The sequence below is a fragment of the Sedimentisphaera salicampi genome (assembly GCF_002117005.1).
In the GTDB taxonomy this organism is placed as follows: domain Bacteria; phylum Planctomycetota; class Phycisphaerae; order Sedimentisphaerales; family Sedimentisphaeraceae; genus Sedimentisphaera; species Sedimentisphaera salicampi.
Genome location: NZ_CP021023.1, coordinates 3056585 through 3114255, shown reverse-complemented (window position 1 = coordinate 3114255; position 57671 = coordinate 3056585). Strand labels below are relative to the sequence as shown.

At 47.1% G+C, this 57671-nt stretch carries 41 protein-coding genes (2 of these 41 running past the window's edge); 23 read left to right on the top strand and 18 right to left on the bottom strand.

Features of this window, described 5'->3' with window-relative positions; translation table 11 throughout:
• The 5 genes in view from STSP1_RS11960 to STSP1_RS11940 are tightly spaced (at most 56 nt apart) and all read right to left on the bottom strand, a layout consistent with a single transcriptional unit that may run on beyond the window.
• On the bottom strand, positions 1-1490 hold the 5' portion of the coding sequence (locus STSP1_RS11960) for a GumC family protein (RefSeq protein WP_085756559.1). 742 nt of this gene lie to the left of the window's left edge; only the first 1490 of its 2232 coding nucleotides appear in the window; it begins with the start codon at positions 1488-1490; its stop codon lies off the left edge, out of view.
• Positions 1491-1546: 56 nt separating this feature from the next.
• Entirely contained in the window at positions 1547-6292 is a 4746-nt protein-coding gene (locus tag STSP1_RS11955; RefSeq protein ID WP_085756558.1) for a tetratricopeptide repeat protein, read from the bottom strand.
• 21 nt (positions 6293-6313) lie between these two features.
• On the bottom strand, positions 6314-7051 hold the full coding sequence (locus tag STSP1_RS11950; protein WP_085756557.1) for a hypothetical protein: 738 nt from the start codon (positions 7049-7051) through the stop codon (positions 6314-6316).
• Entirely contained in the window at positions 7048-7989 is a 942-nt protein-coding gene (locus STSP1_RS11945) for an exosortase/archaeosortase family protein (RefSeq protein ID WP_085756556.1), read from the bottom strand. Before STSP1_RS11945 ends, STSP1_RS11950 begins: the two co-directional genes overlap by 4 nt.
• Before the next feature lie 23 nt (positions 7990-8012).
• Positions 8013-9539, bottom strand: a complete 1527-nt coding sequence (locus STSP1_RS11940) for a polysaccharide biosynthesis/export family protein (protein ID WP_085756555.1) — start codon at positions 9537-9539, stop codon at positions 8013-8015.
• A 568-nt stretch (positions 9540-10107) separates the two neighbouring features.
• Here STSP1_RS11940 and STSP1_RS11935 point away from each other — a divergent pair.
• Together STSP1_RS11935 and STSP1_RS11930 are read left to right on the top strand one after the other, a co-directional pair.
• Positions 10108-10566 (top strand): hypothetical protein, encoded by a 459-nt coding sequence (locus STSP1_RS11935; protein WP_123807045.1) that lies wholly within the window; start codon positions 10108-10110, stop codon positions 10564-10566.
• Complete coding sequence (locus STSP1_RS11930; protein ID WP_085756553.1) at positions 10563-12647, top strand: U32 family peptidase; 2085 nt, start codon at positions 10563-10565, stop codon at positions 12645-12647. The genes STSP1_RS11935 and STSP1_RS11930 overlap by 4 nt, the downstream gene beginning before the upstream one ends.
• A gap of 12 nt (positions 12648-12659) precedes the next feature.
• On the opposite strand, the gene STSP1_RS11925 is transcribed toward STSP1_RS11930, so the two are convergent.
• On the bottom strand, positions 12660-13745 hold the full coding sequence (locus STSP1_RS11925; RefSeq protein WP_085756552.1) for a mannose-1-phosphate guanylyltransferase: 1086 nt from the start codon (positions 13743-13745) through the stop codon (positions 12660-12662).
• Between the two features lie 59 nt (positions 13746-13804).
• On the bottom strand, positions 13805-14263 hold the full coding sequence (locus STSP1_RS11920) for a PTS sugar transporter subunit IIA (RefSeq protein ID WP_085756551.1): 459 nt from the start codon (positions 14261-14263) through the stop codon (positions 13805-13807).
• Positions 14264-14507: 244 nt separating this feature from the next.
• On the opposite strand from STSP1_RS11920, the gene rnpA reads away from it, so the two are divergent.
• The gene (gene rnpA, locus STSP1_RS11915) at positions 14508-14894 is read left to right on the top strand and encodes a ribonuclease P protein component (RefSeq protein WP_085756550.1); all 387 of its coding nucleotides are present in this window, start codon (positions 14508-14510) and stop codon (positions 14892-14894) included.
• A gap of 129 nt (positions 14895-15023) precedes the next feature.
• A complete protein-coding gene (locus tag STSP1_RS11910; RefSeq protein WP_085756549.1) occupies positions 15024-17384 on the top strand; it encodes an endonuclease/exonuclease/phosphatase family protein in 2361 nt (786 codons plus the stop codon).
• Positions 17385-17391: 7 nt separating this feature from the next.
• Here STSP1_RS11910 and STSP1_RS11905 read toward each other — a convergent pair whose 3' ends face one another.
• Complete coding sequence (locus STSP1_RS11905) at positions 17392-18534, bottom strand: glycosyltransferase family 4 protein (RefSeq protein WP_085756548.1); 1143 nt, start codon at positions 18532-18534, stop codon at positions 17392-17394.
• 259 nt (positions 18535-18793) lie between these two features.
• On the opposite strand from STSP1_RS11905, the gene carB reads away from it, so the two are divergent.
• The 10 genes from carB (at position 18794) to STSP1_RS11850 (ending at position 30151) form a co-directional block, all read left to right on the top strand.
• Positions 18794-22009, top strand: coding sequence for a carbamoyl-phosphate synthase large subunit (gene carB / locus STSP1_RS11895; protein ID WP_085756546.1), 3216 nt, complete (start codon positions 18794-18796; stop codon positions 22007-22009).
• 16 nt (positions 22010-22025) lie between these two features.
• Positions 22026-23144, top strand: a complete 1119-nt coding sequence (gene carA / locus STSP1_RS11890) for a glutamine-hydrolyzing carbamoyl-phosphate synthase small subunit (RefSeq protein WP_085756545.1) — start codon at positions 22026-22028, stop codon at positions 23142-23144.
• Between the two features lie 272 nt (positions 23145-23416).
• Positions 23417-25381, top strand: a complete 1965-nt coding sequence (locus tag STSP1_RS11885) for an aconitate hydratase (RefSeq protein WP_085756544.1) — start codon at positions 23417-23419, stop codon at positions 25379-25381.
• 6 nt (positions 25382-25387) lie between these two features.
• Positions 25388-25825, top strand: coding sequence for a phosphoribosyl-AMP cyclohydrolase (hisI, locus tag STSP1_RS11880; RefSeq protein WP_085756543.1), 438 nt, complete (start codon positions 25388-25390; stop codon positions 25823-25825).
• A gap of 73 nt (positions 25826-25898) precedes the next feature.
• On the top strand, positions 25899-26363 hold the full coding sequence (gene ribH / locus STSP1_RS11875) for a 6,7-dimethyl-8-ribityllumazine synthase (RefSeq protein WP_193432580.1): 465 nt from the start codon (positions 25899-25901) through the stop codon (positions 26361-26363).
• Positions 26332-26883, top strand: coding sequence for a transcription antitermination factor NusB (nusB, locus tag STSP1_RS11870; protein ID WP_161491729.1), 552 nt, complete (start codon positions 26332-26334; stop codon positions 26881-26883). The genes ribH and nusB overlap by 32 nt, the downstream gene beginning before the upstream one ends.
• Positions 26813-27676, top strand: a complete 864-nt coding sequence (locus STSP1_RS11865; protein WP_085756541.1) for a ParA family protein — start codon at positions 26813-26815, stop codon at positions 27674-27676. The genes nusB and STSP1_RS11865 overlap by 71 nt, the downstream gene beginning before the upstream one ends.
• Positions 27677-27958: a cupin domain-containing protein gene (locus STSP1_RS11860; RefSeq protein ID WP_085756540.1), complete on the top strand. Its 282-nt coding sequence runs from the start codon at positions 27677-27679 to the stop codon at positions 27956-27958. It abuts the gene before it with no gap.
• Between the two features lie 54 nt (positions 27959-28012).
• On the top strand, positions 28013-29335 hold the full coding sequence (hisS, locus tag STSP1_RS11855) for a histidine--tRNA ligase (RefSeq protein ID WP_085756539.1): 1323 nt from the start codon (positions 28013-28015) through the stop codon (positions 29333-29335).
• A 96-nt stretch (positions 29336-29431) separates the two neighbouring features.
• The gene (locus STSP1_RS11850; RefSeq protein ID WP_085756538.1) at positions 29432-30151 is read left to right on the top strand and encodes a SagB/ThcOx family dehydrogenase; all 720 of its coding nucleotides are present in this window, start codon (positions 29432-29434) and stop codon (positions 30149-30151) included.
• Positions 30152-30267: 116 nt separating this feature from the next.
• On the opposite strand, the gene STSP1_RS11845 is transcribed toward STSP1_RS11850, so the two are convergent.
• From STSP1_RS11845 to STSP1_RS11810, 8 genes are all read right to left on the bottom strand, one after another.
• Entirely contained in the window at positions 30268-34782 is a 4515-nt protein-coding gene (locus STSP1_RS11845; protein ID WP_161491728.1) for a LamG-like jellyroll fold domain-containing protein, read from the bottom strand.
• Between the two features lie 131 nt (positions 34783-34913).
• The gene (locus STSP1_RS11840) at positions 34914-37214 is read right to left on the bottom strand and encodes a LamG domain-containing protein (RefSeq protein WP_085756536.1); all 2301 of its coding nucleotides are present in this window, start codon (positions 37212-37214) and stop codon (positions 34914-34916) included.
• 43 nt (positions 37215-37257) lie between these two features.
• Positions 37258-39474: a LamG-like jellyroll fold domain-containing protein gene (locus tag STSP1_RS11835; protein WP_161491727.1), complete on the bottom strand. Its 2217-nt coding sequence runs from the start codon at positions 39472-39474 to the stop codon at positions 37258-37260.
• Between the two features lie 136 nt (positions 39475-39610).
• Positions 39611-41266 carry an NPCBM/NEW2 domain-containing protein gene (locus STSP1_RS11830; RefSeq protein WP_085756534.1) on the bottom strand — a complete coding sequence of 552 codons (1656 nt, stop codon included), beginning with the start codon at positions 41264-41266 and terminating at the stop codon, positions 39611-39613.
• 4 nt (positions 41267-41270) lie between these two features.
• A complete protein-coding gene (locus tag STSP1_RS11825; protein WP_085756533.1) occupies positions 41271-41789 on the bottom strand; it encodes a sigma-70 family RNA polymerase sigma factor in 519 nt (172 codons plus the stop codon).
• A gap of 119 nt (positions 41790-41908) precedes the next feature.
• Positions 41909-43195 (bottom strand): arabinan endo-1,5-alpha-L-arabinosidase, encoded by a 1287-nt coding sequence (locus tag STSP1_RS11820; protein ID WP_085756532.1) that lies wholly within the window; start codon positions 43193-43195, stop codon positions 41909-41911.
• A 31-nt stretch (positions 43196-43226) separates the two neighbouring features.
• A complete protein-coding gene (locus STSP1_RS11815) occupies positions 43227-44165 on the bottom strand; it encodes a glycoside hydrolase family 43 protein (RefSeq protein ID WP_169712422.1) in 939 nt (312 codons plus the stop codon).
• Between the two features lie 52 nt (positions 44166-44217).
• The gene (locus STSP1_RS11810) at positions 44218-46170 is read right to left on the bottom strand and encodes a glycoside hydrolase family 97 protein (RefSeq protein ID WP_085756530.1); all 1953 of its coding nucleotides are present in this window, start codon (positions 46168-46170) and stop codon (positions 44218-44220) included.
• 367 nt (positions 46171-46537) lie between these two features.
• Between STSP1_RS11810 and mgtE the strand changes: the two genes are divergently transcribed.
• Complete coding sequence (mgtE, locus tag STSP1_RS11805; protein ID WP_085756529.1) at positions 46538-47923, top strand: magnesium transporter; 1386 nt, start codon at positions 46538-46540, stop codon at positions 47921-47923.
• A gap of 5 nt (positions 47924-47928) precedes the next feature.
• On the opposite strand, the gene dnaA is transcribed toward mgtE, so the two are convergent.
• Both dnaA and STSP1_RS11795 read right to left on the bottom strand, forming a co-directional pair.
• Entirely contained in the window at positions 47929-49260 is a 1332-nt protein-coding gene (dnaA, locus tag STSP1_RS11800; RefSeq protein WP_161491726.1) for a chromosomal replication initiator protein DnaA, read from the bottom strand.
• Between the two features lie 91 nt (positions 49261-49351).
• A complete protein-coding gene (locus STSP1_RS11795; RefSeq protein WP_085756527.1) occupies positions 49352-50563 on the bottom strand; it encodes a 6-phosphofructokinase in 1212 nt (403 codons plus the stop codon).
• 768 nt (positions 50564-51331) lie between these two features.
• Between STSP1_RS11795 and STSP1_RS11790 the strand changes: the two genes are divergently transcribed.
• The 8 genes from STSP1_RS11790 to STSP1_RS11755 form a co-directional block, all read left to right on the top strand.
• On the top strand, positions 51332-51820 hold the full coding sequence (locus STSP1_RS11790) for a winged helix-turn-helix transcriptional regulator (RefSeq protein ID WP_085756526.1): 489 nt from the start codon (positions 51332-51334) through the stop codon (positions 51818-51820).
• A gap of 369 nt (positions 51821-52189) precedes the next feature.
• A complete protein-coding gene (locus STSP1_RS11785) occupies positions 52190-52675 on the top strand; it encodes a 3-hydroxyacyl-ACP dehydratase FabZ family protein (RefSeq protein ID WP_085756525.1) in 486 nt (161 codons plus the stop codon).
• A 1-nt stretch (position 52676) separates the two neighbouring features.
• Positions 52677-53984 carry a beta-ketoacyl-[acyl-carrier-protein] synthase family protein gene (locus STSP1_RS11780; RefSeq protein WP_161491725.1) on the top strand — a complete coding sequence of 436 codons (1308 nt, stop codon included), beginning with the start codon at positions 52677-52679 and terminating at the stop codon, positions 53982-53984.
• Position 53985: 1 nt separating this feature from the next.
• Positions 53986-55290, top strand: coding sequence for a beta-ketoacyl-[acyl-carrier-protein] synthase family protein (locus STSP1_RS11775; protein ID WP_085756523.1), 1305 nt, complete (start codon positions 53986-53988; stop codon positions 55288-55290).
• 24 nt (positions 55291-55314) lie between these two features.
• The gene (locus tag STSP1_RS11770) at positions 55315-55851 is read left to right on the top strand and encodes a nitroreductase family protein (protein WP_085756522.1); all 537 of its coding nucleotides are present in this window, start codon (positions 55315-55317) and stop codon (positions 55849-55851) included.
• A 4-nt stretch (positions 55852-55855) separates the two neighbouring features.
• Positions 55856-56569: a hypothetical protein gene (locus STSP1_RS11765; protein ID WP_085756521.1), complete on the top strand. Its 714-nt coding sequence runs from the start codon at positions 55856-55858 to the stop codon at positions 56567-56569.
• A 24-nt stretch (positions 56570-56593) separates the two neighbouring features.
• The gene (locus tag STSP1_RS11760) at positions 56594-56773 is read left to right on the top strand and encodes a small basic protein (RefSeq protein ID WP_077538799.1); all 180 of its coding nucleotides are present in this window, start codon (positions 56594-56596) and stop codon (positions 56771-56773) included.
• Positions 56774-56893: 120 nt separating this feature from the next.
• Positions 56894-57671 carry the 5' portion of a pyridoxal phosphate-dependent aminotransferase gene (locus tag STSP1_RS11755; protein WP_085756520.1) on the top strand. The gene runs 332 nt beyond the window's last position, so the window shows 778 of its 1110 coding nt (coding positions 1-778); the start codon lies at positions 56894-56896; the stop codon falls past the right edge of the window.

Here is a 57671-nt window from a genome sequence, read left to right as displayed (position 1 = left end):
TCTTCTTTGCTGTTGTATATCACACCGAGAACGGGTATATCTACAGCTTTTGAAACATCCTGAGGCGTTCTGAGCTTATCATTTGCCAATTCACGTATGAAGGCGAAAACTACTGCTATAAAGCCGCCAAGGACAATACCCGCAGGTACGAAAAGCTTAAGGTCAGGGAAGCTCTTTTGCAGCGGTAAAATAGCCTCTCCCAAAGGCTCAAGCTTAGAAACCTTGGGGTCCCTAACAAGCATATTGAGGCTCTGGATGTGATCGATAAGCTTCTCGAGCCTCTCACGGCCTCTTTCACGAATCTCCACAAAAGATTCGTATTCCGCTCTCAACTCATCAAGCTCTTTCTGTTTGAGAAGAGCATCCTGAAGCTGGGCACGGTAATTCTCAAGCTGGCTCACAAGGAAAGCACGCTGGTCTTCGGCCTGCTGGAGCTGCGACTGTCTGTTGAGCTCAGCGATAAAATTCTGCCTGCTGTTGAGTTCTGATTCTGCCATACGAAGCTGCTCACGCATCTTTCGGACTGAGCGGTGGTTCTCGCCGAGCTTCGCAGTGAGCCTTGCAAGCTCCGGCCTGAGGTAAAGTATTCGCTGGCGGGCAGAGATGGCGATCGGGTCGTTTTCCATCTGCTCACGTACAACCTCGTCAAACTCGCCCTGAGCTCTGGATTCAAGAGTTGCAATTCGTGATTCAATCTCACTAATCTGCCCCTCAAGATCCATCACCTGAACCTCAAGAGAATCGTGCTTAACCTTGATGCTGTGCCTTTGGCTGCCGGTATCTCCAGTATCGCTGAATTCGGCAAGCGTAGGGTTTGACTGGCGTATATCCCTCAGCGAGGCCTCGGCCGCCCTGATTTCAGCACGCACCTTTCGCTCTTCTTCCTTCGCCTGAGCCAGTTTATCACGCTGGGTCTGCGTTTCTCTTTCAAGCTGAGATTTGGTGTAAAGCTCCACAAGCTGATCGAGAATAAGCTTCGATTCTCGGGCGTTTTTAGAAGAAAAACTAATCTGGATAATAAAATTATCTCTTGCAACATTAACCCCTATACTGTCTTCAAGGGCTTCTAAAGCATCAGCAATATCAGGCCGCCCATCGTCAGCCACGAACTGGCGGAACCACTGGGTGTTTCGCACCTGATCAGTTTCGAGAAGGTTCTGAAGCATATCCTGCTGCTTGATGAAACGAGCCTTCGTCTGACGGAACTGGTAGTAGGTGTCTGTGTTAGACATTCTCGCAGCGAGCTTCATCGGGTCGCTGATTTCCGGCTCCAATACCCTGATAGCAGAGGTAGATGTGTATTTCGGGGAATATTTTGCGAAAACAAAATATAGACCTACACCTAAAGCCGCTCCTAAAATCGGAAGAAGGATAATCAGCAAGAGATGCCTTCTTATAATCGTAAGTATATCTTTCGGGGTAAGCTGAATACCCTCTGCCTGAGGCTCCTGCATTGGGAGCCTGGATGTTATTTCAGATTCGTTAACCACTTAATAATCCTCTTAAGAACCTATTATAAGAATATAATATTGACTTCTGAAAACCGCTAAAAAATTCTCTTGGAAAGCCTTGAAATTTTTTCTTTAAGCTTATCTTGAGTTTCTTTTGGAAGATTTTCATCTGTTTTCAATGCTCTTTCATATGCCGCTTTTGCTTCCTCAGGCTTATTCAGTCTTTCCAGAGCAAGGCCGTAATGCTCATACACCTCAGAAGGCGCGCTTGTAGAGCTCAGCTCCATTTTTTGAATAGCTCTTGAAAGGAGCGATTCGGCCTTCTCGTATTTACGGTTCTTTATGAGCGTATAACCGTAAGTATCAAGTACCAGCCCGTTATCGGGGGAATTTTGATAGGCCTTTGCTGCCACCTGCTCAGCCCTCTCAAGGTCATAATCACTCTCTGCAAGCAGATAAGCCAGATTGTTCAGCACGTTAGTGTCGCCAGGGGTCTGCTTGAGAAGCTCTTCATAAATCTGCGCAGCTCTTTCGGTGTAGTCTCTGTCCGGGATTTTCTTATAAGCATAGAGCAGAGTATTTGCTTTGAGTATGTTAAACTGCCGATGAAGTATATTTTCCTTTGAAATTTGTGAAATAGCATCATCAACGTAGCTGATGGCTTTATTGTAATTAGCAAACTCAAAATTCACCTGAAAGAGGCACAAGTACTTATTAACAGTTTTTTCGCCCTTCTCAGCGTAACTTGTTACTATCTCGTATGCACTTTGCTTGTCGTAGCTGTCAACCATTCTCTGGATAACGAACTTGATCTTCTGCAAATCTATCCCTGCGCTTTTCATGGCAACGTGAAAATCTTCCATTGCATTTTCTTCATTGCCCATGCTGTGTCTTGTCTGCCCCATCAGGGTAAATACAGCCACCTTGTACGGAGAATCAACATACTTGGAGAGCATTGAGAGCACCTGAGAATTCTTGCCCTGTTCGAGAAGAGTGTTTGCATAACCAAGTATTGATGCAGGATCATCTTCGCCTGAATTCAGCGCCTTGTCCCAAGCAGCTTTGTACGCATCTTCTGCTGCCCTGTAATTTTCGAGCTTTGTTTCCATATCGCCAAGACGGCGCTGCCAGTAAGACTTTTCGGGAAAGCGTTTTATCATCAGGTTGTAATAATCCCTGAGGGGGGCAAACTTTTTAGCACGCCAGTAGATCTCTTCAAGCAGCCTCAATGCTACAAGAGGCGTACTCTCATCCTCCACAGCGCTGTTTAGCTCAGAAATGGCAGGCTCATATCTGCCGAGCCTGTCGTAAGCCCTTGCGATATCGATTCTTATAAGGCTGTCATCTTTAATAGACTTGCACTCTTTGAAATCATCAAGAGCCTTTTGATAATCTGCGCTTAGATAATTTGCCTTGCCTTTGATTCGCCAAGCAGTGGCATTTTTGCTGTTTTTATCAAGAATTTTCCCTGCAATCTCTTCAGCTCTGTCGAATTCACCCTTTCTTAGGGCTACGGTAGCTGAAAGCAGACGAAGCTCAGAATTGTCCGGATTATTCTCAATAAGCTTCTGCAGGTCGTTCTCAACGTCTTCAACAGCGCCTATTTCCACGAAAGACTTAACCCTGAGTATTCTGTTAGCAAGAGTGTCTTCAAGTTGAAGCAGTTCTTTGGAATACTTTTCTACGTTTTCTTTATCAAAGAGTTTAATTGAAACTCCCAGCAGACCAAGAACATAGTCTTTATTGTCCGGGTCTTTCTCCCTCAGCTCAAGGAGAGTTTCTTTTGCCTTGTCAAACTGAGAGCGTCGGTAGTATGATTTCCAGAGCACCTCTTTCCTGTCTCCTAGGAGCTGGGAAATCTTATCTTCCTGCCCGGAGATTCTGTAGAAATCTGCATAGGCATCAAGAACTTCAGGGTCTCCCGGGGAGATAGAAAGGGCATTGTTGTATGCGTCTTCTGCTATTCTGTACATAGCCTCTTTTTTCGGAGAGTTAAACGCATCGTCAGCATTCTTCAAGGCCATCCTTGCTAGAAGAAGAGCATTTTTCTTAGTGGGGTTAGACTTAAAGATAGTCTGGCGCATAGCAAGAGCACTTCCAGGCTTTGTATCTGCAATATATTCAGCATATACGCTCTGAAGCTCTATATTCGATGGATTCACCCTGATAGCTCTTAATATAGCATCCTGAGCCTGCTTTTTCTGCTGGTCTGTAACATCGCTGCCGAGCCGCTCATTACGTTTGTATAGCACCATCGCATAATTTAGCGAAATATTGCTGTCTTTAGGTGAAAACTCCGCTGCCTTGCGGGCATTTTCAACAGCCCGATCCATCTTGTTCATCTCATTATATATAATACTGAGATTCAAATAGGCAGACGGGAAGATCGGCTTAATCTCAATGCACTCATTAAAGCAGTCGAGCGCTTTTTCGTAATTTTCTTTCTTCAGGGCTAAACGTCCGGCAAAGAACTGTCCGCCGCAGCCGTCGATGTCCATTTCAACCGCAGTTTCCATATAGCCTTTCGCACGCTCGTAATCTTCCTCGGCAATCGCCATATCGAAAAGCGAAGAAACTGCCGCTTCATTGTCAGGGTCTAACTCAAGGGCCTTCTCGTAATACCCGTAGGCATTCTCGTAGTCCTGGCCTTTGAGGAAAACTCTTCCAATACTGAGCTGCTTCTCGAGCTCAGGCATATCAGTATCTGAAAGAATCTCAGCCTGAAACTCTCTAAGTTCTTCTTTGTCTACAACCAGCGGGTCAGGCTTACTGAGCCTCTTTTTCATAAGGCGAGCTGTAGGATTATCAGGATACTTTGCAAGGAAATCCTGATTGAACTCAATCGCCTTGGGCTTATATCCTTCCTGAAGGACATCTACCAGTATTTCTGAAATTCCGCTGTAATCTTTCAGGGACTCAGGATACTTGTTAAATATTTGACGCAGGAGCTTTAGCCTCTTGAGGCGAATCTCTCTTATATCCTCGCTCAAACGGCTTATCTTATTCTGGGCGTTCGGCTCATTGTAGAGCTGCTGCCTTGCTCTTAGCTGGAGCAGCTGAGAAGCCCTCTGGCCTGCTATCTCAAGCTTATAATTTAGGGCCTTCAGGGATTCAGGCCCATAAGCCTCAATCTGCTTTTCTGCCTTGTCGAAGAGATTAGCCTGAATATAAGCCTCGATAAGCAGCTCATTGCTTCTCTCGTTCTCACCCATTACCTGCTCATACCTCTGCACAAGCGATATCGCATTATCCGGAGAGCGGAGCTGGAGGAGAATTTCTGAATAATCGAGCACAGCCTCAGGCCTGCCCTCAAAAACAATATTGTTTTCTATAGCCTTCCCGAGATACTTCTGCCTTGCACCGATAACGCTTTCGCTTTTGAGGATACGCGAAATAAAATAACAGAGCTGAGCATCAGGACTGTTTTGAGCGTCGAATTTATCCTGAGCTTTAACGAGTTTGCGAAGTCCCTTCTCCTGCTCTCCACTGAGGTATTCAAGCATACCCCTCCATTTAATAAGGATTGGGTTTTCCTCAACCATTACAATTTCTTTAATGTTTTTGGTTGCCTCTTCCAGAGATGCGAGAAGATTTTCTCTCTTTTCGCCTTCGGTATGCCTTGCCTTTTCAGAATAATAATTAGCGAGAAGGTTGTTCAAAACAAGAATATTGTTGTTGTTGCGGGCTTCTTTCGGGCCTGTTGTGTGCTGAGCCTCTGGAAGCTCCAAGGCAGATTTCGCCAACCGAATCGCCTCATCTACCCATTTCACTTTCTCGCCGGAAAGGCAGTATTTCATATAGTTAATCATAGAGGCACGGAACACATAATCGTAATCTTCCGGCTCTTTCTCAACAGCATCGTTAATAAGCTTTACGGCCTTATCTATATCAAGCGGGTTTTTATAATAGAAGCCGGCCATAACGTAATCTATCTCAGCATTATCAGGGAATTTTTCTTTCACCTTCTGATACTGCTCTTCAATGGTTGCCTTTACATCCGCAGAAGTTTTCCCTGATCTGCTCTCAAGTATTTTGAGCTTGAGCATATTCACATACGGCTCGGCCATCTCGGGATTTTTATCGATAGATTCCTGTATGATTGCCTCAGCCCTTTTCACGCTGTCTTCTCGTGCGCCGATAATGCCGGCATTATCTTCAATTTCCCCCTGGAGCAGCTCTGCGTGGGCGAGATGCCAGAATGCATCGAAATTATTCGGCTCAAGCTTTAGAAGCATATTCATAAACTTCTTGGCATCATCCACTTCTTTCTGGGTATCAGTTGCGCTTCCAGATTTTGCAATCTCAAGAGATGCCCTGCCTCGTGCGAGCACTACGAATGGGTCCGGCTCCATATTTTTCTCATCATATAGCAAGAGAAGCTCGTCTGAGATTTCCTTTACTTCATTCCAAGAATTGGCCCTTCCCATATCGGCAAGTTCATAGCTGAAATCGAGCATTTTAAGGCGTGCTTCGATATTCTTTGGGTCAGTAGCTGCAATTTTATCAAAGATGCCAAGAGCCTTTCGCCATTTCGGCTCTTTCGGTTCAATCCCCGCGGCGGGGTCGCCCGGGTCTTCAATCATAGCAATCTCTGCGAGCTTGAAGAGTATATCTACTTTGTCCAGCCCTTCTGAGAAATGATAGGCCTTACCGTATAGTTCTTCAGCCTGCTTATACTGTTTATTTTCGAGCGCAGTCTGAGCCTCAACAATAAACTTTTGAGGGTCTCTTCCGCTTTTATACCAAAGATAAAACGTACCGGCACCAATTACGCCAAGCAGCAGCAAACCGGCAATTGCTACCTTAATATTTAATCTTATTTTTTTCTTTTTCTTTGCCATATCAATCCCTGAATGAAATAATCAATCCAAATCGGGCCAGTGGTTCTTATCAAGCTCCTCTACAACAAAGCTCATCAGGCCTTGAGAAGCCTTATCTATCTCGCTTTTTGTTGGATGAGAGCTTTTCCCGTTAAATCGCCACTCTATCTTAGCAAAGTATGAGTATTTACCAAATAAATTCGTGGCCATTATATTTCTCGCCTCAGTTCTGTTAGATGCAAATTCCCCGTTTACCTTCAGCAGATAGCACACGTAAAACGGTTTTGAGCCCCGCCAGATGCTGTCTGCCTTGCTGACAAATTCAACCATTCTGTAGCTCTGGCTGGTATTCTGCTGGTCTGATGAGAGTAAATTCAATTGTCCTTCACGGTAACCTTTAACCACATTCCCTGCACCGAAATAGCATTCCTCCGGCACATGAGGTATCCGATCGTTAATTCCTGTGTAATAAGTGATAAAAAGCGAGCAAAATTTCGTAGGAGAATCTGAAGGTGCCTCAGTATTCTCAATTTCCCAGATAATGTAATCTGTAGTACCGAGCTCTTTTTCAATTTCTTTGTTTTCAATTTTTCTTTTCTTACGAACAACATACCCTTTTTTACCATCAATGTTCAGCTCGTCAAGAGAATTTTTCAGCTCAATCGGCTGTTTCTGAAGGTAGATGCCGAGATTGTCTATTATAATCCTTTTTCCTGCGGCCAATCCGCCGAGGATAATTACAAGAAGCAGAAATACAACATTTGATTTATTAAGCTTCATCTCTTTCTCCTCACTACCTTGGGAGAATCATCTTCTTTTTGCTTTTGTTCTTCACCTTCCTGTTCGAAGAGATTGTTCATAAACCAGTCAACGAGCCAGTAGAAGAAAAGAGCTATCGGAAGCATCATCATACCGAGCATATTGTGGTATATGCCCTTTGCATACTGCTGCCCGATATAGATATATATGAAGGCTGTTATTGTTACCCTGATTATGTTGCACAAAATAGCGATCGGAATTATAGATGCAATGAGCGTTGCTTTCTGCCATATCGGTCTGCTGTGAATATAGGCCATAGCCACACCGAGAGCAAGAAAGGCCATCATAAGCCTCATTCCGCTGCAGGCATCTGCCACGTTCAAAGCAGTTTCAAGAGGCACGCCTTTGTAGGTAACCTCAATTATCACACCTCTGACAGTTGCATCTATTTCCGGTATGGCATTGAGAAAAGCTGTTGTAACCTGAGAGGCTATCATCCTCATCGGCATTGTGAGCTCTCTGTAAAGCCTCGTAGGGATCGGAACAGCAAAGATCAAAAAAGCCACAGGCAGCCATAGATGATAAATCATCCGCCAGCCGCAGACAGCGAGAACTACAGCGCCTAATGCCGCTATCATAAGGACAGGCTCGCCGTAAGCGTATCTTATTTGCACTATATTGAAGATATATACTGTAAGTATAGCAGCCAGCGTCAAAACACCGATAAAAGAAGGCGAAGCCTTTTTGGAAAGCAGCTCTTCCTTTCTCTGATTGATCAGGTATAAACTGAAAAGCGGAATCAAAAACCCATGAGACCAGCTCGGGTCCTTCATCCATACCCGAACCATATCTTCAATATTGTTCCAGAAAAGCAGAACAAAAAGCACAGCAAGGACAGCCGTCTTCAGATAAAAGAGGCTCCCCAAAGATGCCCATGTGTATTTAACTTTTTCTGTCATCAGTTTTAAAATCAGCCTTAAAATTACCTGTTGTAATTGTAATCGTAATCATATTCACCTGTACGGTATATTCTGCTGTAATCGAAGCTGAAGCCGTAGTTTGCAGTGAAGGCATTTCTGAGCACGTAGAGCCAATAGCTAACGTCGCTTGTACCTACGTTAATCGTATCATCGCGTTTGATGTAGAAGTCCGGCTGCTGGCCACTTGCAATCTTATCGAGATTAACCATAACAATTTCTTCGTGGTCCTGGCCGATACGCCTTCTAACCTCGACATTCTCCGGCTCTGCAAGCTGTCCAAGCCCGCCTGCAGCAGCTACAGCCTGCATAAGCGTCATAGGCCTTCCGCTGAGAGTAATGTATCCTGGCTGATTAACATTTCCCATAACAACGCATTCGCCGATCCTGTCTGAAGGCACTGTGATCACATCGCCCGGCTTTATCACGATATTGTATCGCGGGTCTCCTTTGCGAAGAGCCTTCCAAGGGACTTCAATAACCCGCACCATATATCTCACAGGATTCTCCTGATCTTCAACATACCCTTCAGGGAGTGAATCCCGAACGCTTTCGTCCGATTCTGTCTGCTGCTGGTCCTGAGATTGCGTATCAGTTTGCTCCTGCTGTTCACCAACGACCACTTCAGTTTCCTTTTCTTCACCTGAAGCATCCTTCTCCACAGGCACCCATCGGCCGTTCTTGAAGACCCATTCTATATTCTCAGAACTGCCGTCGCCCTCAGCGAATGAAAGCACGGGCAGCTCGGCCGGAGCGATAAGCCTCAAGAGCTCTTCTTCGGCCTTTTGGAAGTCTATTTCTTCCTCTTCCACCTTCTTTTCCCTGCGTGAACGATATGAAACTCCCGGTATCTCTACTCCCGGCGGTGCGTACTGTGTCTCGGCACGCTGAGCAATCTCATCTTCTGAAAGCTGGCGTGTAATGTAGATATTCGTAACATTGAACTCATTACATCCGCCTGCCGTTGCAAGGGCATCAAGCAATCTGAAATCTCCGCCCCTTGGAACAAGATAACGCCCCCCTGCCACATTCGAGAGAAGGCCGGTTCCAAGGATAGAGAAAGACCTGTAATCAGAAGAAACAAGCGAGACCTTCACGACAGGAGTTTTTAATATATCCGGGGACAAGATCTGCTTGAGCTCAGATTCAAGCTCGTGCTCTGTGTAACCTTCCGCCTCCACGACACCAATCTCGGGAATAGAGATTCTGCCGCTCTCTGAAACGGTTAAGTCTTCAATGTAAGGAGAGTTTTCCTGAAGCAGCTCGTATATATTTACCCGCACGACATCTCCGGGATGAAGCGAATAATCGTCCATATAAGTTACCACATCCTCAGGTTTGGGGGGTTCGGGCTGAACAAACCTTTCAGGCTCTTCCTCGGCAAGCCCAAGAGAATCAAGTATTACATGCTGTACAGGAACAGGCCTGAACCTTCCTATCTGGGTTGGATCCCAAAACTTATTACGGCAACCGCCTGAAAAAAGTAATCCAAGAGCAACCGCTGAGAAAATCAACGCCTTTCTATGCATCATAAACCTTTAACATAATATATCATAAAAGCGAACAAGAGCTAATCACTCTTCTAAACAAATTTTACACCTCAAGACCGTCAAAACGGTGAGTGCGGGATTATGGCAAAAATTACTTGTATTGTCAATTTAATTTTATTCATCAGTAAAAACCTGCCGTAAAGCAGTATGTTTATTTCCTTGCGATCTACTGCCGGCTCAAAAGGCTCTTCTGCATTTAATCCTGAAAAAAGGCGAATAAACAATCATTCAGCCGGCTTTTAAGCTTTTTGAAAAGATTTCTTCAGAATACGTAAAAAATACTGACTGCCCGCAAAATTTTGCCGAAGTTTTCAGCAGAAGAGATTAAATTTCAGGTTATTATATGGTTTTGCCGCTCAGACTTAAGAAAAAATTGCTGCTGCGGGAATCTAAAATCAAAATTATATGCAAATTTTAAATTCTATGAATATAATCATCGTCAAAGACTCATTTTAACTAACAGCCGAGTGAGAGCAGAATGGATTTTTTCAGGTTTCTACAGACAATTATGTTTTGCATTTGCATTGCGGGGGGATTTTTATTCCTTTCTTTGAGCTATGCTGCGCCTGAGATAGAACTTTATTTCCAAAACCGGCAAACACTTATCGAAACAGAGAAAATGATTGAAAAGCTTCGTGAGAAAAAATTTATTTGCCAGTCCCAGATGGAGATGCTCAAAAGAGATCCTAAACTTTTGCAGATTTTTCATGATAAGATGTTTAACGTATATAAAAAGGCGAGCCCATACCCTGAACCAAGCGAACAGGACAGCCGGAAAGCTGAGCTGATACTCAAAGAGCTTGGAGACATAAAAACAGAAGACAAGAGCCGCTGGGAGTGGCTGAAATTTGCAGGCAAAGGGCAAAACCGCAAACTCCTGTTTATTTGCGGGGCCTTGCTGATTGTAACGGCCTTCACATTTTTAGGCGGATTCAATCCCCACTCTAACCCGAATCTCGGAAGCCAAGATAAACTTTCCAGCGGAAAAGAAGAGGAGTTCGCCGAATGAATAATGAGAAAAAATTGGAGCTTCTCGCCCCTGCGGGAAATTTTGACTGCCTTAAATCAGCTGTAAGTGCAGGAGCGGATGCAGTTTATCTCGGACTTGAAACACTCAACGCGAGAAGAGGAGCAGGAAATTTCAGCTCAGAGCAGCTGAAAGAAGCTGCCCGCTTCGCACGCTGTGAGGGAGTGAAAACATATCTCACGCTCAACACGCACATATCATTCAGAGAAACAGGGCAGGCAGCAAGGGCTTTAGAGCTTGCAGCAGAAGCAGGAATAGAAGCAGTTCTGATAACTGATCCGATGTTTATTGAACTGGCGGGGAGCTTCCCGGAACTTGACTTTCATTTCAGCACACAGGCAGGAATTGAAAATTCTATGGGCGTTCAATTTGCAAGCAGAGCAGGAATAAAAAGAGCGGTGCTTGCAAGAGAGCTCAGCGAGGAGGAAATAAAAGCCGCCTCAAGGATGGATTCAGTGGAAACAGAAGTGTTTGTTCAGGGAGCGATGTGTTTCTGCGTTTCGGGCAGATGCCTTCTTAGCAGCTGGGGCGGCGGACGCAGCGGAAACAGAGGAACGTGCACAAGCCCCTGCAGGGTACTCTGGAAAGATTCGAGGGGGGCTGAAGCACCTCGCCTTTCAATGCACGATTTGAGCCTTATTGAAAGGCCTGAAGAAATCAAGAAGGCAGGAGTAAGCTGCATAAAAATAGAGGGGCGTCTTAAAAAGCCTGAATGGGTTTACAAAACGGTACAGCTTTTCAGAAGGGCCTTGGATGGAGAGGCTGAGGCTTCAATCCATAACGAGCTTTCTGATTACACCGGAAGGAAGCAGACTGCCGGCTATTTCGACGGGCAAAGAATAAAACTCTGCGGAGGCAGCGGCAGGATTTCGAGCGAGGCCGGCAAAGATCTGGAAAATAAAGAAGATTCTGCAAGCGGTACCGAAAAGGGCAAAGAATTTTTCACAGTATCAGTGTCCACAACGAACGGGAAATTTGAAGCAGAGGTCCGAATCAGCGAAGAAGAGAAGGAGATAATACATTTGCCGCTTACGGCAGTAAAAAAAGCTAAGCGGGGAGTAAACGCGGAGAACATTGCCTATCTGCTTGCGACACAGAATTATCAGAACGCAGAATTTGCCGGGATTGAATTCGATGAACCCGAAAGGCTCTATTCAAAAAAAACAGCAAACTCGCTCGCCGATGAGCTGAGCAGAATTTTCCATCAAAGACAGAAAAAAGCCCACGATTCTACAATTCGTATCCCTCTAAGACAGCAGGCAAAAGACACAATTAAAGCCTCCCAGCGAAACAAAGAGAACAAATTCCCCCTCACCCGCGAGGCTAAGGTGAACTCTGTTCGGGCAGATTACCCCTGCGCAAAGCAGGTAGCGGGGAGCCTTTACACATTTGAGCAGGTGGTGGTGGAGAATTTGGAGCTCGGAAAATTATCCTCGCTTCGTAAAAATTGGCTCGCAGCCCTGCCGCAAGTATTTTACGAAGACAGAATAGAATATTTCAAAACTCTTGCTGAAAAGGCCAGGGATAACGGGATTACCTTGGAAGTGAACAGCTGGGCGGGGGTTGAGATTGCTCTTCAGGCCGGCGCTGAATTTACCGCAGGTCCCGGGCTTATGATACTCAATCATACAGCAGCAAAAGCTCTGAAAAATCTTGGAGCAAAAGAGGCAATGATAAGCATAGAGGCAGACAAAAAGAAGATCCGAGAGCTTTCAGAGGCGAGTCCCCTGCCGCTTTCGCTTACAGTTTGCGGCTTCCCATGCCTTGGCATTACCCGAGCGAAAATTGATGAAAAGGCTCTGGAAGGCCAAACTTTGGAGGATGAAAGGGGGATCAGGCTGAAGCTCGAACCTTCAAATGAAAACACAATACTCAGATCTCAGGATGCATACTCAATTCTCGGCAGCGATGAGAGAGGTATAAAGGTAAGAAGATTATGCGCAGACCTTGCAGGCATCAAAGACCCTGCAAAACTGAAAGATGCAGCTAACCGACTGAGAAAAGGCCTGCCCTTCACAAAGAAAAAGTCCTTCCAGTTCAATTTTCAAAGAAACCTTACCTGAACAAACTCGCAATCAAAGAAGCTTTTCGCCTTTGTTTTTGCGTACCTGTTCAATCATTTCCTTGATATCGCCGCATTTTTCTCTTGGGCAGATAAAGGTTACATCATCAGTATGGGCAACCACCATATTCTCAACGCCTATGCCTGCAATGGTATGCCCATCTTCCTGATTGATAATAATGTTATTTGAGCAGTTAATGAGCTCAGGCTCACTTCCCGAGAGTGCGTTATTATCGCTGTCCTGATTTATTACCTGCATCAGGGCGTCGTAAGAGCCCATATCAATCCAGCTGCAGTCGAGCTTGATAGAATAAACCGATGGACTCTTTTCCATAACAGCATAATCAATGCTTATTTTGGGCACTTCCTTGAAACGCTCTTCGATTACTTCGTCCTGCCTCTTTGAGCCTATCTTTTTCTGAATTTTCTTAAGCGGCTTCTTGCAGTCTGGGAGGTAGTGATAAAGGCTGCTGAGGATAGCCTGCGTTTTCCATACAAACATCCCTGAATTCCAGAGATAATTTCCGCTTTCCAGATAGTCCTCAGCCTTGACTGCATCGGGCTTCTCCTTAAAGCTTTCCACTTTGTAAACCTCGCTGCCGTCATATGCGGTTCTCTTGCCCAGCCTGATATAACCGTACTGAGTGCTTGGGTATGCAGGCTTGATTCCGAAAGTGATAAGATTTTCCGGATTATCGTTGACAAACTGAACAGCCTCACCGAGAGTTTGGGCAAATTTATCCTCCGGTTCTATGATGTGGTCTGCTGTAACGACTGTCATAGATGAATCTGCATCTTTATCTGCAATGAATGATGCAGCCAGCCCCACCGCACCTGCTGTATTTCGCATATACGGCTCGCCTATAATGTTCTTCTTCGGGACTTCCGGAAGAATCTTCTTTACCTTCTTCGTATGTGCATCGTTTGTTTGGACGAAAATCTTCTTGGGCTCGAAAACCGGCAGGAGCCTTTCAAAAGCCTTCCTCAGAAGGGTTTCGCCTCCGAAAATATCAATAATCTGCTTAGGCCTGTCCTTTCGGCTTAAGGGCCAAAGCCTCGTTCCTGAACCTCCCGCCATAATTACTGCATAATCCATCATTCTCTCCAGTAAGATAGAACCAAAAAAGCCCGCAACAAATGCGGGCTTAAATATCAGTATTATTCAGATTCCTTACTGCTCAGTAAATTGTACACTTCTTCAGCATCCTGAGCGTCCTGAAGCTTCTGCCTGAAATCTCCATCAAGCATAAGCCGGCTGATTTTTGCAAGAGCCTGAATATGCGGACCCGTCTGGCCAGCAGGAGAAACAAGCAAAATAACAATACTTACAGGCTTGTTATCTATGCTGTCGAAATCAATTTCTGAGCTGGCAATACCCATTGCCATTATCAGCTCGTTCACACCTTTGCTCTTCCCGTGCGGGATAGCTATTCCCTGCCCGATACCTGTGCTTCGGGTCATTTCTCGGGTCATTACCTTGTCTAAAACATCATCACGGTCTGTAAGCAGGCCGTTTTCGTTGAGCTTGTCTATAAGCTCTTCAATTACATCATCCTTCTCAGCCGACTTTAAAGGCACTATAATTGATGATTTTTTCAGTATCTGTGAGATTAGCATTCTTTTTTTCCGTTTTTAATAAAACAATAGCTGTTTGATACAACCATCAGATAATTCTAATGCTTTCCCAAAGCTTTTCAAGCTTTTTCAAAAAACGATAAAAGCTTAATACGCAATTCGGCAATATGTTAGGCTAAACTGAAAACCGAAATTCTGCAAGAATTAGGGGAGCTGGGCAGGAGTCTTTTGTTGCAGAATCGGCAGCATTTTGTAGAATAATCAGTAAACTTTGCAGAGAAAATAAATGGAAAGAGCATTTTTCAGAAATAAACACAGAATTTCAGATAATCTGCAGTTCAGAGAGATAATAAGAAGCGGCCGACGGGAATGCACGAGCCTTGTGAATGTTTACGCTGCGCCGAACGGGCTTGACCACTCCCGTCTCGGTGTATCTGTCGGCAAGAGATTCGGAAAAGCATTCGAGCGAAATCATCTCAAGCGTCTTGCGAGGGAATCATTTCGCCTGAATCGGCACAAACTACTTGTCCCCTGCGATATTGTTATCCTTTTCAGTAGAAGGCTCTCCAGTTCCAAGGCTGATGTTATGAAAATCAGGCAGCAGCAAATCGGAAGATGCGTTGATAAAGCCTTTGATAAATTTAACGCTGCTATGAGCGAAGGGCAGAGGTAAGGCAATGATTATCTTCTGAAGCGTTTTAGAAGCATATATAAAACTTTAAGGCTGAAATTATGAAAACTGAGATGAAACTTTTTTTCAAAACAGAGATTTTCTCCTGCCCCCATTTGCTTGGAGCCTTTTATGCTTCATAAACCGGAGATGATCTTCAGGCAACTCAAAAGGTTTTTCAGCAAAAGCCGCTGGCTTGTTCAGCTTTTGGGTCTAAATTATGTATCTAAAGACAGCGAAAAACGCGGGCTTGTGCTCGTTCAGATTGATGCGGTTTCCAGAAAGCAGTTCGAGAGGGCGCTCAGCACAGGAAAAATGCCCTTTGTTAAGAGCCTTATTGAAAGCCAGCATTACAAAATGTGGAATCATTATTCAGGTATGCCCTGCGCAACGCCCGGGGCTCAGGGAGAGCTTTTTTACGGGGTTAAATGCTGCGTCCCTTCCTTTTCGTTTTATGACAGGCAAACAGAGCGGGTATTTGCGATGTTTAATCCTGCTGAAGCAAGAGAAATCCAATCCCGCCTTGAAGAACAGGGGAAAGGGCTTTTCGAAGGCGGCAGCGCATACTCAAACATATTCACCGGCTCTGCAAGTGAGCCGCATTTCTGTATTGCCGATCTCCGGCTCTCAGAGGTTTTCAAACTCCGCAGAACAATCCGCTTTCTGGCGGCAGTAGTTTTCCACTCATTCAGTCTTTTGAGGGTTGCGGGGCTTCTGGTTGTGGAATTCAGCCTCGCTCTAATTGATTTCTTCCGCGGCCTCACTGCCGGGGAAAATCTCTGGAAGGAGCTTAAATTTGTCCCCTCACGGGTTGGGCTGTGCGTCCTTCTGCGTGAGATAATCATAATATCTTCGAAGCTTGATATGACTCGGGGCCTGCCGATAATTCAGCTCAACCTGATCGGCTACCATGAGCAGTCTCACAGGCGCGGTGCGAGCTCAAAATTCGCCCTCTGGACTCTAAAGGGTATAGACAATTCCATCAAGCGAATCTGGAAAAGCTCCATCAAAGCAGAAAAGGAATATGACTTCTGGATATACTCTGACCACGGACAAGTGGACAGCTTGTCTTATGAGGGGTATTTCGGTGAATCCATTCAAGAAACGGTACGTGCTGCGCTTGCCCCTGGAGGCGGGGTTTCAAGAGAGGGCAAAAACAATAAACGACTCACATTTCTAAACCGGCTCGGCTGGCGGCTTAACAAAAGAAAGCCTGAACAGCCAGAACAAACCAAAGAAAATTCGGAGATTATCGTTACCGATATTGCTCCTGAGGCTAATGTCTATCTGCCGGAGAAAATGAAAAATCAAAAAAGACAAGCAGCGGAGAAACTGATTAGGACAGGCAAAATTCCGCTTATTTTCTTTTGTGATGACGATAAAGTTATAGCGAAAAATTCAGATGGAGAGTTTGAAATTACGCCGGGCAGCAGGGAATTTTTTGATAATGATTTTGTTCCCGATGAGATTGCTGAGGATTTTATAAATAAATGCAGAAGCGATAATGCAGGCGATCTTGTGATATCAGGCTATCAGGGCAGAACCCTGCCTTACTTCACTTTTAAGAAAGAAAACGGCTCTCACGGCGGGATCCATGAAGAGGAGTACACCGGTTTTGTTCTCGCTCCGGAAAATGATCCCTTCAGAATGCAGAGCAGAAGCTATCTCCGCCCGCTTGATTTAAGAAAGGCTGCATTTGAAGTGCTCGGAAAGACAGAAACCCTTGGCGGGGAAAGCATAAAAAAGGTTGAATCCAGGCAGCCGGATGTTTTCAGGGTGATGACTTATAACGTTCACAGCTGCGTAGGGATGGACGGGAAGCTCTCCCCGCTTCGGATAGCACGCGTACTTGAACAGTACGACCCGGATATAGTCTGCCTCCAGGAACTTGACCTCGGGCGTGAGAAAACAGGGCAAAAAGACCAGACCAAAATCATAGCAGAGATCCTTGAAATGGATCACTTCTTCCTACCCGCCTTGGAATACGAAGAGGAGCAGTACGGAGATGCGATTCTTAGCCGCTTCCCCATGAAACTGCTCAAGGCAGACCTGCTCCCGGGGGTTTACAGCAGATACGATAAAGAACCCAGAGGGGCACTGCTCGCTGAGATTGAAATATCGGGAAGGAAAATTCAGTTAGTTAATACCCATCTGGGGCTTACGGGGAAAAATCAAAATTCTCAGATTGATGCCCTTTTGGGTGAAAGCTGGGAAGCGGGATCTGGAAGCACCGAGAATTATCTTTTATGCGGGGATTTCAATTTCGATTCGCGCAGTAGTCTTTACAGGAAATGTTCGGAAACCTTCAAAGAAGCCGTGCCGGACAGCCCGCCATACAACACATACTGCGGGAGGCATCCTTTTCTTAGAATAGACCACATCTTCTATAAAGGCAAGCTCAAGCCCGTTAAATGCTCAGCGGGAGACTCTGATCTGGACAGAATAGCATCAGACCACAGGCCTCTTATAGCAGATTTCAAGTTTTCCGACTGACAAACTGCTACTGCTGGAGAGTTTGCCTGTAGAGACGGACATACTGCTCGCCTGCAGCGTGGATTGAATAATGGTTTGCGATATTCTCAGCTTCATGGCACATGGAGCGATACAATTCAGGAGAGGAATAGATTTTGTTGATGCAGTCGGCGTAGATTTTAGGATTCTGCGAACGAACAAGCAGGCCATTTTGCTTTATGAGCTCCTCGCTGCCTTGGCAGTCGCTGGAAACAATCGGCATTCCAGTTGAGATCGCCTCCAGCACAGAATTGCTCATGCCCTCATTCTCACTGCACATAAGATATATATGATTTTCGCTGTACACCTCTGCGAGCCTGCTGTGGTCAACGGCTCCGAGAAAATTTACCCTGTTATGCAGTTTCCTTTCGGCGGTAAGCCTTTTTAGCTCTGTGGTAAGCTCACCTGTGCCTGCAATATTCAGCTCGGCATCCACGCCCATCTGCACAAGAAGCGAAAGAGACTCAATCGCTATATCCACGCGCTTTCGATGAGTGAGCCTTGCAACCATAAGAAGCTTTAATCTGGATGAATTAAAGGCCCTCTCTGCAGGCGGGAAAAGGTCTCTGTCAACGCCGTTTGGAATAACTTCAATCGGCGAGGAGCTGTAAAACTTTTCGGCAAGGGTTTTGAGCCCCTTGCTGTTCGCTGCGATTCTGTCCGCAGAGCCCCAGATACGCTTGAACAATCCTGACAGCAGGATATAGTCTAGACCAAGGGAGCTGTTGTAGCCGGGCACATCTGAACCTCGAAGCGAGATAATATATCCAAGCTTGCTGCGTCTCTGCCAAGCGGGAAGGCCTGAGGGAAATGCAAAAAAGCAGTGAGAGAGGTCGTAGCTGCCCTTTTCTATCATATCCTTATGAACCGACCCTGCCCTCCAGAGCCACTGAACAACCTCCTTCTTTCGCCATTTATGAAGCTCTTTTTTCTCTATGCCCACCTTAACCAAACGTATATTTTCGCTGAAAGCCTCCTCACTTACCCCACTTCCGGCAAAGGAAGTTAGAAGGTCTGCCTGTATATCATCCCTTGCCGAGAACGCCTTGAGCAGATTGCGGTTTGCTATTCCCGCCCCGCCGCCGAGAGGCGGATACTCATAATTTATCATTAAAAGCTTTATCTTTTTCATAACCGCGCCGCAATACCAAATAAATTTCCAGAAGCCGCTGATGATTATGATATTTCAAAAACCGCAAATATGACAGAACTTTTTTGCGTTTCTGCAGTATGAGGGCGGAAAGCAAAAATATTATGCAAAATTTTGACTTCTGAGCGGGCAAAAGATATGGAAAAATTTTCAAATTTTTGTATAATCTCGCAGATTTTGCTGTATAAGTCTTGACCAGACGCGTAAAACACTGTAACCAGCTTGGCAAAGGGAAATATAAGTGCCTAAACGAGAAGATATTAAGAAGATTCTGATAATCGGCTCCGGCCCGATTGTAATCGGGCAGGGATGTGAGTTTGACTATTCCGGTGCGCAGGCCTGCAAGGTTCTCAAACAGGAGGGCTTTGAGGTGGTGCTGGTAAACAGCAACCCTGCTACGATTATGACAGATCCTGAAATGGCGGACAAAACCTATATTGAGCCGATTACGGCTGAGATAGTAGAAAAAATTATTGAGGCTGAAAGGCCGGACAGCATCCTTCCTACCCTCGGCGGGCAGACAGGTCTGAATACTGCTGTTGAGGTGGCCGAGAGAGGCGTTCTTGAGAAGTACGGCGTTAAGATGATCGGCGCCAACCTCGAAACCATCCAGAAAGCCGAAGAGAGGGATCTATTCAAAAAGACAATCGAGCAGATTGGACTTGAAGTTCCTCAGAGCGGCTACGCCCACAGCTGGGAAGAAGCACATGAGATCGTAGAGCGGATTAAATTTCCGGCGATTATCAGGGCTTCCTTCACCCTCGGCGGTATGGGCGGAAACATAGCCTACAATATGGAGGAGTATGAGAAGTACTGCAAATGGGGCTTCGACCTGAGCCCGATAAGCGAGGTTCTCGTTGAGGAATCTGTAATCGGCTGGAAGGAATATGAGCTGGAGGTAATGCGGGATAATAAAGACAACGTTGTGATTGTCTGCCCGATAGAAAACCTCGACCCGATGGGAGTTCATACCGGCGACAGCATAACTGTTGCACCGTCTCAAACTCTCACGGACAAGGAATATCAGGCGATGCGTAATGCTGCGATTGATATTATCCGTGCGATTGGCGTTGAGACAGGCGGGTGCAATATACAGTTCTCGGTTAATCCGGATAACGGAAAAATATACGTGATTGAGATGAACCCGCGTGTATCGAGGAGCTCTGCTCTTGCGTCCAAGGCAACAGGCTTTCCTATTGCGAAGATGGCCGCTCTGCTGGCGGTCGGGTACACCCTTGATGAGATCAGCAACGATATAACAAAAGAAACTCCTGCCTGCTTTGAACCCACGATAGATTACTGCGTGGTAAAATACCCCCGCTTTACTTTCGAGAAATTCCCGAAAACAGCCCCGGAGCTTACCGTCCAGATGAAATCAATCGGCGAGGCGATGGCCATAGGGAGAACCTTCAAAGAGGCCTTCCAGAAATCAATACGCTCGCTTGAGATAGAGAGATACAGTCTGGATTCAAAATATATCAATGCTGAAATTTCCGACGATGAGCTTCGTTCAATCCTCAGCGGTATGCGCTGGGATAAGGTATGGTATATTGCCGAAGCTATTCGGAGAGGTTTCAGTATTGAAGAGATCTTCTCTCTTTCCAAGATCGACCGGTGGTATTTGAATAATTTCCGCGAGATTGTAGAAATGGAGAAGAGGCTCAAATCATCAAAGCTCAAAGACCTTTCCATTGAAACTCTTAAACGCTGCAAGGAAATGGGCTTTTCCGATAAGTATCTCGCTGAGATTTACGGAATTTCTCAGCCGGAATTCAGGGCTCGCCGCAAAGAGGCAGGGATACAAAACGTTTACAAGATGGTGGACACCTGCGGGGCAGAATTCGAAGCGCACACACCATATCTTTACGGCACCTATGAGGAGGAATGCGAGGCCTGTCCTACAGAGAGGAAGAAGGTGGTAATCCTCGGAGGCGGCCCTAACCGTATCGGGCAGGGAATCGAATTCGACTACTGCTGCGTGCATGCAGCCTTTGCCCTGAAGGAAATCGGCATTGAAGCGATAATGGTAAACTGCAACCCCGAAACGGTGAGTACAGATTACGACACATCAGACAAGCTGTTCTTCGAGCCGCTTACGTTCGAAGATGTGATGAACATCATAGACAAGGAAAAGCCTTACGGCGTGATAGTTCAGTTCGGCGGCCAAACCCCGCTCAAACTGGCAGATGCCCTCGAGGAAGCGGGGGTAAATATAATCGGAACAGCGCCTGAGGCAATCTCAAGAGCGGAAGACAGGAAACTGTTTAATGCAGTAGTTGAGAAGCTCCAGCTCCAGCAGCCCTTCAGCGGCACTGCCCGAACGTACGAAGAAACGCTCAAGATTGCAGATGAGCTTGGTTATCCCCTGCTGATTCGTCCTTCGTTTGTTCTCGGCGGGCGTGCGATGGAAATCGTGTACGACCAGAACGCCCTTGAGAATTGCGTTAAGAATGCAGTTGAGGCGGCCGGGAAGCACCCGATACTCGTTGACAAATTCCTTGATGATGCCACTGAGCTGGATGTTGATGCGGTCAGCGACGGCGAGGATGTGGTTATAGGCGGAATTATGGAGCATATTGAAGAGGCGGGGATACACTCCGGCGACAGCGCTTGCGTTCTACCGCCGGTATCGCTGGATGAGGATGTGCGGCAGCGGGTAATTCAGCAGACAAAATCGCTCGCTGTTGAGCTTGGCGTATGCGGTCTGATGAATATACAGTTTGCAATAAAGGATAAAGAGATTTACATACTGGAGGTGAATCCAAGGGCTTCAAGAACAGTTCCTTTTGTCAGCAAGAGTATTGGAAGGCCGCTTGCGAAAGTTGCAGCTAAGGTGATGGCTGGTCAGAAGCTCAGAGACCTCGGAATATTCGAGCAGATAGTTCCAAAGCACCATTCGGTGAAAGAAGCGGTGTTCCCGTTCCTCAAATTCCCCGGAGCGGACACCATCCTCGGGCCGGAGATGCTCTCGACTGGCGAGGTGATGGGAATCTGCAACGAATACGGCATGGCCTACGCAAAGGCGCAGCTTGCCTGCAAGAACAAACTGCCCGTTAAGGGGACGATCTGCTTCAGTGTGAAAGACTGGGACAAGCCCAAGGCAGTTGAGCTGGCAAAGCAGCTCGATGAATGCGGCTTCAAGATCACTGCAACCAAAGGCACTTGCGAGGCGATGAGAAAAGCGGGCATTAAAGCCGAGCTGGCAAATAAGGTTAATCAAGCACGCCCGAATATCGTTGATTCGATAATCAATATGGATATAGACCTTGTTATAAATACAACAGTGGGCGAGAAAAGCATTGCAGACTCCTTCGCAATAAGGCGGACAGCTCTGGACAAGGGTATTCCTTACGTTACAACAATGCGTGGAGCAGCAGCAGCAACAAAAGGCATAAAAACCTTATGCACCAAAGAAATGATGGTTAAGAGTATTCAGGAATACTACACAGATTCATAACTAAAAGGATGATAAATTGAAGGCAGTTCTTTTATTAGAAGACGGGACAGTTTTTCACGGCCGAGGCTTCGGGGCGGAATCTTACCGCTGCGGCGAGGTTGTGTTTAATACGAGTATGACAGGTTATCAGGAAATCCTGACAGATCCCTCATACAACGAGCAGATAATCACAATGACCTACCCGCTTATCGGGAACTACGGGACAAACAGCGAAGACTACGAAAGCATAAGAAGCTATGCAAGCGGGTTCATCGTTAAGGAAGCCTGCGACTATCCGAGCAGCTGGAGAAATGAAGCAAGTCTTGATGATTGGCTTAAAACTCAGGGAATCGTAGGGCTTGAGGGGATAGATACTAGAAAGCTCGTGCGCCATATACGCAACAAAGGCGCAATGCGGGGAATTATCTCGCACGGGGAAACTGATGCAGAAAGCCTTAGAAATAAGCTCAGCGAATACCCCGGACTCGTGGGAAGAAATATCGTAAACAGCATCAGCGCTGGCGAGCCTTTTCACTGGGACGAAGGCACACACGATATATACAAGACAGGCTGCAAACTTCCCGAGATTGAGTATAAAGTGGCGGCGTATGACTACGGGATCAAGAGAAACATCCTCAGACTGCTCCGCTCACACGGATTCAGCGTTACTGTTGTGCCAGCTGAGATGCCCGCAGAAGATGTTCTTAAGATGAATCCGGACGGGGTGTTTCTAAGCAACGGCCCAGGCGACCCTGCGGCAGTGAACTGCGGAATTGAAAACGTACGCAAGCTTCTCGGGAAAGTGCCGATGTTTGGAATCTGCCTCGGACAGCAGATTCTCGCTCTCGCACTCGGGGCAAAGAGCTACAAGCTCAAATTCGGACACAGAGGAGCAAATCATCCGGTGAAGAATCTGAAAACAGGGAAAATTGAGATAACAAGCCAAAATCACGGGTTCTGCATAGATCTTGATTCAATTGGCGATAAGGTTGAGGCTACACACATAAACCTAAACGACAATACTCTTGCGGGAATTAAATGTAGAGATTACCCGGCCTTTGCCGTACAGTATCATCCTGAGGCATCGCCCGGACCGCACGATTCGAGATACCTCTTCGAAGACTTCAAAAAGATGATAAGACAGTTCAAGCAGTAGAGAAAGCCTTAAAACTGAAATTCAATTACTGAGGGGTAATTCCCTGAAACTTATACGGATTTTCAGAAAGCCCGGGGCCGGCCTCAGTTAATGCCGGAGATCCCGGGCTTTTTTCACATTTCCCTGATTATAAAACACAATTCATCTCAAGAAATGCGATCATTCTAACTTAATAAATTACAGTTATATGTCTGCATAAAAGTTGTATTGATTTAGTTTTTTATTAAAATGCTCAGCATAATATATCAACATAAAAATTGGAGAAAAGCCTAATGGGTGATACATTAACATACAAAATACTTAAGTCTCACTTAATGGAGGGAAGCCTTGAGAAAGGCAGCCCTGCGGGGATAAGGATAGACCAAACGCTCACTCAAGACGCCACAGGCACAACAGCATACCTGCTGTTCGAATCGATGGGTGCGGGTAGAGTGAAAACCGAGAAAAGCGTGAGCTATATCGACCACAATATGAGCCAGTTCGGCCCGGAAAATCACAACGACCACCTCTACCTTCAGACAGTAGCAGCTAAGAGCGGAGCTTATCACAGCAGAGCAGGCAACGGTATATGCCATCAGGTTCATCTGGAGCGCTTCGGCAGACCCGGGGCAACCCTTCTCGGCAGCGATTCGCACACACCTACCTGCGGCGGGATCGGTATGATAGCAATCGGGGCAGGCGGGCTTGATGTGGCAGTAGCGATGGGCGGCGGGGCATTCTTCCTCACTGCACCGAAAGTAATAGGCGTTAAGCTTACCGGCAAACTCCCCCCGTGGACAGCGAGCAAGGATATTATCCTCAAGCTTTTGAGCATACTCACGACAAAGGGGAATGTGGGCTGCGTGGTAGAATATTTCGGCGAAGGTGTTAAAAATCTAAGCGTCCCGCAGAGGGCCACCGTTACCAATATGGGGGCTGAGCTCGGGGTAACAACGAGCGTATTCCCAAGCGATGAGGTTACAGAGGGCTTTTTGAAGGCACAGAAAAGAGGCAATGATTATCAGCCTCTCGAAACAGATTCTGATGCCGAATACGACAGAATAATAGAGATTGACCTTTCTTCGCTTGAACCTATGGCAGCCTGCCCTTCCTCGCCCGATAATATCAAATCGGTTAAAGAAATTGAGGACACAGAAGTGCAGCAGGTGATTATCGGAAGCTGCACAAACTCCAGCTACACGGACTTGATGATGGCTGCAAAAGTTATGAAGGGCAAAACAATTGCTCCTTTCGTGGAGCTGGGGGTGGCTCCCGGAAGCAGGCAAGTGCTCAATATGCTTGCGAGCAACGGGGCTCTCTCGGATATTATAGCAGCGGGGGCAAGAATCCTCGAATGCGGGTGCGGGCCTTGCATCGGGCAGGGCTTCTCCCCTGCCAACGATACTGCAACAGTGCGCACGTTCAACAGAAATTTCGCAGGAAGAACCGGGACCAAGGGCGACAACGCATATCTTGTCAGCCCGGAGACAGCAGTGGCAGCTGCCCTGACCGGCAAACTCACAGACCCACGAAAGCTTGGAGTTGAGTACCCGGAAATAGAGATGCCCGAGGCCTTCACAATAGATGACAGCCTAATACAGGAACCGCTCGGAAAAGAGGAGGCCAAGAGGTGCGAGGTGCAGAGAGGGCCTACGATTGTGGTCCCGGAGGCGCCGAAATATCTGCCCGAGAAGCTTGAGGGCAATGCACTTCTCAAGTGCGGCGATAAGATTACGACAGACCACATTATGCCTGCGGGGGCTTATCTTAAGTTCCGCTCGAATGTGCCGGAATATGCGAAGGTAGTTTTCAACTGCTTCAATGAAGAAGGCAAACCTACATTCGCAGACAGAGCCCTCAAGCTGAAAAATCAGGGCAAGGCAGGAATTATCATTGCAGGTGAGAGCTACGGCCAGGGTTCTTCAAGAGAACATGCGGCGCTTTGCCCGATGTATCTGGGGGTGAGGGCTGTGATAGCGAAATCAATCGAAAGGATACACAAGGCCAACCTCATCAACTTTGCAATTGTTCCGATAGAGTTTGAAAATCCGGCAGATTACGACGGCATCTCCCAAGAAGATGAGATTGTAATACCGAATCTGCTGGAGGCAGTGAAATCTGAAGACAGCGTGGTAATTGAAAACAAAACCAAGGGCAAAACTCTAACCGGCAAGCTCAATCTCTCGCCCAGAGACAGAGATATCCTGCTCAGCGCCGGCCTTCTTAATTACACAAAAAATCTCAACAAAGAGAGCTGAAAGCCTATGGAAATCGACAAGGAAACGCTTGAAGAAGGCGAAATTTTCTCGCCACGTTTCAATAAAGACGGACTGATCCTCGCAATATGCCAGGAAGAGAAAACCGGTGAGGTGCTGATGGCTGCGTATATGAATGAAGATGCCTTGAGGGAAACCATCGAAACGGGCAGAGCCGTTTTCTACAGCAGGTCTCGCGGTAAACTGTGGCGTAAAGGCGAGCAAAGCGGGCATTTTCAGAGGGTAAAGAGAATATTTACCGACTGCGATCAGGACTGCCTGCTTTTGAAGGTTGAAATAGATCAGGGACAGTGTCATGTGGGGTATAAAAGCTGCTTCTACAGAGAAGTGCTGGATAAACACAGCCTTAAAAAAACCGCCGAGAAGGTTTATGACCCTAAAGAGGCGTACAGTAAAGAAGCAGGGCAATCAGGAAAGCAAAGCTGAAAAATCGCTTTTATTCCAGCAGATATAGGATAGAATACTCGTTTGATTTAATCTAAACGAAAAGGAATGAGTTATGATAAATACAATTCAGGGCGATTTAAGAGCAGACGACTGTAAATTTGCCATAGTGGTAAGCCGTTTTAACGAGTTCATTACCAGCAAACTGCTTGATGGAGCGATAGACTCTCTCAAGAGGCACGGCGCAGACGAATCAGACTGCACGGTGGTTTGGGTGCCCGGGTCTATCGAAATCACCCCTGCTGCAAAAAAGCTTGCAAAGAGCGGCAAATACGATGCTGTGATTTGTATTGGCGCTGTAATCCGCGGGCAAACCCCGCATTTCGATTACGTATGCCAGCAGATATCACGAGGCGTAGGGCAGATTTACTACGATTCGGAAATCCCCGTGATGTTCGGCGTTGTTACAGTTGACAGCATTGAACAGGCGATTGAGCGTGCAGGCACAAAAGCAGGCAACAGCGGCGCAAAGGCTGCTGAAGGGGCTATTGAGATGGTCAACGTTCTCAGGCAAATATAAAGCAATGACAGAGCGTAAGAAATTGCACAGAAAAACAGAGGCCAGAGAGATTGCAATGCAGCTTCTGTTTCAACTTGAACAGCAGAGCCTGCTTATTCAATCCGAAACACCCGGCAAGACTGTGCCTAGCTCGGGCTGGAACAGGAATGAGCTGATTCGGGATTTTGCGGCGCAAAACGCCAGAGATAACTTCACAGCTGAAACAGCGAAAAAATGGGTTTACGGAGTGATTGAAAACCTAAAAACTTGCGATGAAATGGTTGGGACAGTTTTGAAGAAATGGTCTGTTGAGAGGGTTATGCCTTTGGAGAGGGCTGTGATAAGGCTCTGCGTTTATCAGATAATCTTCTGCGATGAAATACCGCCAAAAGTTGCGATAAATGAAGGTGTGGAGATGGCAAAAAAATTCGGCACCTCACACTCCTCAAAATTCGTAAACGGGGTTCTTGATGCAGTTTATAAACGCTACGGTCAAACCGAAGAAAACGAGGCAGCTTATGAGAACAATATCAATACTTAACCAGAAAGGCGGCGTGGGCAAAACCACAACATCTGCAAACGTTGCTGCCTGCCTGGCAGAGAGCGGGAAAAGAACATTGGTTGCGGATATGGATCCGCAGGCACATCTGACGCTTCATTTCGGGATAGATCCAAATGAAATTGAATTCAGCATTTACGAACTGCTAACCGAAAGCTGCGGGCTGGAGGATGCGGCAGAAGAAATTCGTGAAAATCTAACCCTCCTGCCTGCAAATATCGATCTTGTGGGGGCTGAAAGCGAAATATGGGAGGCCGAAAACAGAGAGCAGATTTTAAGCCGCAAACTGGCCGCCTCAGAGCTGAATTTTGATTACGTTATCATAGACTGCCCGCCATCGCTCGGGCTTTTATCACTGAATGCCCTCGCTGCTTCAGATGAGGTGATAATACCGCTTCAGCCGCATTTTCTAGCACTGCAGGGGCTGAGCAAACTGCTTGAAACGGTGGAGATTGTAAGCAGCAGAATCAATCCTGAGCTCAAGGTTCTGGGGGTTCTGCTGTGTATGTTTGATACTAGAACCAGCCTTTCAAAAGAGGTGAAAAACGACATCGCCGAATTTCTTGAGGCAAGCAGAAACAGCGGACATCCGTGGGAAAATGCCAAGGTGATTCCAACCGCTGTTCGAAACAATATAAAGCTCGCTGAAGCCCCGGGATACGGGAAAACAATTTATGAATACGAACCCAACTGCAACGGCGCTATCGACTACCGGATGGTAACAGGCTTTATAACCGGCGAATATATCGATTTTGAAAGAGATTTAGAGGCTTAAATGGCAGATATAAAAGATGTGAAAGTGGTCAAGAACCCATCAGAAGAGTTGAAGGCTGAATGCAGAAACTGGCCTGTATGGGAGTCTCCTGCGAGGGAGTTCGACTGGTTCTACACTGAAACCGAAATGGCTCTGATAATAGAGGGCGAGGTGGAGATATTCAGCCAGGACGGCAAAGAGAGCGTAAAGCTTGAGGCCGGAGATTATGCAGAATTTCCTGAGGGTCTGGAATGCAGATGGAACATTACCAAAGAGCTGAAGAAGCACTATGAATTCAAATAACCCTCCCAAAATAATTAACGAATAAACACCTGTAATAATCGGATAAATTTAATAATGAAGATTCAAGCAGTAAAAGGAACAAGAGATTTTTACCCGCCGCAGATGCGTCTGCACAACTGGATCTTAGAAGGCTGGAAAGAAGTCTCGCTTAGAAACGGCTTCGAGGAATATGACGGCCCAATCTTCGAGCATTTGAAGATGTATGAGCAGAAAAGCGGCGAGGAAATAGCCGAACAGCTCTTCAGTTTTGAAGACCGCGGCGGACGAGGGCTTGCCATACGCCCCGAGATAACACCCACCCTTGCCAGAATGGTCAACCAGAGAATCAACGCCCTGCCAAAGCCGATAAAGTGGTTCAGCGTGCCTCGAGTGTGCAGAGCTGAGAGGCCTCAGAAAGGCAGGCTCAGGGAGTTTTATCAGTGGAATATTGATATTATAGGCGTGGAGGATATTGTTGCCGATGCGGAAGTAATTCTATGCTCTGTAGATTATCTCCGGCAAACCGGGCTCACCGAAAAGGATATCGTAGTAAAAATCTCTTCTCGAAAAATGCTCGGTAAGCTCCTTGAGGCTTGTGAAATAGAGCAGGAACTTCATACCGGCATCTACGCAGCATTAGACAAGAAGGCAAAAATCCCCGAAGATGCCTTCGAGAAGCTGCTCGAGGAGAAATTACCCGATCAGGACAAGCGAGAAAAGCTTCTCGAAATATTTGCAACAAAGCAGCTAAGCGATCTACAGGAGAACCTCCAATACAGCAGCGAAGCAGCAGAAGCTATAGATGAACTTATCAGGCTATTCAGCCTGCTTAAGAGCATGGGCATCAGCGAATACTGCGAATTTGACATTGGAATCGTGCGCGGGCTTGCCTACTATACCGGCACGGTCTTCGAGATACACGACCGCGAGGGTGAGCTTCGGGCAATATGCGGAGGCGGACGCTTCGACAGCCTGCTCAAAGACTTCGGAGGCCCATCAATTCCTGCTACGGGCATGGGCATGGGAGACTGCGTTCTCGAGATTCTGCTCAGAGAAAAGGGAATCATCTCAGAAGAGATGCCAAAGCCTCCAGTAAATTATTTCATCGCTGTGATGGACGATGAACTCGTGGAAACTGCAGCAGGGCTTGCCGCCAAGCTGAGGCTCGCGGGACTTTCTGCGGAATTCTCATACAAAAAGGCCAAGATGAAAAAGCTTATGAAGCAGGCCTCTGAGACCGGCGCCGAGAAATCCATAATCCTCGGGGGTGAATATATCGAGAACAAACAGATCGTTTTGAAAAATATGGAAACTTCCGAGCAGCGAACAGTGGATTACAAACAGTTTTGCGATGAGCTGAAATACAGCGAACCGAATCAGGAAAACTCCGAAAAATAATAAGCCTGCTTGGTTTAATTCTTTATTAAGAAGGCAGGACGAAAAAATCGTTTTTTAACGCAGTTCTTTATATAGAAAGAAATCAGGAGACGAAAAATGCAAGGCTCAATTGGAGACAGATTTCAGCAGCAGACCAAGTATGACAGGAACAAACCTTTAGGAAAAAGGCTGGACTGGGCAGCAAAGCCTGAGACATACAAAAATTATCCAGACTGCAAAACAGCTGCTCTGCCTGCCGCCGAAGGAATTTCTGAAATGAGCCTTCACGAGGCTCTGAAAACAAGACGCAGCGCTCGCAGCTACCCTCCAAGACCTCTTAAGATTAAAGAGCTCTCTTATCTGCTCTGGGCTTCAACCGGCATATCCAGCAGAGCCGAAGGGTTCGAATTCCGCACAGCTCCATCTGCGGGAGCTCTCTACCCAATCGAAACTTACATCGTGATCAACAATGCTGAAAGGCTTAGTCCGGGCGTATATCACTACAACATACAGAAACACTGCCTGGAAGTGCTCAGGGAAGAAGACCTGTCAATTGAAACAGCAAGAGCCGCTCTCGGCCAGAGGATGTGCGCAGAGGCGCCTGCGGTATTTATCTGGACTGCTGTTTTTCAGCGAATGAAATGGAAATACGGTCAGAGGGCTTACAGGTATATATACCTTGATGCAGGGCATATAGCTGAGAATCTTGCCCTTGCTGCTGCAAGCCTCAAGCTTGAGAGCTGCCAGATAGCGGCTATCTTCGATGATCAGGTTAATAATATAATCGGCGTTGACGGCACTGATGAAAGCGCAATATATATGAGCGTTGCTGGATAAGTTAGACAAAGACAACCCTGCAAGCCCAAAAAAATACCCCGCAAACAGCGGGGCATTTTAAGGATACTAAATGTTATATAATTGTGGAGACCGTTTTAATTTGCTAATTGTTTTTCTCAGGGAGCAAGCTCTTCAAGGCCGCTGAAGATTTCTTCAGTTACCCTGAATACCGTACCGTGGCGAGTGCCGGAGGGGAAAGAGACCTGATCGGTTATATCGCTCCAACTGCCCAGATCTTCTGATGCAATCGCACCCATATACCCTTCGGTGTAGGCATCGTAGTAGATTATCCACTGCCCGCCGGCTTTAACAATCGAAGGACCTTCAACCCAGAGCCCTTCGGGAGATATTGGCTCGGAGGCTTCTGAATACGGCCCTTCTGCCGAACTGCTAAATGCAAGACGCAGATTCTTCTGAACGGTTGGGGCTTTTGTTTCATCTTTCACCACCATCACATACTCATCAGAGGTCTTAGCGATGAAAGCATCAATCACGTTGAACCCGGGCTCATAGAAGAGCTGAGTATCGGAATAGGAGCTGAAATCTTTCGTTGTTACGCAGTAAATGCGGTGGTTGTTGTCGTCATCGGGATTGTAGGTTTCGGGGAATGCCCCGTCTATGGTTGTAGCCCAGAAGATAAAATATTCTCCGGACTGCTCGTCGTAAAAGATTTCCGGCGCCCAGCAGTTTTGAGCATTCGGCTCATCAGCCATAACAGGCAGAAAAGTCTGTTCAGACCAGTTTATAAGGTCTTCTGAGTGGGCAATACCTATGCCGTTATCCCACCAGCCTGTTGTCCATACCATATGAAACGTTCCATCTGGTCCTTGGCAAATGCTGGGGTCTCGCATTAGATTACTTCCAACATTTGGAGAAAGCAGAGGCTGACCGCTGTTCAGGGCTGTGAAGTTTTTCCCATTTTCGCTGCCGGCAAGGTGAAGGCCGTTCTCGCCGTTTCCTTTGAAGTAGCTGTAGAGAAATTTGGTTTTATGTGGTTTACTTGTTTGCACAGTGAGAACTGCCGCAGAATACGCGGGCATATTGAATCTCACGGTCTGCCCGCTTAGCCCAACGCCCTTCGTTTCAACTTTAACAGCATCGGGATTTTCCATAGAGTTTGCAGCATACAAATCGCCCGGAGCCACGTATTCCAGATATGCCTCTTCCGGGACAAACGCCCCGTCGATCTCAAATTCCGCGTTTTCCTCATCAGACTGCGGATTAACTATATGCACATAGAGAGTCTGCTCATCTTCTGAAAGAACAGAAGAAATGCTCAGGCCGCTGTCAGGGCCTTCTGTCTGAACGTAGTTAGGTGCATAATGATCCCGCCACAGCTTCATTACAACGTAATTTGGAGCGGGGAACCAGCCTGTATGGTCGAAGTTTATGAAGGCATTATTCCAGCCCGAAGCTGAGGTGTGCCTGAGGAATAGGGCAGGGCCGCCAATCTTAAAGCAGCCGCCGTGCTTTTCGTAAACGTTAAGTATGCCGCCTGCAAAGAGCCCTGTTCTCCAATCGATTGTCTGGAGATTCCACTCAGAGTTGTAAATCTTCATATCAGGGTTTGCAGAGCCAGCAATATAGTTAGAAAGATCAGTTAGAAAATCGTCATAATTCTGCGGGCCTGAGGAAAAGCCCTCTGCTCCTTCATAATGGTGCACACTTATATAATCTATCAATTCAGCGCAGCTGTCGATTATGTCTCTGTTCCAGCCCATATCATAGCTTCCTCCGCCAACAGCGATAAGCTGAATCGGAACACCCAGTTCATCCGCCTTCTGCCTGAGTGCAGGTGCAAAGGCCTGGACCTTATCGATATATGCCGCTGACCCGGCTGCCCAAGTTTCGTTGTCAATCTCCCAGTAGGTTACGTTGTACGGCTCGGGATGTCCGTTCTGTGCACGCACAGCTCCCCATGTTGTGTCTGTGGAACCGTTGCAGTATTCCATCCAGTCCAAAGCATCCTGCAGGTACTGATCTGGGTTGGAATGCTTCCACTGCGCCGGTGCGCCGCAAGCGCTGTCCAAAACACCCGTATTTATCACAAGCAGAGGCTCTGAGCCTATCTCCTCGCACATCCGGATAAATTCATCAGTTCCGTAGGAATTTATATCCTGATCGTCCCACATATTAGCAGGATAAATTTTTCTGGTATGCTGAGGGCCGATCGCATCCTTCCAGAAATACAGCGAGGCAAAGCAGCCTCCCGGCCAACGAATTATAGGAGGATTCAGACCTTCTACTGCTTCAAGCAGGTCCGGGCGGTAGCCGCCGGTGTCAATTGAATCCTGCCCCATCATACTAACCTGATCGATTTTCACTGTTCCGGAGCCCTGCGAGATGATTCGCATAGAGCCGTTCTCTGTAGAAGAAGAGGGCGTAATAGTGAAAGGGAAATCATCCCAGCTTGAATCAGGCGCAGAAATTGCAGCCTCACCCAAAACGGTTTCGCCGTCCATAAATTCAATCTTGAGCCCGTCGGGCATATTACCTTTTACCCAGAGCGAACCGTGATAAGGCTGCTGAGTGAATTTGAAGTTATTCTGCTGGAGCCCTGCCCCGCTGCCTGAAGCAGTGATTTCTGCGCTGAGGCTGTTGTTCAGGGCATCGGAAGAGATTGAGGCATCAATATCGCCATAAAGCTGCCAAGACTCAGCACTGAAGGGCTGAGCAGGCAATACCGGCAGTCCGCTGAATAACACCTCCTCTCCCGGGAGATCAGTAACCTGAATGTTTCTGTATCGAACCTTGGTTGCCCAGCTTCCAACGCCTATCTGACCTGAAGAAAAAGGCGACTCGGAATCTGTAAAATCAAACAGCAGACTTCCATCCAGATACACCTGCCAGCTGCTGCCTTCGCAGCGGATTCGGATATCATACCACTGATCTGTATTTATGCTGCCTGCGGAAGAGACTAAGGTTGATCTGCTCCCGCCTGTTTCTTTTTCTACTGCGTGCTGAGAGTTTTCCCAGCCGCCCAGATTCAGCCAGTATAAATTATCACTGTTTTCGGCTCTGAAGACCACCAAGAAGCCTTCATTGCCTTCGTCTTTTCGTGCCTCGAGTGTTAGCTCATAGTCTGTCCAGCTCTGGTCGCCGAATTCAAAATGAATATCAGTGCCGAGACTGGACTGAATAAGCTCGCCATTATCTTTGCTCCAAGTTCCTGCTCCGTTTTCTGTGAGTTCAAAGCTTCTGTTCCAAATCATTTCGCCCCAGAGCCCGCCGTTTACTGAGTGGTAGATATGCTCAAGGAAATGACCGTAAACATTTTCATCAACAGTATGAAGGACGTTTGAAGTATTTATATAATACGGCTGCTGAGCTTCCTGAATCGAACGGCTGTAAATATTCTCATTGTAGCTCAATGTATCAAGCAGCCAGTCGTGTGCGAGGGCTCTGAGCCCAATAAGAGGTACGCTGAGCAGGTTTATGTCTGCACATACGGCATAATCCTCCATATCCACCTTGCAGTCCATATTGTAATCACCTTCGAGATAGCCCCAAACGCCGCAGGAATCATCCTCCACCCGTACATCAACAGCTCTCGCAGTAAGCCCGTCGTACTGGGAGCTGCTGCTTGAGGCTGAATGCTGAATTGAGGCATTATCCAAGTTTGCCGATGGGTCTGAGATCTGCACGGTTATCTGCTGGGGTATATCCCAGTTTTGGGGAGTAAAGGTTATATCAACAGGCTGGCCGTCTCCGCTGCCGAGCGTTAATCCTTCAGGAGGAACCGCAGTTACAACAACATCCTGTGAAGGAGGTTCTATCATAGCAATGCTGTAGGTATCTGTGGAATTTTCATCATTTCGGAAAAGGACGGTACCTGATTCTGTTTCTGTTACAGAAAACGGCGTGTATGCCATAAATTCGCTTGGAGACAATACAGTATTGCTGAATCTTACATTATCAAAAAAGCCTGTTATATGATCGGTGATATTTCCGTCATACCAGCCGCGCCCTACCGTCCAGCTGTAATCTGAGGCAGCGATTGAATTCTCTGCGGGGGTTTGGGAGGATATATCGAGAGTTCCTGCAGTCTGAAAGCCGCTGCCGTCGGTTTTGTCGCAGTACATAGTAATCGTTTCGCCGTCGCTGGTAACTGCAAGATGATACCAGTTATCGGTTTCTGCGGTAAAATCGGAATCCAATATCCACCGCTGCCCCGCAGAAGTTTCATAATTCAGGCGGAACTGCCCGCCTACCCCGTTTTTCTGCAAGTAGAAATCCGCTTCTGGGTCGCCGTTGGAAGAGCCGTTTCTGCCAATGAGCGTTTCCCAGTCTGAGATATCCTCAAGTTTTGCGGAGATTTCAATTGTCCATGTTTGGGGAGACCATTCATTCAGAGAATAAGCGGTTGTATATCCGTCCTGACCACCATTGCAGTATCCGCAGAGGCCTGTAGGGCTCTCTCCTGCTGCAAATGCAGGGCCGTATGTAGTGTTGTAGCCGAGCAGAACATAGCCGTTTACAGTATCAACACTGCCCCCGGAGGGCATATCAGAAAACGGCAGACCATCTGCTCCATCTTCAAGATCCCATTGTGCGAGAGTTTCAGCCGAAGCATTGGAGAAGAATAATGAACATAAGAAAAATAAACATATTAAATAATTGCGAATTCGCATATCATAACCTCTCATATTCCATTTTTATGATTTGAAGGGATGGCAGATTTGATTAACATAAAATGCACTCCGGCACATACTATATGCCGGAGCGCTTGGATTGTGAATTTGAGTTTTTAGCTCAGTTTTCTCTATTCCCAGTCGCAGGCAGAATATGGAACTCTGCTGCATTTGAGCCAGTCGAGAGCTACAAGAGCAAAATCACTAATGTTAACGCGGCAATCGCCGTTCAGGTCGTATGTGTCCAGGTCGCTTCCTTCCGGAGCAATGCACACATACTCATCCGGTTTGAAATCTACGTACAGATCAGCAACTTCTTCATCGCTCAGTGCATAGCTGTAGATTCTTACATCATCAACACCGCCTTGAATGGCAGGGTTGCCATCGAGGTTGGAGCCGCCAATTCTTATTGGCGCATCAGGATAGCCCAGCGAGCTCATATCAACGCCGGTTTCTTCTACGAAAGCACCGTCTGCGTAGAGTTTTGCTGTTCCATCATCTGGATCGTAGGCTGCTGTCATCATATGCCACTCACCATCGTTATAGGCTACAGGATCATCTGCATTATCAGAATTGAGCCCGGGCCAGCCCAGAGCGTTTTCTATAATGAACCTGCAGTCTTGGCGGTTACCCGTATCGATTCCGAAAAGGAATCCGGAAACTGATGAATTACCCGTCTCAAGCCTTATTATCGGATGTGTCCAGCCGGCAGTTTCATCCATCTTATACCAGCAGCTGAAAGTGAATCCATCATGGTAGAAGTTGTAGTAGTCCTGATTTGGAATCTCAACAAAGTCGCCGTCGTTGAAGAACCATGCGGCATCACCGTCGATGGCTGTCTGTCCTTCAGTGCTTGCATAGTTCGGATCGCCCGGTCCTGCAATTGAATCGTGCACAGTAAGAACGCCGTCGTTGGAAGGAACGCTCGGATAAACATCATTCACAGAATCTTCAAGGTTTCCGTCGAACTTCCAGTGCCCTATCAGACGCGGCATATACCATCTTGCGTAAACCGGATCGGAGGATGTGTCGCCGTTGTAGCAGACGCAGTAAACCTCGCCTTCGTCATCGATAGTACCCCCAGTGATTGTAAGCGTCTGGGTGGTAGTGCCGGAATAAATTCCGCCATCAGAGAGCGGGGTATCTGTCTCGCCGTCAAACCACTGGTATGTCTCGGCTGTGAGAGTTCCTTCTACAGTCAAAGAACAGTTTCCGTTCTCATCTGCAACTGTATTTTCAGGACCGCTTACGAAACCCGGCTTGTGAGACACAGTAGTGAAGCTCCACGTTGGGCTGTAGTAATTGTTCGGATCTCCGGCGGGTTTAGGATTGCCGCTGCCGTCATCAAGACCTTCTTCCACATACCACTCATACTCTGTTCCCTGCTCAAGAAGCAGCGGCCCGTATGAAACGTTCGGATCGCTGTAATCTGAGTGAGTAACGGTGTATGGAGTTTCGATCATATCGCCGCTGCCGTCGCCCTTAGTGTGGTAGATGTAGTGAACGAGGATATCAGGATTAACTGCAGTTTCCTTACCAGGGCCGGCTTTGAAATTAAAGCTTAAAGAAGCCTTGTCGCCGTGGATATTTCCGACAGTTCCATCCTCAGGATGATAAGGCTGAGGATCAGGCTCGTATGCAGAGAGATCAGCTCCGAGAAATTCGGTTGTATCCAGCACTTCGTCGCTGAACCTGATATCATCAAGGTACCCATCAATATGGTCAACGAAATTGCCACCGTACCAGCCGCGGCCGAACGTCCAGTTGAATCCGCTTTGAGCAAGTGCGTTATCAGCTACGCTCTGAGAGGAAATATCAAGCGTGCCCACGTTTACAAATCCCTCACCGTCCATTTTGTCGCAGTACATATTCACAGTCTCACCGTCACTGGTAACTGCAATCCTGTACCACTGATTTATAACCGGAACAAAATCGCTGTCTAATACCCAACGCTCGCCGCCAACGGTCATAAAATCAATGCGGAAAGTATCGTCTTCGCCGTCGTTTGAAAGATAGAAATCTGAGGCCGCATTCCCAGCAGCAGAGCCGTCTCTTCCGATAATAGTATCCCAGCCGTCCATCTCTTCAAGATAAACTGCTACTTCTATAGTCCATACGCTTGGCGACCAAGTAGTGAGCGCCTCGGCTCCTGCATAGCCGTCCTGATGATTGGCATCAACGTTCATACTGAGGCCTTCACCAGAAGGTGTTAGATCAGAATAGGACGCGCCATAATAGCTGTCCCAGCCGTACATAGGATAGCCGGCGACTAAATCGGCAGAATAACCGGAGCCGCTGGCAACGCCTTCCGGCGTGAAAGGCTCGCCGGCAACGCCGTCTTCAAAATCCCAATGGGCAATCGTTGCTGCCGATACAGGCAGTGCTATAACCATTGCCAATGTAATCAATAATGTAATTTTCATATTTCTCATAACAAGCTCTCCTGTTATATTATTAACGTTAATTTAACCAGCATTAGTAAGACCAAGAACAAGCGTCTTCGCTAATACGTCCGCAATCCAGCCATGCACTCATAACTTCTATCATATCAGTTAGATCCACTCGGCAGTCGCCGTTTACATCGTAGCTGATCGGATTGTTCTCATCAGAAACACAAATATACTCATCAGTTTTTATGTCTGTGTAAAGCTGAGCGATCTCTGTTGGAGTGAGCGCGTAGGAATAGATCCTGAAATCGTCCATGAGGCCGTTGTAGTACGGATCAGCTTCCCACTGGCTGTCGCCGATGAGATTATTAGATGGATTGAATGTATTTGGATTAGGAGCCATAGATTCATTCATCACAACCTGTTCACCATCAAGATACAGTCTGCCGGTATCTCCGCCGAGTGTTACGGCAACATGATGCCACTGGCCTGAAGTAATCCAGGTTGAGGTTTCCATAACCGCCTCGCTTGTGCCGTCATTAATTACAAAACGAACTCCGGGATCCCCTCCGGCATCAGGAGACATATACATATAGGTGGAGGTGTCATTTCCAAATCCGAAAATACGCTGCCATTCATCGCCTCCGTTGCGGTAAACCCATGCAGAAATGGTAATATCTTCATAGTTTGCAATGCCTTCCGGAAGCGTTGCATACTGTCCGTATGCGTTGTTCGGGTCTTCGCTGTCGCTGTTGTTGAAGTAAACGCTGTACTGACCAATATTAGCATTAACCACGTTCGGATCTGTTACAGGGAAGTCGAGTCCGTCGTCTGAATCATTTGCCTCGCTGAGGATAGACATATCTGCCCCGCCAGCGACATCCGGAGAAGTTCTGGTTTCCCCGTCGATATTGATTGTTTCGAGCGGATAATGGTGAACGAGCCTGCGTGTAACAAGGCGTCCGGGAGCTTCTTCACTTGTATCAGAACCGGCATAATTCTCCGCAGTGCAGTAGTAGTAGCCTTCTTCAGCAGGTGTAACACCAGTTATTGTAAGAGTATCTGTGGATGTGCCGCTGTACACCGTGTCATCAGAGAGCATAACATCTTCAGTTTCGCCAACTTTATACCACTGATAGCTCACGCCTTCAACATCGCTCATTTCCGTAACAGAGAACACTGCATCTTCGCTTCCGTCGCTGGCAGCAAGCTGATACTGCGGCGAAACATCACTCAGCACAGGAGAAGCAGGTACAGTAGTGTACATTCTTCCCGCACCTTGATACACCGTTGAATCCGCTGCTACCGTATCAATTCTCCAATAGTAATCCGTAGAGTTTTCGATTGTGATGTCGTTGTAAGGAGTGTACTGAGCCGTTGCAAGGTTCTTACCTGCGGTTGAACCGAGCTGGTCGTATGAAGATACGTCGCTGATTGCTGGATCTGCGATATTCGGGTCATCACCGAAATATACGTTATAGTGGTCAACTGTAACTGAAGATTCCGGGGTCCATGTGAGAGTCTGATCCAGAGGAACCAGATCTTGGCCGTATTCAGGCACAGAGCTTCTGATCACAATACCCGCAAGGCTCTCAGGCCCTGTGAGGTTTGTATAAGCTGCTTCATTCGGATTGAGCACCTTGTCGTAAATGCGGAATTCATTTATAGAGCCGTACCATTCGGGGTCGTTCAGATATCCGCCTTTGCCAAGATAGGCAAGCTCATTTGAAATATCGCTGAGATTGTTGTCTTCGGAAAGCTCAGCCGTTCCAACCATCTCTCCATCAAGATAGAAATAAATCTGCTCATCGTCCACAGAGGCAATCATATGATGCTCGACGCCGTCATCATATTCCGTACCGTTCACACCGGTTTCCGTAGCCCATGGGTCGCCTGTGTTGTTAGTACAGATAGCTGCCCTGCTTACATCATCTTCCCGGGCTGACGACATAAAGAAGTAATTTATGCCCATCCATGTAGAATCAGGATTATTACCGCCCAGATATGAAAGTATTGTGTAGCCTGTGTTCCCGCCGGCTGTCGGAGTGTACCACATCTCCATAGTTAGCTCTGAATAGGTGTTTGCAGCAATGCCTGCTGCATCCATCTCAAGCCAGTCGTCTGTACCGTCTAAAAGCAGCTCGCCGCCGGATACATAAGCATCCCCTACAAGGGTGCTGGTAAGACCACCGACCACATCATCAGCATTTTCGTTGAAGGTGTAGCGGTGATTCACTGCTGCTGATGACTTTGTTGACACTATAAGTGCCAGCAAGATCATTAGAATTAAGTTTAATCTGTTCACAATAGAATCTCCTAAAAACATAACATATAATTTTTACTTTTCCGAATATCCACCAAAAGGACATCCGCCATTTTGTTCATAACCTTTTCTCTTTTACTAAACATTTACCGTTAAGCACCTCTCTTTCAAAATTTATTTATTCTAAAAATATCTTCGGTTCTGCAAAAATACACCAGTCGCTTTGGATGCTGTAAATCGGCTCACCTTCTCTATACACTACCTCCGGGTCACCCCCGTCGGTGGTAACGATTGTGAGGAAGCGGTTTTCAGGATTTATTTTGATGTTCAAAGAATCAACTGCACCTTTTGTTGTAACGTTTGTTTTGCTGTATTTGAGCTCGCCGTCTATCAGCACCCAGAAATCTGCGTTGCACTGCTGCCATGACGAATTGCAAATTCCTATTTCAGAGCTGAACGATTCAATCTCTGCCCCCTTAAGCTGACTGCGCAGGGCGTCAAGATCGAAGGTTATCCCGATGTTGGCGTGCATAAATATAGAAGAATTATCGCTTTTTCCGTAATCAACGCCGTCCAATTCAATAGGCCGGCCGTCAAGGAGGTTTAAGTGTTCAGTTATCCCCACGTAGTAATTTCCCATAGTTTCAGGGCACTCTTTGAAGAGATGACCGGAAGAAGAAATAATCTGGCTCTTAGTTCCATTCGGAACAAACACCCCATCAATGAACGGACTTTCCACGCTCCTGAATTTGTTGTCTGAAGTTCGGTCTTTTGCCAAAATTTCAGCATCAAACTCCGCTTTTACCGGATTCAGCTCAACACCTTCAATGCCCGTACCGAAACCGTTACCGCCGGAAACCAAATCCGCCATACCCACATAATCCTGTCCCCTGCGAATCAGGTTTGTTTTGGAATTGATCTGCTTTACAAACATATCCCTGCTAAGCTCAATATCCTTAACCTTACCAAAAGATGACACCACCCTTTTGGCATGGCCCTGGACGACAGAAAAAGTTTGCCTGCTGTTTTTTTCGCCTGCGAGAAGCCTTGTTCTGCCCTTGTGTACGTGAAGCTGCGTGTCGCCGACTGCCTGAACCCCGAATTCCGTGCCTAAATCTACGATCCTTGAGGTTGCGGTATCAACGGTGAACCCAACCGCCTCCGAGGGCACTCTGGCATAGAGGCTGCCGGATTCGATGTAGATCTGATTATCCGATTTGCAGTAAAATTCGCTCGGCGCTTCAATCACCACTGATGCCCCGTAATCAAATTCAATCTCAGCATAGCCTTCTTTGAGAATTATCGGTTCTGCTGAATTAGTAAACACATCGCCTGTCTCAAAATTTCGGCGTGAGCCCTGCCATTCCGCGTTGATAGAGTCCTTCAGTTTCGCCACCGGCTGCTTTGCAGGTAAAAGCTGGGCGTACAAAATTATCAGCAAAAGAGCAGCAACAGATGCGGCTGTTGAGACGAGCATAAATTTATTCACTCTCTGAGCCCCTGCTACCGGCTTAAATTTTTCGGGATTTTCCTTTGTCCTGCATTCACATTCCCTGCAATGCTCAACCTTCGGGGCGAGCTGCTCCTGCGCTGCAAGCTCCTCAAGCACGTTGAACAGCTCATTCGTTTCTTCAGGGCTGTTCAAGGAAGCCAAAGCAATCGCATTGCTTTTTTTTAAGCGTGCAGCAAGCGAATAATAATCAGCAACATAGCTCATCACCTCTTCGCTGCCGGCCATAAGACTGTTTAGGCGCTCTGCCTGCTCAGGGGAGGCTTTGTCTTCCAGAGCTAAATACAGAAGCTGATCAATTTCACTTTTCAGGTATTTATTCATATCTTTAATCTGCTGGAGCAGCCTTCAAACAAGCAAGCAGCTTGCCGTGTATTCTGCTCATAATCTTATACACATTCGTTACTGACAAACCAAGAAGAGATGAAATCTGCCTTGGCTTGAAATCCTGATAGTATCTCAGCTCCACCATTTTCCTTGAACGGGAATTGAGCTTTCTTATGCAGTTTTCAAGCCTTTCCATCCCCTCATCTTTCGTCTGATTCTGCTCTACCATATCAGAAAATTTGTCAAAAAGCTGCTGATCATACTGCACACGGGTATTGGCCTTTTTCTTTCTAAAATCCAGTATCTTAAAATAAGCAATCTGAATCCCCCATGCCACAAAATTGTCTATCGGCTTAGAATCCTCATACTTTTCGAACATGGTCTTCACTGTATCCTGCAGAACATCGTCCGCATCGTGGTAATTTCTAACCATACTGAGGATGTAAGCATATATCCGCACCTGATTTGGTATGAGCAAATCAAGGAAATCATCGCTTGTCTTTTTGCATTCCGTTTTCATATACTGCCCTTAATCTTCTGTAGTTAAGTTTCTCCACAAAAGCAAATTAAGACAAATAATTTAAAAAAATTAAAAATTCAACCATTTTGAATAAATTTCCGTACATTCATTCAAATAATTTAATGCTCCAGCTGCATGCCGCGGATTACATCGCCGTACTGATTTCGGCCGATAAATGAATCTCCGGACATCTCAACTATGCACCTGTCTAAAGCCTCATATTCAGAAGGCCAGCTAATTTTGATAATGTTCCCTGAAAGCTGCCAGCTCGCATCGTCATAGTTTGCAATGCTTCCGCCCGGAAGGAAATCGTATATCTTCTGCCGGCCGTAATTGATGCTCATTCTCCAGCTTCCGATAATATCATCCGGGGACGGACTGGCTTCTTTTGTAGTTTTAGGATTATCCTCGCTCAGCGGCTCCCCAACAACAGGCCATCCGCTTTTGCACCAGTAAATCGGGCGAATCTGCAGGATTCTCTGCTTTTCAAGCTGGAAAGTATCGTATGTATGATGAACCATCCAGCTGCCCTTCTCAGTGGTAAGCACGGAATTATGACCCGGCCCGCGCCAGTGGTCGTTGTTTGCAAGAACGAGAGTTCCGCCGCCTTCAGCGAGCTGCTTGCCGTCGTAATCAAAATACGGCCCGAGCGGTTTTTCCGACCGCCCAACCATAACTCTGTATGTGCTCTCCGCTCCATCGCAGCATAGCCCCCACGATACAAACATATAATACATACCTTTATGCTTCACCATATAAGCCCCTTCAATCGCATGGGAGGGTGTGTTGGGGATCTCCGGAGTGTCCGGCCTTGCTGCCACTGTGGTGATCTCGGGATTATCCTCAAGCGGTTTGCCTGTATCGGGGTCTATCTCAATACCCTTGATCCCGCCCCAGAACGAACCCCAAACCATAAACGCTCTGCCGTCTTCCTGCTGAAAGGCAGCAGGGTCTATAGCATTGAAATCATCTTTTCCCGGATGGGAGTCTATCACAAGCCCAAGATCTTCCCAGCCGTAGTCGGATGAATCAGGATTCAGAGCCTCGCTTCTGGCCACGCCAATCACAGACCGCTGGCTGCCGAATGATGAAACACTGTAATAAACGTAGTATTTATCGTTGAGCTTCACAATATCTGGAGCCCATATCCCTTCAGTCTGCGGGATTGCCTTTTTTGACCATGCAGGAACGGGTTTGTCAAACACAGTGCCCACCTTCTGCCATTCCACAAGATCATTGGAGTGATAAATCGGAAGCCCTTTCCCCGTTGCGAAGATATAGTATGAACCTTGCCCGTCTGAGATTACTGCCGGGTCGGGCATTCCCTGCAACACGCCTTCTTTTGCATACAAATTCCCTGCTGCAGCAACCACAGCAACAACCAAATATAAAGCTAACCTTTTCATTTTATGCTCCTTTAAAATAATTCTATGAAATTCATTTTGCTGGTTCAACCCCTTCTGTAGTCATCCGCACTCTTTTCATCGTGCCGTCGGGATTGTAGTTGAGATAATCAATGCATACAGACCTTCGGAAACTCCCGCCATTTGTGGGGATTCCGCCGGTATGGTAGAAGAAATAGTCTTTGCCCTTGAAGCTTATAATAGCCTGATGATTTGTATTGCAGTTACCGGCAAGCTCGTTGAGAATACCCTTGTACTCCCAAGGCCCTTCTATCGATTTGCTCATAGCGTAGGCGGTTTTCTCGGGGAACTGATATGCGTAGGAAAGATAATACCATTCGCCCCGTTTGTGTATCCAAGGGGCTTCGGTAAAGTGCGGCAGACCTTCAACCGTATGAATTTTTCCTTCTGTTTCGATCATATTGTCTTTAAGCTTAATCCAGCGGCACTTCGTATTCCCCCAGTACATATACGCCTGTCCGCTGTCATCAACGAATACAGTCGGGTCTATATCATCCCACGAGATCTTAATATCTGTGGTCATATCGTTAGTAATCAGAGCCGAACCCCGCGTGTCTTTGAAAGGTCCTGTCGGTTTGTCTGAAACGGCAACACCAATCGCCTTGCCGTGAATCTTTTTGTGAGAAACCGTTACATACCAGTAGAACTTCCCGTCCCTTTGAACAACCTCTGATGCCCAAGCATCTCCTCTGGCCCAGTCAAAATCGTTTGCCTTCAAAGGTACAGGATGCTCTTTCCAGTTCACCAGATCATCTGAAGAGAAGCAGAGCCACTCATTCAGCACATACCTGTGCTCTCCTGACGGACATTCATCGTGGCCTGCGTACAGGTAAACCTTCCCGTCATGGACTAAGGCAGAGGGGTCTGCGGTGTATTTCTCTGTAATTATCGGATTATCTGCAAAAAGCAAAGAGCCATAAGCCGCAGTGATAAGCAGAATGAATCTGAACATAACTTTTTCTCTACTTCTAACCATATCTACCTCTTGTATATTTTAAGGATAATTATTCTAACACTGCCGTGAAACCGCCGTTGGCTTTGAGTTTAACATTTAATGACTTCATTTTTTTGCCGAATAATTGCCTGTATTCAAAGCTTCGATTCTTGCCGTCTGTTATGATTTTGATTGATTTATCTTCGAGATTATCAATAAACGATAAGTCAATGCTTATGTTTTTCTTTTCAGCTTCTCCATTTATTCCGCCTATATACCAGCTCTGGCCCTTTTTGCGGGCTATTACAGCGAGCCTGCCCGGATAGCCCTTGATGAAATTAGTTTCATCCCAGCTTACAGGCACCTCCCGCAGGTAAGAAACAACGTAATCGGGCATCAAATCATATTCTTCCGGCACAAGCCCAAAATGCTGTATGCCGGATTCGAACACAACCGAGAGGGCAAGCTCGAAGCCCAGAGTGGTTTTCAGCTGCACAGAGCGAATCTCCGGATTGAATACAACCGGCGTAAAATCCATAGGCCCAACAACATTTCGAGTGAATGGCAGTATGCAGGAGTGCTGCGGCTGAGCGTCTGCGTTTTCCTGATTAAATGTGCAGTATTCCATGCCCTTAACAGATTCAAGGGTGAGCATATTCGGGTAGGTGCGGTGCCAGCCGCGGGGAACAGTCGCTCCGTGAAAATTAACCATAATCTCAAAATCGGCAGCGTCTTCAAGGATCTCCTGATAGAGCTTCATCGTGGCCTGTTTATCGCCGCCGAAGAAATCAATCTTAACGCCTGCAGCTCCTATTTCCTTGAGCCATGCAAACTCTCTTCGCCTTGCAGAACTGGTATGCATTTTGTGCTTCGGGGTCATAGGAGCATCATTCCAGAAGCCGTTTGAATTGTACCAAAGGATTACCTTCACCCCCCTTGATTTTGCTTTTCTCGCAAACTCTTCCATCTTTTCTCTGCCGATGTTATTATCCCAGTAGCAATCTATAAGCATATACTCCCAACCCATCTTTTCAGCAAAATCAAGAAATGAATTTGCATATTCAAGATTAGAGCTGGAGTCTGCATAGCGCAGCCAGTGCCAGGCGGCTCGGCCGGGCTTTATAAATCCGGTATCCTCAATCCTGCTTGGAGAGGCAAGATCCGCAACAGCAGTTGACTCCACAATATCCCCTAGCTCATCGCCTACAATAATCACCCGCCATGGTGTTTTAAGAGGGAGCTCTTGCCTCGGATATACAGAATCTTCAATGCCTCTGTGTTCTTCAGGCTGGGGAAAGCCAATCTTATACGCCCCATTATCATCTGCCTTCAGCAACCTCGCTGCACAGTAGCCGCTATATACGTCTGTCTCGCAAACTAATGCCCAATTATCATCGGCAGTTTTGAAAAGGCCTGGCATACACCAGCCCTGACCATACTTGGAATCCTCCCCCACCGGTCTTCCGGCGGCATAATGTTCTTCGTATGAAGGCTGAGTTTTCTCCCAGCCTGTTTTGGCCTCTGCCATCGGATGCAGCCAGCTAAGGGTGTCAGAAGGGAAATTAAAGCTTGTATTTTCTTTATTTACCACAGCGTAAGAACCTTCCGCTTCCGGCAGGATATACCTGAAGGCCACTGAATCATTTGAAACCTGAAATACAAGTTTAAGAACTTTACCTTCCTTATTGGCGAGAGTGAATAGCCTTCTGTTTGCTTTGTAGGTGCAGTTTTTTTGTTTGCCGTGAAGCATCTGGTATTGCTGGGAAACCTCTTGAACCCCGCTCGCAGATTCAAGCTTGAAATCAGAATAGAAAGGCTGACCTTCGCATAGAATGCCAAATTCAGAGGGCTCTAACACTTCTTTCCCCGCATATTCAACGGTATAACACGCAGCCCCTTTATCGTTTAAAGAAAAAGAAATGTCCAATTTTCCGTCCGGGCTGGAAAGCCGCTCTGCCGAAAAGACAGCGGAAGAAAAGGACAAGTGAATCAGCAAAGCCGTAATAACACTCTTTCTTGTCATTAAAATTCTCCATTAAAAATGCTGGCAGTTTACTAAATCATAAAAAAAAGACGAAGAGGTTTAAGACCATTTTGCGTTAAAAGAAAACCATTTTGCGTTGTATAATCTGTTCAAAACTCAGCTTATTTTTAATGTAATTGAAAGGTTTCATCGTTAATTCCAGAAAATATTCCTGCAGATATTCAGCCCTGCAAACTCAAATTAGCCTGAATAACAACCTTCAGCAACAGAAAAGCTTTGAAGTATTGCCGGGTATATGTAACATTATGCTTCCGGCGAGTAAGCGGGCTGAACACGTGAAACTAAAATCAGGCTGCACTGCCGCTAAGAACTATCCGCACGTTTGCTTGGAACTGGGAGCAGTATTATGGCTGAAGAACTGAAGGCAAAGCAGTTAATCTCAAAAATCAACGAATTCACAGAGAATAACAACATTGATATGCTCTGCACCCTCCTCGACCAGCAGCGAACCAGCCGGCTCGCGGAAGTTATGGAGCTGCTTGAAGGCGACAGGAATGCCGTAATTTTAGGGTGCCTGCCCAAAGAAGAGGCTTCGGAGGTTTTCGAAAAGCTCGACGAGGCCACAAGAGCAGAGCTCTATGAACTGCTCAATGTCCGCCAGCTGAAAACCCTCATATACGAGCTCGATCCGGACGATGCGGCCGATATTCTGAGCGAGCTGCCTCCAAGCGCGAGCGAACACCTTCTCAGGACAATGAAGCCCGATGAATCTGAGACTATCAAGAATCTAATGCAGTATTCGGATGATTCCGCGGGCGGTATTATGGATCCGCTTTTTCTCTCAGTCCCGAAAGGCTCTACAGCACACGAAGCCATTGAGCTTCTCAAGATTCAGGAAAGCGATGAAGACTTCTACGCTGTTTATGTTGTGGATATTGAAGGCGTTTATCTTGGGGATGTAAGAATCAGAAACCTTCTTTCAGCAGAGCCGGAGCAGAAAATCGAAGAGCTGATCGAAGAAAACAGTCTTTCTGTTAGCGTGTTTTTTGATCAGGAGGAAATCAAGAATATTTTCAGCAAAAACGACCTTATCGCTGTTCCGGTAGTGGACGGGAATAATGTGCTCGTAGGTCGCATTACAGCGGACAGGGTTCTGGAAGTGGCAGAAGAAGAGGCTGCGGAGGATATATACACAATCGCTGGTACTGATGCCGAAGAACTCTACGATACAAGCGTTTTCAGGGCTGCGAGGATACGTATGACTTGGCTTGTCCCCTGCCTTATCGGCACTGGCGTAACGGCGATTGTGATGCTGTTTTTCAAGAATTCGCATACAGAGGTATATACCGTTGCAGCCGCGTTTGCACCAATGATAGCAGCTATAAGCGGAAATGCAGGGCTTCAAACTTCGGCAGTGGTTATATGCGGGCTCGCCACAGGCCATATGGCAGCATTAAATCTGGGGCAGGTTTTCATAAGGGAGGCGAGGATCGCCCTTCTTATAGCCCTTTCCTGCGGAGTTATCGGCGGACTGATATATACCGGCCTCTCAGACGTGCTGGGCAATCACACCCCTGACTCAGGGTTGAATTATATGATGGTTTCGGCAGCTTTCGGGATAGCGATGTCTGCCTCGGTGATGGTATCAACTACTCTCGGGCTGTTTTTGCCGTTTCTTTTCAAGAAAATCGGAATAGACCCCGCTATAAGTTCAGGTCCGCTGGTTACAACTGCAAATGATTCAATAAGCGTATCGATTTATCTGTTCACAACGCTTGCGTTTCTCGGCTGAAATTCTCAGCCCTTGGCAACATCCAAAAGATTATCCAAATCTTTTATTTGCTGTTTTAGGAGCTTATCCTCCCTGCTGAGCTTGGCGATTTTATCAATCGAATGCATTACGGTGCTGTGGTCTCTCCCGCCGATTTTGTAGCCGATTTCTTCAAGGCTCATCTTTGTTTTGTGCCTAGCGAGATACATCGTAATCTGCCTCGGGCGAACTATGGATTTCTGCCTTGATTTGCCCTTCAGATCGCTCTGCTTAACCTTGAAATATTTCACAACAGCCTCAATCACATCCGCAAAACTCAAAACAGACTGCGGCTCAACCTCCTTGCATCCGAGAATATCGTTGCAAAGGCTGATGTCTATTTCGGCATTGTCTGTATAGGCTATCGCTCCGAGGGTGGTGATGGCGCCCTCGATCTCACGAATATTTGATGTTATCTTTGAAGCGATCGCCGAGGCCACGTCCTCTGGTATCTCTATACCGCGAACCCTCGCCTTTTTCTTAACGATAGCAAGCCTCGTTTCGTAGCTGGGTTTATCAATCCTCGCTACAAGTCCCCATTTGAACCTGCTGAGGAGCCTTTCATCCAGCGAGGGGATCTCGCTTGGGGGACGGTCTGCGCTTAGAACTATCTGCTTGCGCTGGCTGTGCAGGGCATTAAACGTATGGAAGAATTCATCCTGACTGCTCTCACGGTCGCTGAGGAACTGAACATCATCGAGGATCAGCATATCCACGTTTCTGAATGTTTCCTGAAATTTGAGAAGATCGCCGTTTTCAATTGCCTCCACAAACTTGCTCACAAAAGCTTCGCACGTGAGAAAGCGGATCTTGAGGTTTTGCGTATTTGAGGCCACATTCGTACATATCGCATGCAGAAGATGTGTTTTCCCGAGCCCCGCATTGCTGTGGATGAAGAGCGGGTTGTAGGTAACTCCGAGCGAGTTGCTTATCGCAACACAGCTTGCATGAGCGAGCCTGTTGGACTGGCCGACCACAAAATTATCGAACGTAAGGTCCGGATGGAGGGTGTACGGAATGTCATGGTTGGCAGTATTCTGCTGCGGCTGGTATTGCTGCGGGGAGTCTTCTTCGAAATCATCACAAACAAACTCCACACCCAAGAGATGGCCTGTAACAGTCTGTGCTGCAGCGGTAAATGCATGTGTGCAGTTTGACGAGAGAAAATTTGCGATGGCCGTCGTTGGACACATTACTTTCAGCGTTCCGCCTTCAAAGCTCACCAGTTCGAGCTGTTCATACCAGCCCCGGGCATTAGCCGGATCTGCTTTTCTGGCAGCATCTATAATACTGCTGAAATCAACCGCATTCTGAGGCACTTTGCGCCCTTTCACAACAGACGTTCTAAACTCTTGTTCAAACTGAAACGAAAAAGACGCAGCAGCTCTGCTGCGCCTTTTGGTATTTACTTTACACTTTCGGGTTATTGCCCAGATAACCTGTTTTCGGAAGCTCGCCGCAAAGCGGAGAAGCGTATTCCTTGAATGCAGGGGTTACTCCATTACCATCAGCGTTGATGTATTCGTCGGGCAGGTCTTTAGTGAACTCAGCAACATTGCTCAGCTCTGTTCTCTCGAACTTCACACCGTAGTTCTCGCCGTTTCCGGTGCGTTTCATAATAGCAGAGCCGCTGGGGTATTCCATGCTGAACTCTACAGCCTTCCGGCCTGTTTCGCGGGCCTCGGCTACGTCTGTGGAGCTCTGAAGGCCTGCGAAAGACCTCTGGAGATAGCCGAATGTATCTGCGCGGACACGTTTGATTCCTGTGCCTGCTTTGATCTTTCCTGCGAGGAAGTCTGCAAGGGCTCCGGTGCCTGAGAGCTGAACGTTTCCGTGCGAATCAACTTCCGCATTCTCTGCAAGCTTTTTAGCCCAGGTGGTTCCGTCGGTATCCTTAATCCCCTCGCTCACTGCAACTACGCAGCGGCCGAGCTTGTTGTAAACGCCCTTGATATCCTCAACCATCTTCTCGATTGAAACAGGACGCTCAGGAACGTACACAAGGTGCGGACCATCATCATCACGCCTCTGACCGAGGGTAGTAGCGGCGGTGAGCCAGCCTGCATCGCGCCCCATAATAACATCAATCTTAACTCCAGGAAGAGCCCTGTTGTCCAGATCGTCGCCCATAAGAGCGCAGGAAACGAACTTCGCTGCTGTTCCGTAGCCCGGGCAGTGGTCTGTGGTTCTAAGATCGTTGTCGATGGTCTTCGGCACATGGAAGGCACGCATATTGTAGCCCGCTGCTTCTGCCTGCTCGTTGATGATTTTGCAGGTGTTGGCAGAGTCGTTGCCGCCGATATAGTAGAAGTATGCGGCGTTTCTCTTCTTGCATATCTCGAGGATTTCCTTGCAGTATTCCTCATCGGGCTTATCACGGCTTGAGCCAAGGGCTGATGAGGGAGAAGAGGCAACGATGTCCAGAGTGTTATAGTCTATTTCAGTTAGATCAACAAACTCATTCTTCACGATACCTTCAACCGCATGCACTGCGCCGTAGATCTTTTCGATTTTCTCGCTCTTCTGAGCAGCCTCTATTACGCCGACAAGCGAGGCATTTATCACGCCTGTAGGACCGCCGGACTGGCTTACTATTGCATTTCCTTTTGGAGCTTCTGACATTTGTATATACCTTCCTGAATATAATCGTTAATAAAAAGAAACTGTAATCCGAAAACCTCCGCAGAGGACAACCTCAGGATTATACAAAATCTTATCCCGCTGAAAAGCCCTTTTCGAATTACCGCTGGCTCTTAACGTTTCGCTATCCTAGCGGGCCCACCACGGCGGACACCTCTGCGAGTCGCTGGATTATTACGCTGCGAGCCGCTGGCTCAGTCCGTAAATGCTGCGGCCAGTCTGTGATGAACGTCTATTGTCCACTTATTTCGCCCCGCCTGCGGCGGGCCTACATGCGTGGCTCGGTTTAAATATCTCGTTTTGTGAAATCGCTGCGTAATACTAAAGACAATCAGAGCCGCGCGTGGAGTCCGCCTGCGGCGGATGGCTCGTTGCAAAATCATTAGTGAAAAATTAGTGCTGATTAGCGGCTAATATAACTCGCATTAAAAAACCTTAGCGTATCTTAGAGCTGCTCAGTGGCTTATAAATCTCAGCGCCGATTAGCGGCTTAAAATCTCATAGCTCAAGAGCTGCGAAAAACAAAAATTTTTCAATTTTTCTTACTCATTCCCTCGCAGGGTTTTATGGGATTGCCTCCATTCATTTAGTCCGGATTTTTCGCGCAAAGCCTTAACTTCCCGCCAAGGGTGAGAGGCATTTTTATTTTATAGGCTATGGCAGATTGAGAAAATTCTGTTTTTTTGGCCTCGTTTCCGATCTGCCCTAAACCGCCAGAAAATCGAAAAATTCGTTAATGAGGAGAAGGAAATGATCGACTATATCAAGATCGATTCAGACATTTTGAACCTGCCGTTGACCGGTGCTGAGAAGCTCGTGCTAGCCGCTGGAAGGCTGCCGAAGGGCTGCAGAATGAGCAACGCCCAGCTCGCCGGAATCTGCGGCGTCTCGCTGAGAACTCTGATAAGGATTGTGATGGAGCTCAAGAATTCGGGATTGATCAGAGTCCACAAATCCGGCAGCAATCGAACCATATTCACAGCAGAAAACCGCCTTGCAAGGTATGACAGATTGACACAGCGACAAAATGACACGTGTCAGGATGGCGTTAAGTCGTGTCAGAATGTCACTAAGGGGTGTCAGGCTGTCACTGAAAAGTGTCAGATTGACACACATAATTTAAAAAATAAAAGAAATAAAAAAGAAAAGGCGGCGTCTCGAACAAAAGAGCCTTCCGGAGGGGCTCTTTGTTCTTCGCCTTCGGGGGAAAATTCGGCCGGCTCAGTCCGTAATTGCTGAGGCCAGTCTAAAGTAGATACTGGCTATCCACTTATTTCTCCGCCGCAGGCGGAGAGCAAGCGGAGGTTCACGGAGGAAGATGTGATAAATTAGACAGGATTTACAAGATTTACAGGATTAGATAAAGATTTCATATTAATTTTAAATTGGCTTTCTCCATCAAAAAAACTTATCTTAAATCATTAGTGAAAAATTAGTGCTGATTAGTGGCTGAAAAAAGCTTTGCGAAAAGACAATATCGCGCACATTTCACTCCTCACAGCTGACTGTTGAATAATCTTATCCATTAGCTACAATTACGGTTCTGTAAGCGGTGGCAGAAGTTTCCGCTGCGCGAAGGAAAATAGAAGTATAATCAGGTGAAACGAAATGCGGTGGATTTGGATAGACAAATTCAAAGAGTTTAACAGCGGCAAAAATGCCGTAGCAGTGAAAAATATATCGCTCGCCGAGGAACATCTGCACGACCATTTCCAAGGTTTTCCGGTAATGCCGGAATGCCTTATGATAGAGGGGATGGCGCAGACAGCAGGCCTGCTTGTGGGCGAGCATGGCGGCTTCAAGGAGAAGGTGATTCTAGCGAAGGTGAACAAGGCGGAATTCTATGATTACGCCCGCCCGGGCGAGACAATCGAACACCATGCAGAGCTTGTATCGTTTGCTCCGGAAGCGGCAAGCGCAGCGGGGAAGGTGTATAAGGAAGGCAATCTGCTCGCCGAGATCAACCTGATGTTCAGCCATCTGGACAACAATATGTCGAACAAGCGTTTCCCAGAGGAAAACTTCGTGTTTACAGAGATGTTCGAATGGCTGATGAGAGATTATCATGCCAGAGTTAAACTGGAGCAGAGCTGATATGGAACAAAGAATCGTTTTAACAGGGCTCGGGCTTATCGGCCCTCTCGGGCTGAGCCTTGAGGAGAGCTGGGAGAAGCTTATTGCAGGCGAATGCGGATTGGGCGAGATCGAATCCTTTGATGCCTCGGCAATGCAGTGCAGGATTGCCGGCGAGGCGGGAGAATTCAAAATGAGAAGCTACCTGCCCAAATACCACCGCAAGGCTGCGAAGCTTATGAGCAGGGATATCCAGCTTGCTGTTGTGGCGGCGGACGATGCCTTCCGCTCCAGCGGGCTGGGCACCAAATGCATTGAAGCAGAACCCGCAATAGATCCCAAACGCACGGCAATCGGCGTTGGTGCGGGGCTTATAAACTGCGATATCCCGGAGATAGCGGCTTCTGTGGCGGCGAGCCTTGAAGACGGCAAATTTGATATGCAGAAATGGGGCAGGGAAGGTATGGCAGAGCTCACGCCGCTCTGGCTGCTGAAATACCTGCCGAATATGCTTGCATGCCATATTGGAATTATTCACGATATTCAAGGCCCGGGCAACAACATCACAACCGGCGAATGCTCAGGGATTCAGTCTGTTATAGAAACAGCGGAAACGATCGAATCTGGGTTTGCAGATTACGGGATAGCAGGCAGCGGAGAAGCCTCCGTGCATCCGATAACGCTCATGCGTGCGATGAAGCTCGGCAGGCTGAACACGCAAGACAACGATCGCCCCGGCTCAGCAGTAAGGCCGCTGAGCTCACAGCCCAGCGGGACAGTGCTTTCCGAAGGCGCTGCGATGGCAATCCTCGAAACGAAAACTGGAGCAGAAAAACGCGGAGCCAAGGTTTACGCAGAGCTTGCAGGCTTCGGAGAGAGCACAAGCCTCAGCCAAAATTATTCAGCTCTTGAAGAAAGCGGGGAAGGCCTTGCCTCTGCAATCAAAAACGCAATCAAGATGGCGGGGATAGAGCCGAAAGATATAGACCTTATTGTGCCCTCTGCAGGCGGGATAAAAGAAAACGACTTCGCAGAGCTGAAAGGGCTTAAGGCAGTGTTTGAAGGTTCGCTTGCGGAAATACCGGTTTGCCCATGGAAGAAATATTTCGGGCTTATGGGCAACGCTGCCTCTGGGGCAGATCTTGTGCTTGGGGCAAAGGCTCTGAGCGAGGGAATTATTCCGGGCGCAGGCGATTTGGCAGAGCAGATGCCCGATGAACTTAACGTTCCCGCAGACACTCAGGAGAAAGAAATCCGCTATTGCGTCTGCTGCAGCTTCACGCCCGGCGGGCAGACTGCGGCAGCTGTTTTGAAAAGGAGCGGTGAATAATATGAGAAAACGAATAGTAATCACAGGGCTCGGGCTTGTTTCGCCTATGGGCTGCGGCGCAGAGAAAGTTTGGAAAGCAATACTGGACGGCGAAGACGGCTTCAATTATATAACAAGGTTTGACGCCTCCACCTTTCCCACCACTTTCGCTGCGGAAGTAAAGGATTTCAGTCTCGAAGACTATATTAACGAAACCGGCGCACACAAAGACGCCCTGAACCCAACACAGTTCGCCCTGGCAGCGACTGCGCAGGCCTGCCGACAGGCGGGAATCGAAATTGAACAGGCCGCTGAGAACAGCTCAATAGACAGAAGCCGGCTCGGTATATATATGGGCTCGGGCGAAGGGCCAATAGACCATGAAACCTTCTTTGCAGCGATAGCAGGCTCTGCGGGCGAAGGCGGAAGAGAGATAGACTGGCAGAAATGGACGAATATTACCAATCAGATGATGCTCGGCCCTCGTGAGATTGAGCAGCAGCCGAATATACCTGCAGGGCATATATCCTTGATGACTCGTGCAAGAGGGCCTGTGCGAAGCTGTCTTACAGCGTGCGCAGCGAGCTCTCAGGCGATAGGCGAAGCCTCGCTTATGCTTAGAAGGGGAAGAGCGGATATTATGTTAGCTGGGGGGTCTCATTCGATGATTCATCCGCTGGGCGTAACGGGTTTCAACAAGCTCACCGCCCTTTCAGAGAGGAACGACAATATACATACCGCCTCCCGCCCCTTTACCAAAGACAGAGACGGATTTATAATAGGTGAAGGCTCGGCAGTACTCGTGCTGGAAACGCTTGAATCAGCAAAGAGCCGCGGAGCGGAGATTCTCGCAGAGATAGCCGGCTACGGCAGCAGCTGCGATGCCTTCCGTGTTACTGATATGCACGAGGACGCACGAGGGGGTTCTGCGGCGATTGAGCAGGCTCTGAAGGATGCGGGTGTGGGCAAAGAGGAGATAGAATACATCAATGCCCACGGCACAAGCACAGGCGAGAACGACCGAATTGAAACTAAGGCAATTAAGAACGTTTTCGGCGAGATGGCGTACAAAATACCTGTAAGCAGCGTTAAGAGTATGCTCGGACATTTGATCGGCTCAGCAGGTGCAGCGGAGCTGATAACCTGCGTAATGGCTCTTAGAGATGGAATAATCCCTCAAACAGCCAATTACGGCGAGCCAGATCCGGAGCTCGATCTTGATTACGTGCCAAACAAGCCCAGAAAGAAGGAGCTCAATTGCGTTATGAGCGAATCCTTCGGCTTTGGAGGCCAGAATGATGTTCTGGTGCTCAAAAAATTTGAATAATCGCGGTTAATAACAGGAGAAAATATGGATCTGTTTGAAGCTTTCAAAAAAAGACACAGCTACAGGAAAGATTTTACCGACGAGAAAGTAAGCAGGTATATGCTGGAAAAGATCGTAGAGGCAGGCATACTGGCTCCTTCAGGTAAAAATGAGCAGACTACGCAGTTTGTAGTTGTAGATGATGAAGAGAAGGTTAAAGAAATAGCTTCCATTTCCGGCGGACGCAAGGCCTTCCATACAGCTTCCGCTTATATAGTTTGCCTGATAGACAGAGAGCCTGAGCCTATTCTGAAAGATATGAATTTTCAGGTGGAAGACTGCGCAGCAGCAGTGGAAAATATGCTTCTTGCAGTAACCTCATTCGGCCTTGCTTCAGTATGGATTGACGGCTGGCTCCGAGTTGAGGGAAGGAATGAGAAGGTGTGCGAGATTCTGGGCATACCGAAGAATAAGATTGCAAGAGTTATCCTTCCTATTGGATACCCTGCAGAGAAACCCGAAGGCCCTGAGAAGCTGGGAATAAACGAAAGAGCTTCTTTTAACACTTATGATTTAAGCTGAGAAAATGGCTGCCAACAGAAATAAAAAACCGCTTTATGAATCCCTCGGGGGGAGTATGGGTTCGCTGATGAACGACGGCAAGCCGGCAAACATAAGAACCGGCAAGCCAATAGACATCGGGAAAAAGGCGAACCAAAACAGCGGGGAAAGGTCTAATAGAAAGCTTTTTCTCTACCTCTCAGGGCTAATAGCGGTTGTTTTTCTGTCCGCTTTTATTGCGTTTTCTCTGATAGATATAAAATCTTCTCAGCAGGCTGAAAGTCCAAGTGAGAAAATGGCTGAAGCAGGCAGCGAAGAGGCTGAGGGGCAAAACGAAAGCCTAAGCGGCACAAAAAATGATTCAATTTCTGAATCTCTGCTGGACAAAGAGCAGGGAAATTCGTATAATTCTCCGTCCGATTCTGATAATCCTGCCGGGGAAGAAGTTTCTCAGGAAGGTTCAAACAGGATCGTGGTAGCTTCTTACGGCAGCAGGAGAGACTTGCAGCCTGTTATGAAGTATTATGAGGCCAACGGAATTCAGCTAAAGATAGTTGAATCCGGCTCTCGGTATTTTCTTGTTACAGTGCGAAAATTCGAGGGCTTTTCTGAAGGCACAAGAGGAAGGCAGTATCTTGAGCAAATTAAAGAGATAGGCCTTGGATACAAAGCGCCAGAAGGCTATGAGAGATTCAGCTCAAGGCCTTTTCAGGATGCTTACGGCAAAAAAATGAATTAAAACGTTTATTATAAGGATAAGAAAATGTCAGTTGATCGTTCTTTAAAGGTGTCTAATGCTCTCAACAGACACAGAAATGTTCTTTCAAGGGCAGAAAGAGTTGAAAGGCTTATTGATGAAGGCCGTCTGGAAAAAGGCGACTTCGTTACTGGGCTTCCAAAAGTTTCAAACAGAAAAGTTGTAGCCGGCAAGAAGAAAGGCTGAAGCTTCATCGCATTTTTCAGCCTTCACTTACTTATGTAAATGGCGCCGTTTTTCTGTTTAGCGGGAAAGCGGCTTTTCTGTGCGCAGAAAAAATTTCAGCCAAATTTTAAGGAGCAAAATATGAATAATTTCTTATCACAGCGAAGCAGTATGATAGATGCAAGCGGAATTCGCAAAGTTTTTGATCTCGCCGCACAACTGAAAGACCCTATAAACTTCTCTATAGGTCTGCCCGATTTTGATGTGCCGGAAAAAATAAAAACCGCTGCGGCAGATGCGATTGAGCAGGGCAAAAACAGATACTCGCTCACAGCAGGCATACCCGAGCTTCGTGAGAAGATAAGCAGAGAGGTTTGCAGTATGTACGGCTGGGACAATGCGGATACACTCGTTGCAAGCGGGGTTAGCGGAGGCCTTCTGCTCACGTTCCTTGCAACGATAGACCCGGGCGATGAGGTGATAGTGCCCGATCCGTATTTCGTTATCTACAAGCATATTATCAACGTGCTTGGCGGAAAATGCGTTTATCTCGACACCTACCCCGATTTCCAGATAGATCCCGAAAAGCTTGAAGACAAAATCACAGACCGCACAAAAATAATTATCCTCAATTCCCCCTCCAACCCCACAGGAGCGGTTTACAGCGAAGAATGCGTGAAGGCTGTTGCGGAAATTGCAAACCGCAGGGACATACTGATTATGAGCGATGAGATATACGATAAGTTCTCATATTCAGGCCGATGCCCGAGCGCTGCAGACTATTCGGAAAACACAATCCTCATGAAAGGCTTCAGCAAAAGCTACGCAATGACAGGCTGGCGAATGGCCTATGTTTCTGTACAGGAAAAGCTCAAGGGACTTCTCAACGAGATGACCAAATTTCAGCAGTACACATTTG

Coding starts and splice junctions, on each gene's coding strand:
- STSP1_RS11955 (WP_085756558.1), bottom strand. CDS start 6,292: ATGGCAAAGAAAAAGAAAAAAATAAGATTAAATATTAAGGTAGCAATT.
- STSP1_RS11950 (WP_085756557.1), bottom strand. CDS start 7,051: ATGAAGCTTAATAAATCAAATGTTGTATTTCTGCTTCTTGTAATTATC.
- STSP1_RS11945 (WP_085756556.1), bottom strand. CDS start 7,989: ATGACAGAAAAAGTTAAATACACATGGGCATCTTTGGGGAGCCTCTTT.
- STSP1_RS11940 (WP_085756555.1), bottom strand. CDS start 9,539: ATGATGCATAGAAAGGCGTTGATTTTCTCAGCGGTTGCTCTTGGATTA.
- STSP1_RS11930 (WP_085756553.1), top strand. CDS start 10,563: ATGAATAATGAGAAAAAATTGGAGCTTCTCGCCCCTGCGGGAAATTTT.
- STSP1_RS11925 (WP_085756552.1), bottom strand. CDS start 13,745: ATGATGGATTATGCAGTAATTATGGCGGGAGGTTCAGGAACGAGGCTT.
- STSP1_RS11920 (WP_085756551.1), bottom strand. CDS start 14,263: ATGCTAATCTCACAGATACTGAAAAAATCATCAATTATAGTGCCTTTA.
- rnpA (WP_085756550.1), top strand. CDS start 14,508: ATGGAAAGAGCATTTTTCAGAAATAAACACAGAATTTCAGATAATCTG.
- STSP1_RS11910 (WP_085756549.1), top strand. CDS start 15,024: ATGCTTCATAAACCGGAGATGATCTTCAGGCAACTCAAAAGGTTTTTC.
- STSP1_RS11905 (WP_085756548.1), bottom strand. CDS start 18,534: ATGAAAAAGATAAAGCTTTTAATGATAAATTATGAGTATCCGCCTCTC.
- STSP1_RS11885 (WP_085756544.1), top strand. CDS start 23,417: ATGGGTGATACATTAACATACAAAATACTTAAGTCTCACTTAATGGAG.
- hisI (WP_085756543.1), top strand. CDS start 25,388: ATGGAAATCGACAAGGAAACGCTTGAAGAAGGCGAAATTTTCTCGCCA.
- ribH (WP_193432580.1), top strand. CDS start 25,899: ATGATAAATACAATTCAGGGCGATTTAAGAGCAGACGACTGTAAATTT.
- STSP1_RS11865 (WP_085756541.1), top strand. CDS start 26,813: ATGCAGTTTATAAACGCTACGGTCAAACCGAAGAAAACGAGGCAGCTT.
- STSP1_RS11860 (WP_085756540.1), top strand. CDS start 27,677: ATGGCAGATATAAAAGATGTGAAAGTGGTCAAGAACCCATCAGAAGAG.
- hisS (WP_085756539.1), top strand. CDS start 28,013: ATGAAGATTCAAGCAGTAAAAGGAACAAGAGATTTTTACCCGCCGCAG.
- STSP1_RS11850 (WP_085756538.1), top strand. CDS start 29,432: ATGCAAGGCTCAATTGGAGACAGATTTCAGCAGCAGACCAAGTATGAC.
- STSP1_RS11845 (WP_161491728.1), bottom strand. CDS start 34,782: ATGCGAATTCGCAATTATTTAATATGTTTATTTTTCTTATGTTCATTA.
- STSP1_RS11840 (WP_085756536.1), bottom strand. CDS start 37,214: ATGAGAAATATGAAAATTACATTATTGATTACATTGGCAATGGTTATA.
- STSP1_RS11830 (WP_085756534.1), bottom strand. CDS start 41,266: ATGAATAAATACCTGAAAAGTGAAATTGATCAGCTTCTGTATTTAGCT.
- STSP1_RS11825 (WP_085756533.1), bottom strand. CDS start 41,789: ATGAAAACGGAATGCAAAAAGACAAGCGATGATTTCCTTGATTTGCTC.
- STSP1_RS11820 (WP_085756532.1), bottom strand. CDS start 43,195: ATGAAAAGGTTAGCTTTATATTTGGTTGTTGCTGTGGTTGCTGCAGCA.
- STSP1_RS11815 (WP_169712422.1), bottom strand. CDS start 44,165: ATGTTCAGATTCATTCTGCTTATCACTGCGGCTTATGGCTCTTTGCTT.
- STSP1_RS11810 (WP_085756530.1), bottom strand. CDS start 46,170: ATGACAAGAAAGAGTGTTATTACGGCTTTGCTGATTCACTTGTCCTTT.
- mgtE (WP_085756529.1), top strand. CDS start 46,538: ATGGCTGAAGAACTGAAGGCAAAGCAGTTAATCTCAAAAATCAACGAA.
- STSP1_RS11795 (WP_085756527.1), bottom strand. CDS start 50,563: ATGTCAGAAGCTCCAAAAGGAAATGCAATAGTAAGCCAGTCCGGCGGT.
- STSP1_RS11790 (WP_085756526.1), top strand. CDS start 51,332: ATGATCGACTATATCAAGATCGATTCAGACATTTTGAACCTGCCGTTG.
- STSP1_RS11785 (WP_085756525.1), top strand. CDS start 52,190: ATGCGGTGGATTTGGATAGACAAATTCAAAGAGTTTAACAGCGGCAAA.
- STSP1_RS11780 (WP_161491725.1), top strand. CDS start 52,677: ATGGAACAAAGAATCGTTTTAACAGGGCTCGGGCTTATCGGCCCTCTC.
- STSP1_RS11775 (WP_085756523.1), top strand. CDS start 53,986: ATGAGAAAACGAATAGTAATCACAGGGCTCGGGCTTGTTTCGCCTATG.
- STSP1_RS11770 (WP_085756522.1), top strand. CDS start 55,315: ATGGATCTGTTTGAAGCTTTCAAAAAAAGACACAGCTACAGGAAAGAT.
- STSP1_RS11765 (WP_085756521.1), top strand. CDS start 55,856: ATGGCTGCCAACAGAAATAAAAAACCGCTTTATGAATCCCTCGGGGGG.
- STSP1_RS11760 (WP_077538799.1), top strand. CDS start 56,594: ATGTCAGTTGATCGTTCTTTAAAGGTGTCTAATGCTCTCAACAGACAC.